Annotated in this window: 53 protein-coding genes and 3 tRNA genes (1 of these 56 cut by a window edge); 14 read left to right on the plus strand and 42 right to left on the minus strand. The window is 57.5% G+C overall.

Features of this window, described 5'->3' with window-relative positions; all coding sequences use genetic code 11:
* Window positions 1-87: 87 nt before the first annotated feature.
* From VRY85_RS06060 to VRY85_RS06080, 5 genes are all read right to left on the minus strand, one after another.
* Entirely contained in the window at window positions 88-471 is a 384-nt protein-coding gene (locus VRY85_RS06060; RefSeq protein ID WP_414597721.1) for a GtrA family protein, read from the minus strand.
* A gap of 189 nt (window positions 472-660) precedes the next feature.
* The gene (locus tag VRY85_RS06065) at window positions 661-2544 is read right to left on the minus strand and encodes an LTA synthase family protein (RefSeq protein WP_414597722.1); all 1884 of its coding nucleotides are present in this window, start codon (window positions 2542-2544) and stop codon (window positions 661-663) included.
* Complete coding sequence (locus tag VRY85_RS06070; RefSeq protein ID WP_414597723.1) at window positions 2526-3686, minus strand: sensor histidine kinase; 1161 nt, start codon at window positions 3684-3686, stop codon at window positions 2526-2528. Before VRY85_RS06070 ends, VRY85_RS06065 begins: the two co-directional genes overlap by 19 nt.
* 116 nt (window positions 3687-3802) lie before the next feature.
* Window positions 3803-4510, minus strand: a complete 708-nt coding sequence (locus tag VRY85_RS06075; RefSeq protein ID WP_180154496.1) for a response regulator transcription factor — start codon at window positions 4508-4510, stop codon at window positions 3803-3805.
* Between the two features lie 136 nt (window positions 4511-4646).
* Window positions 4647-5510: a glycosyltransferase family 2 protein gene (locus VRY85_RS06080; protein ID WP_414597724.1), complete on the minus strand. Its 864-nt coding sequence runs from the start codon at window positions 5508-5510 to the stop codon at window positions 4647-4649.
* A gap of 583 nt (window positions 5511-6093) precedes the next feature.
* On the opposite strand from VRY85_RS06080, the gene VRY85_RS06085 reads away from it, so the two are divergent.
* On the plus strand, window positions 6094-6489 hold the full coding sequence (locus tag VRY85_RS06085; protein ID WP_180154498.1) for a diacylglycerol kinase: 396 nt from the start codon (window positions 6094-6096) through the stop codon (window positions 6487-6489).
* A gap of 183 nt (window positions 6490-6672) precedes the next feature.
* On the opposite strand, the gene VRY85_RS06090 is transcribed toward VRY85_RS06085, so the two are convergent.
* The 3 genes from VRY85_RS06090 to VRY85_RS06100 all read right to left on the minus strand — a co-directional run bounded on the left by VRY85_RS06090 (window position 6673) and on the right by VRY85_RS06100 (window position 9639).
* A complete protein-coding gene (locus VRY85_RS06090; protein WP_414597725.1) occupies window positions 6673-7080 on the minus strand; it encodes a hypothetical protein in 408 nt (135 codons plus the stop codon).
* A 275-nt stretch (window positions 7081-7355) separates the two neighbouring features.
* Window positions 7356-7697 carry a DUF4113 domain-containing protein gene (locus VRY85_RS06095; RefSeq protein WP_414597726.1) on the minus strand — a complete coding sequence of 114 codons (342 nt, stop codon included), beginning with the start codon at window positions 7695-7697 and terminating at the stop codon, window positions 7356-7358.
* Window positions 7633-9639: a ParB N-terminal domain-containing protein gene (locus tag VRY85_RS06100; RefSeq protein WP_414597727.1), complete on the minus strand. Its 2007-nt coding sequence runs from the start codon at window positions 9637-9639 to the stop codon at window positions 7633-7635. Before VRY85_RS06100 ends, VRY85_RS06095 begins: the two co-directional genes overlap by 65 nt.
* Window positions 9640-10377: 738 nt before the next feature.
* Here VRY85_RS06100 and VRY85_RS06105 point away from each other — a divergent pair.
* Window positions 10378-10731, plus strand: a complete 354-nt coding sequence (locus VRY85_RS06105; RefSeq protein WP_414597728.1) for a helix-turn-helix domain-containing protein — start codon at window positions 10378-10380, stop codon at window positions 10729-10731.
* 307 nt (window positions 10732-11038) lie between these two features.
* Entirely contained in the window at window positions 11039-11650 is a 612-nt protein-coding gene (locus VRY85_RS06110) for a helix-turn-helix transcriptional regulator (RefSeq protein WP_246436896.1), read from the plus strand.
* Window positions 11651-11659: 9 nt separating this feature from the next.
* Here VRY85_RS06110 and VRY85_RS06115 read toward each other — a convergent pair whose 3' ends face one another.
* From VRY85_RS06115 to VRY85_RS06135, 5 genes are all read right to left on the minus strand, one after another.
* Window positions 11660-12925, minus strand: a complete 1266-nt coding sequence (locus VRY85_RS06115; protein WP_180154503.1) for a tyrosine-type recombinase/integrase — start codon at window positions 12923-12925, stop codon at window positions 11660-11662.
* 187 nt (window positions 12926-13112) lie between these two features.
* Window positions 13113-13197: transfer RNA gene (locus tag VRY85_RS06120), tRNA-Leu, on the minus strand.
* 56 nt (window positions 13198-13253) lie between these two features.
* Window positions 13254-13772 carry a preprotein translocase subunit SecG gene (secG, locus tag VRY85_RS06125; RefSeq protein WP_414597729.1) on the minus strand — a complete coding sequence of 173 codons (519 nt, stop codon included), beginning with the start codon at window positions 13770-13772 and terminating at the stop codon, window positions 13254-13256.
* 19 nt (window positions 13773-13791) lie between these two features.
* Complete coding sequence (gene tpiA / locus VRY85_RS06130; protein ID WP_414597730.1) at window positions 13792-14538, minus strand: triose-phosphate isomerase; 747 nt, start codon at window positions 14536-14538, stop codon at window positions 13792-13794.
* Window positions 14539-14676: 138 nt separating this feature from the next.
* On the minus strand, window positions 14677-15654 hold the full coding sequence (locus VRY85_RS06135; protein ID WP_414597731.1) for an NAD(P)H-quinone oxidoreductase: 978 nt from the start codon (window positions 15652-15654) through the stop codon (window positions 14677-14679).
* 119 nt (window positions 15655-15773) lie between these two features.
* On the opposite strand from VRY85_RS06135, the gene VRY85_RS06140 reads away from it, so the two are divergent.
* A tRNA-Ser gene (locus VRY85_RS06140) sits at window positions 15774-15861 on the plus strand.
* Window positions 15862-16104: 243 nt separating this feature from the next.
* On the opposite strand, the gene VRY85_RS06145 is transcribed toward VRY85_RS06140, so the two are convergent.
* Entirely contained in the window at window positions 16105-16488 is a 384-nt protein-coding gene (locus VRY85_RS06145) for an RNA-binding S4 domain-containing protein (RefSeq protein WP_414597732.1), read from the minus strand.
* Window positions 16489-16763: 275 nt separating this feature from the next.
* Here VRY85_RS06145 and VRY85_RS06150 point away from each other — a divergent pair, with 275 nt between their 5' ends.
* Window positions 16764-17735: a chemotaxis protein gene (locus tag VRY85_RS06150; protein WP_414597733.1), complete on the plus strand. Its 972-nt coding sequence runs from the start codon at window positions 16764-16766 to the stop codon at window positions 17733-17735.
* A gap of 99 nt (window positions 17736-17834) precedes the next feature.
* Here the strand turns inward: VRY85_RS06150 and VRY85_RS06155 are convergent, their stop codons facing one another.
* On the minus strand, window positions 17835-18092 hold the full coding sequence (locus tag VRY85_RS06155) for a hypothetical protein (RefSeq protein WP_414597734.1): 258 nt from the start codon (window positions 18090-18092) through the stop codon (window positions 17835-17837).
* A gap of 263 nt (window positions 18093-18355) precedes the next feature.
* On the opposite strand from VRY85_RS06155, the gene cysK reads away from it, so the two are divergent.
* The gene (gene cysK / locus VRY85_RS06160; RefSeq protein WP_414597735.1) at window positions 18356-19279 is read left to right on the plus strand and encodes a cysteine synthase A; all 924 of its coding nucleotides are present in this window, start codon (window positions 18356-18358) and stop codon (window positions 19277-19279) included.
* Between the two features lie 66 nt (window positions 19280-19345).
* Here the strand turns inward: cysK and VRY85_RS06165 are convergent, their stop codons facing one another.
* The gene (locus VRY85_RS06165) at window positions 19346-20356 is read right to left on the minus strand and encodes a zinc-binding alcohol dehydrogenase family protein (RefSeq protein ID WP_414597736.1); all 1011 of its coding nucleotides are present in this window, start codon (window positions 20354-20356) and stop codon (window positions 19346-19348) included.
* A gap of 185 nt (window positions 20357-20541) precedes the next feature.
* Here VRY85_RS06165 and VRY85_RS06170 point away from each other — a divergent pair, with 185 nt between their 5' ends.
* Complete coding sequence (locus VRY85_RS06170) at window positions 20542-20925, plus strand: type II toxin-antitoxin system RelE/ParE family toxin (RefSeq protein WP_414597911.1); 384 nt, start codon at window positions 20542-20544, stop codon at window positions 20923-20925.
* A gap of 16 nt (window positions 20926-20941) precedes the next feature.
* The gene (locus tag VRY85_RS06175) at window positions 20942-21211 is read left to right on the plus strand and encodes a helix-turn-helix domain-containing protein (RefSeq protein WP_414597912.1); all 270 of its coding nucleotides are present in this window, start codon (window positions 20942-20944) and stop codon (window positions 21209-21211) included.
* Here the strand turns inward: VRY85_RS06175 and VRY85_RS06180 are convergent.
* Both VRY85_RS06180 and VRY85_RS06185 read right to left on the minus strand, forming a co-directional pair.
* A complete protein-coding gene (locus VRY85_RS06180) occupies window positions 21204-21962 on the minus strand; it encodes an SAM-dependent methyltransferase (RefSeq protein ID WP_414597737.1) in 759 nt (252 codons plus the stop codon). The two genes, VRY85_RS06175 and VRY85_RS06180, sit on opposite strands and share 8 nt — an antisense overlap.
* Before the next feature lie 161 nt (window positions 21963-22123).
* Complete coding sequence (locus VRY85_RS06185) at window positions 22124-22612, minus strand: Lrp/AsnC family transcriptional regulator (protein WP_414597738.1); 489 nt, start codon at window positions 22610-22612, stop codon at window positions 22124-22126.
* A gap of 151 nt (window positions 22613-22763) precedes the next feature.
* On the opposite strand from VRY85_RS06185, the gene mdeB reads away from it, so the two are divergent.
* Entirely contained in the window at window positions 22764-25418 is a 2655-nt protein-coding gene (mdeB, locus tag VRY85_RS06190; RefSeq protein WP_414597739.1) for an alpha-ketoglutarate dehydrogenase, read from the plus strand.
* Between the two features lie 166 nt (window positions 25419-25584).
* Here mdeB and VRY85_RS06195 read toward each other — a convergent pair.
* The 4 genes from VRY85_RS06195 to VRY85_RS06210 all read right to left on the minus strand — a co-directional run bounded on the left by VRY85_RS06195 (window position 25585) and on the right by VRY85_RS06210 (window position 28785).
* A tRNA-Leu gene (locus VRY85_RS06195) sits at window positions 25585-25670 on the minus strand.
* Between the two features lie 228 nt (window positions 25671-25898).
* On the minus strand, window positions 25899-28025 hold the full coding sequence (gene pnp / locus VRY85_RS06200; RefSeq protein WP_414597740.1) for a polyribonucleotide nucleotidyltransferase: 2127 nt from the start codon (window positions 28023-28025) through the stop codon (window positions 25899-25901).
* An 89-nt stretch (window positions 28026-28114) separates the two neighbouring features.
* Window positions 28115-28384: a 30S ribosomal protein S15 gene (rpsO, locus tag VRY85_RS06205; RefSeq protein ID WP_414597741.1), complete on the minus strand. Its 270-nt coding sequence runs from the start codon at window positions 28382-28384 to the stop codon at window positions 28115-28117.
* Between the two features lie 101 nt (window positions 28385-28485).
* Window positions 28486-28785, minus strand: a complete 300-nt coding sequence (locus VRY85_RS06210; RefSeq protein WP_414597742.1) for a hypothetical protein — start codon at window positions 28783-28785, stop codon at window positions 28486-28488.
* Between the two features lie 25 nt (window positions 28786-28810).
* On the opposite strand from VRY85_RS06210, the gene VRY85_RS06215 reads away from it, so the two are divergent.
* A complete protein-coding gene (locus VRY85_RS06215) occupies window positions 28811-29224 on the plus strand; it encodes a hypothetical protein (protein ID WP_414597743.1) in 414 nt (137 codons plus the stop codon).
* Window positions 29225-29236: 12 nt separating this feature from the next.
* Here VRY85_RS06215 and pssA read toward each other — a convergent pair whose 3' ends face one another.
* The 10 genes from pssA to VRY85_RS06265 form a co-directional block, all read right to left on the minus strand.
* Complete coding sequence (gene pssA / locus VRY85_RS06220; RefSeq protein WP_414597744.1) at window positions 29237-30052, minus strand: CDP-diacylglycerol--serine O-phosphatidyltransferase; 816 nt, start codon at window positions 30050-30052, stop codon at window positions 29237-29239.
* A 4-nt stretch (window positions 30053-30056) separates the two neighbouring features.
* Window positions 30057-30728 (minus strand): phosphatidylserine decarboxylase, encoded by a 672-nt coding sequence (locus VRY85_RS06225; RefSeq protein WP_414597745.1) that lies wholly within the window; start codon window positions 30726-30728, stop codon window positions 30057-30059.
* Window positions 30729-30772: 44 nt separating this feature from the next.
* A complete protein-coding gene (locus VRY85_RS06230; protein ID WP_414597746.1) occupies window positions 30773-31609 on the minus strand; it encodes a heme ABC transporter ATP-binding protein in 837 nt (278 codons plus the stop codon).
* Between the two features lie 24 nt (window positions 31610-31633).
* Entirely contained in the window at window positions 31634-32641 is a 1008-nt protein-coding gene (locus VRY85_RS06235; protein WP_414597747.1) for a FecCD family ABC transporter permease, read from the minus strand.
* Between the two features lie 50 nt (window positions 32642-32691).
* The gene (locus VRY85_RS06240; protein ID WP_414597748.1) at window positions 32692-33525 is read right to left on the minus strand and encodes a heme/hemin ABC transporter substrate-binding protein; all 834 of its coding nucleotides are present in this window, start codon (window positions 33523-33525) and stop codon (window positions 32692-32694) included.
* The gene (locus VRY85_RS06245) at window positions 33501-34541 is read right to left on the minus strand and encodes a hemin-degrading factor (RefSeq protein ID WP_414597749.1); all 1041 of its coding nucleotides are present in this window, start codon (window positions 34539-34541) and stop codon (window positions 33501-33503) included. Before VRY85_RS06245 ends, VRY85_RS06240 begins: the two co-directional genes overlap by 25 nt.
* 84 nt (window positions 34542-34625) lie before the next feature.
* Complete coding sequence (locus tag VRY85_RS06250) at window positions 34626-36908, minus strand: TonB-dependent hemoglobin/transferrin/lactoferrin family receptor (protein WP_414597750.1); 2283 nt, start codon at window positions 36906-36908, stop codon at window positions 34626-34628.
* Window positions 36909-37145: 237 nt separating this feature from the next.
* The gene (gene ilvC / locus VRY85_RS06255; RefSeq protein ID WP_414597751.1) at window positions 37146-38162 is read right to left on the minus strand and encodes a ketol-acid reductoisomerase; all 1017 of its coding nucleotides are present in this window, start codon (window positions 38160-38162) and stop codon (window positions 37146-37148) included.
* Window positions 38163-38192: 30 nt separating this feature from the next.
* The gene (ilvN, locus tag VRY85_RS06260) at window positions 38193-38684 is read right to left on the minus strand and encodes an acetolactate synthase small subunit (RefSeq protein WP_414597752.1); all 492 of its coding nucleotides are present in this window, start codon (window positions 38682-38684) and stop codon (window positions 38193-38195) included.
* Between the two features lie 10 nt (window positions 38685-38694).
* Window positions 38695-40416: an acetolactate synthase 3 catalytic subunit gene (locus VRY85_RS06265; RefSeq protein WP_414597753.1), complete on the minus strand. Its 1722-nt coding sequence runs from the start codon at window positions 40414-40416 to the stop codon at window positions 38695-38697.
* 462 nt (window positions 40417-40878) lie between these two features.
* Between VRY85_RS06265 and VRY85_RS06270 the strand changes: the two genes are divergently transcribed.
* The gene (locus VRY85_RS06270; protein WP_414597754.1) at window positions 40879-43260 is read left to right on the plus strand and encodes an FUSC family membrane protein; all 2382 of its coding nucleotides are present in this window, start codon (window positions 40879-40881) and stop codon (window positions 43258-43260) included.
* On the opposite strand, the gene yaaA is transcribed toward VRY85_RS06270, so the two are convergent.
* The 4 genes from yaaA to VRY85_RS06290 form a co-directional block, all read right to left on the minus strand.
* Window positions 43184-43936 (minus strand): peroxide stress protein YaaA, encoded by a 753-nt coding sequence (gene yaaA, locus VRY85_RS06275; protein WP_414597755.1) that lies wholly within the window; start codon window positions 43934-43936, stop codon window positions 43184-43186. The genes VRY85_RS06270 and yaaA overlap by 77 nt on opposite strands.
* 15 nt (window positions 43937-43951) lie before the next feature.
* On the minus strand, window positions 43952-44734 hold the full coding sequence (locus VRY85_RS06280; RefSeq protein ID WP_414597756.1) for a 3-hydroxybutyrate dehydrogenase: 783 nt from the start codon (window positions 44732-44734) through the stop codon (window positions 43952-43954).
* Between the two features lie 75 nt (window positions 44735-44809).
* Window positions 44810-45979 carry a CaiB/BaiF CoA transferase family protein gene (locus VRY85_RS06285; RefSeq protein WP_414597757.1) on the minus strand — a complete coding sequence of 390 codons (1170 nt, stop codon included), beginning with the start codon at window positions 45977-45979 and terminating at the stop codon, window positions 44810-44812.
* Window positions 45970-47688: an acyl-CoA dehydrogenase family protein gene (locus VRY85_RS06290; protein WP_414597758.1), complete on the minus strand. Its 1719-nt coding sequence runs from the start codon at window positions 47686-47688 to the stop codon at window positions 45970-45972. Before VRY85_RS06290 ends, VRY85_RS06285 begins: the two co-directional genes overlap by 10 nt.
* An 87-nt stretch (window positions 47689-47775) precedes the next feature.
* On the opposite strand from VRY85_RS06290, the gene VRY85_RS06295 reads away from it, so the two are divergent.
* Both VRY85_RS06295 and VRY85_RS06300 read left to right on the plus strand, forming a co-directional pair.
* Window positions 47776-48681: a LysR family transcriptional regulator gene (locus tag VRY85_RS06295; protein WP_414597759.1), complete on the plus strand. Its 906-nt coding sequence runs from the start codon at window positions 47776-47778 to the stop codon at window positions 48679-48681.
* Between the two features lie 203 nt (window positions 48682-48884).
* The gene (locus tag VRY85_RS06300; protein ID WP_414597760.1) at window positions 48885-49838 is read left to right on the plus strand and encodes a 2-hydroxyacid dehydrogenase; all 954 of its coding nucleotides are present in this window, start codon (window positions 48885-48887) and stop codon (window positions 49836-49838) included.
* 45 nt (window positions 49839-49883) lie between these two features.
* On the opposite strand, the gene VRY85_RS06305 is transcribed toward VRY85_RS06300, so the two are convergent.
* Window positions 49884-50759 (minus strand): SIR2 family NAD-dependent protein deacylase, encoded by an 876-nt coding sequence (locus tag VRY85_RS06305; protein ID WP_414597761.1) that lies wholly within the window; start codon window positions 50757-50759, stop codon window positions 49884-49886.
* Window positions 50760-50924: 165 nt separating this feature from the next.
* On the opposite strand from VRY85_RS06305, the gene VRY85_RS06310 reads away from it, so the two are divergent.
* Window positions 50925-51884, plus strand: a complete 960-nt coding sequence (locus VRY85_RS06310) for a helix-turn-helix transcriptional regulator (protein WP_414597762.1) — start codon at window positions 50925-50927, stop codon at window positions 51882-51884.
* Between the two features lie 91 nt (window positions 51885-51975).
* On the opposite strand, the gene VRY85_RS06315 is transcribed toward VRY85_RS06310, so the two are convergent.
* The 5 genes from VRY85_RS06315 to VRY85_RS06335 form a co-directional block, all read right to left on the minus strand.
* Window positions 51976-52461, minus strand: coding sequence for a hypothetical protein (locus VRY85_RS06315; protein ID WP_414597763.1), 486 nt, complete (start codon window positions 52459-52461; stop codon window positions 51976-51978).
* Window positions 52462-52752: 291 nt separating this feature from the next.
* Window positions 52753-53283: a hypothetical protein gene (locus VRY85_RS06320; protein ID WP_414597764.1), complete on the minus strand. Its 531-nt coding sequence runs from the start codon at window positions 53281-53283 to the stop codon at window positions 52753-52755.
* 203 nt (window positions 53284-53486) lie between these two features.
* Window positions 53487-54044 (minus strand): hypothetical protein, encoded by a 558-nt coding sequence (locus VRY85_RS06325; RefSeq protein WP_414597765.1) that lies wholly within the window; start codon window positions 54042-54044, stop codon window positions 53487-53489.
* 183 nt (window positions 54045-54227) lie between these two features.
* Window positions 54228-55982, minus strand: coding sequence for a DUF927 domain-containing protein (locus tag VRY85_RS06330; protein ID WP_414597766.1), 1755 nt, complete (start codon window positions 55980-55982; stop codon window positions 54228-54230).
* A gap of 79 nt (window positions 55983-56061) precedes the next feature.
* Window positions 56062-56638: the 3' portion of a toprim domain-containing protein gene (locus VRY85_RS06335; RefSeq protein WP_414597767.1), read on the minus strand. 374 nt of this gene lie beyond the right edge of the window; 577 of the gene's 951 nt are visible here — the last part of the coding sequence; its start codon lies beyond the right edge, outside the window; the stop codon is at window positions 56062-56064.

Raw genomic sequence — 56638 nt, forward strand, 5'->3', positions numbered from 1 at the left:
TGCGGCGGCATCAATTTCCTGACGGCTTGTTCTTTGAATTCTGGGCTGTAACTGGGCACTTCTTCACTCCGACCGCTCCCTCAAATATTAACGAAAAACGAGCGGACATCTATTGTGACGCAGGGGGAACACGATCCTTTTGTAAAAAATGAAATTCATCGCTGCAACGGCGATAGTCGTGGAAACTTGGGCGACCGCAACGCCCATTTCGGTGAATGACGTCAGCACGTAGTAAAAGCCGGCATTGGCGACCCATGCCAGTGCCACCGTGCATACGTAAATAGGGATCGCCTTGTCATGGCGACCCACGCCATCGAAAGTCCAAAAAAACTGAAAGGCGTAGTTGAAGACGGAACCGACGACCGCCCCGATTGCGGTGCCTGCAATCGGAGTCAAGCCGATAGTGACAAGCGACCACATCACTGCCCAGTGGATGACTGTGGACGCGCCGCCGAATACCAAAAAGCGCACTACGAGCCTACCGTGGGTCGACACGAACGCCTGGCCATGCCTCAAAAGATGGGTTCTGGAGTGCAAAAGGTCTGGAATAGATAACAACGCTTAGCCCGGCTTGTAGTAAAGCAACAGGGCTAGAATACGAGTTCCAACGACAATAATTCGTCAACCAAAGATCAAGAATCTATCAAAAGAGACCCGACCTTATTTCTGCAGTTCCGGCAGGGTGTAATAGTTATTTTTATATACCCAGGACGGCCATAAAACATGGCTCAGCGATTCCTTCAATAGATAAGGATCCACGCCCTCTTGCGTATACGCATCCGGGGCCGCATAACGATACTGGGTGGGTGATCGATGCGGCTGGAGAACCAATAAAGAGCCCCCTTTCAGATACCCGTAATTATCCCCGTACTGCATCATTGCCCGCCCGCCGCCCTCCTGCGTGAGATCGTGTCCAATCATGGGATGATCCCCCTGAATTCCAGCTAGGGATAGCAAGGTAGTGGGCAGATCGATTTGGCTAATTACCCGATCGTCATGTCGAGGCTGAATGTCCGCGCCCAGGATGAGAGCCGGAATGTGAAAATGCCGCAACGGGACGAGATTGGCGCCGTGCACCCTCGAGTCGTGGTCAGCTACCACGAGAAACACGGTATCCTGCCAATACGACGAGGATTTGGCCGTTTCAAAAAACTGCCCCAAAGCCCAGTCAGCGTACCGGACCGTATTCTCTGTGGTGGCCGGATCACCATCTACCGCGATACGCCCGGCGGGATACTCCCATGGCGAGTGATTGCTCACCGTAAATGCCAGGGTGAATGTAGGATGTTCCGGCGCGCTTCTCAATAGCGTGTCGAGCTTGTTGAACATATCTTCGTCAGAGGCTCCCCATGTCCCAACAAAGTTAGGAGCCTCGAAGGTATGGATATCGTGAAGTTCGTCAAAACCGTTACCGAGGAAAAAGCCTTTCATGTTATCAAAGTGGGCTTCGCCTCCGTAGATGAATCGAGAGCGGTAGCCATGCTGCTTAAGCAACTGCGCCAAGGTGAAAAAATTACGTTGCGCGCCAGATAGGCGCAGCACAGCGTCTGAAATAGTCGGCGGAAATCCTGCAACAATAGCCTCGAGGCCCCGCACTGATCGCGTTCCAGTTGCATAGGTTCGGGTAAAATTCCAACTCTGTCCTGATAGTCTGTCGATATTCGGCGCCAGATCAGCACCACCAAGGCTGCTGACGTACTGCGCCCCCAGGCTCTCTTCCACTATGATCACGATATTGAGCGGCCTCGCCCTCTTGCATGTCGGTTCGTGATGATGAAGACTGGGTATTTGGGCGCTCACGGAGCTGATGCCGGCACACCGGTTCACGACATCACGGATCTCTTCCTCTTCCAATTTTCCGTAGACGTCCGAAGCGGAGCGTTCGTTCTTTATGCTGTAGACCGCATATAGCACGCTGTACAACGAATTGAGCGGTAAAGTGTTAAGCATGCCGTCGCCACAATAGGCAACGGTTGATGGATTAATGGGCCGATGACTGAGCGTCCCCCTGATAACTAAGAACAGTAACGGTGCGCACGCGAGGGTGGATAGAAGCGCTTGCCACCAAGGAAGCGGGATATCTGTGCGTATGCTTCCAAAGAGCTGAACGCCTAGCGAAACCAGCAGCACAATCAGAACTAATGCGCCCAGGATCGCCAGCTTGTAGCCCTTCCAGAGCATGCCGAATACCTCTTTGGGGTGCTTAAGATACTCAACATACAGCCGGTTGGGCCGCGTATCGTACTCATAAATAAATTGCGGTGTAGATGCCTCTAAGAGCACGAGTAAGAACCAAGAGACCAGAAGCCATGCAGTAGTGATAATGCCGGCTACTTGATAATGACCCAACCATGGCGATAGCAATAAGGGAAGCGCGGCCAACATAGCTACTAGCGTCGCGTCAATACGCAGCCCACCTATCAGTACTGGCCATAGGCCGCCGCCTGCACTCACACGCTGCCAGTGCCACGCAACGAGCGCCAGACGGCTCAGCGTCAGTAACACGAAGCTGGAGAGAATAAATATTAGGGTTTGTTCACGCATTGCTGGGGATTCAGGCGTATCTTTGTGCCGTTTGCGTTTGTTTGCGTAATTTCAAGCAGCCAGTCGAGTCTTTCGGCCATCAGGGTGACGATGTAAAGGCCCAATCCGCTTAAAGCTCTACCGTCGTTCAAAAGTGACTTTTGGCGCATAAGAATCGCCTGCTGGTCGGCCGACAGACCGGTACCGCTGTCTTCTATCTCGACGGACTTTTCCGACACCGTTACCTGAATCTCACCTTTTGTATGCTGCACTGCGTTCTGAATAATATTACGCAAGAGCATAGCCACTATCGCGGGGTCAGCCCGCACACGAAGCTCAGAAACTGTATTTAGGTTTACTCGGTCGGTGCCGCTTAGGCTTACTTTCAGGTCACTGATAACCCGCCGTGCAACGGGGCTCACTTCGATGATTTCGTGCTCTCTGTCCTCTGATTCTCGACGCGCGAGCTTCAGCAAAATATTGACGTTGTCCCTCATCTCATCGCAGGATCTCCGCACCCGCGAAAGTGTGGCGCGATCTTTATCGTTCAGTTGATCACGGGACTCGATGACTTCCAGCGCGCCTGACATCACGGCTATAGGCGTTCTCAGCTCATGACTGGCCAGATTCAACAAAGACTGCTCGCGGCGCACGTACGACTCAAGTTCATCCAAGAATCTATTAAATGTCAATGCGATGGAGTGCAACTCGACATCGCTGTAGTCCGACTCCATGCGAGGCATGTTGGGTCCCACAGGAATTCTGCTGATCCGCTCTGAAAGAAGTTTCAGCGGCCTGACAATTCGCCGACTGCTGAACACTGCGAGCAGCAAGCTGAAGGCTAGAATAACTACTGCGATGATTATTAGCGCAAGTCCAAAAAGCGCCTCACGCTTTTCAAAGTGGGTGATGTTTTTCGCAATATAAAGCACGCCACCACTGACGCTCTCTACGGCGACCAGATAAGTTTCATCGCCTCGTTCTATTTCAGCTGAATAATTCTGGGGCAGTCCCTGGAACACCTCCGGCAATACATTGGGGTGGACATCGTCAGAGGGAGCAAATACGACTGCGAGCTCCGGCGTATCCCATATGAAGGCCTCTTCACCGGTGTGATTCATCAGTATGAAGTCACGTTCCTGTGCAAATTCGACATCAAGCATCGTGTGCTCCAGATCTTCATTGACTAGAAGCACTGTGACTACCATTGAAAGCGTAGCAACTACACTGACGGCCAGTATGGCGCGGTAGACACGCCGTGAGATAGACCTCGGCTTCATCAGGCGACTTTGCTTGGTGGATGCAACCGATATCCACGACCGTGTATGGTTTTTATCATCGGATACTGGAAAGTATCCTGAAGTAGTTTGCGAAGTGAGTACACGTGAGTGCGCAATGTGTTCATATCTACCTCGCGTTCACCCCAGACCACATCCTGAATCTGTGTATATGAAAGCAGATCGGGATAGGCCTTGATGAGTTCCTCAAATATCCTTGCCCCCGTTCCAGATAGCTCCAACTGCTCGCCGTTATCTGTTCGCACCACCAGATTCCCAGGATCAAAACTTATGCCAGGCACACGAAGCTCGGGCGTCCTGGAGAACCCCGCCTTGCGGCGGTAGAGGGCGTCCACTCGCAACTGAAGCTCACGGAGATTGAACGGTTTAACCAAATAGTCGTCTGCCCCTACCGAAAAGCCCTCTTCCTTATCTTGCAGCTGGTCCTTTGAGGTCATGATGATGACCGGCGTGGAGGAATGGATATCATGTCGGATGCGACGACATATTTCAAAGCCAGAAAGGCCCGGAAGCATTACATCCAAAACGATGACGTCATAGTCGTTCGTGGCGATGAGATGCAGAGCGGTCAGGCCATCGGAAGCAAAGTCGAGGATATAACGATCATCACAAAAAAACTCATAGAGGTTCGTCGCCAGCCCGGCGTGATCTTCCACAATAAGCATTCGTATCGTGTGCTTAGTACTCATTTCGACCTGTTCTCCAAATTGCCTGCTCGCCTGCGTCCAAAATAGTTCTTCGCTGTACCCTTCATGAGGGCGCATTCAGCCAGTTCACCTCAGCGCACGGCTGCGGACGCCCGTGCAAGTACAGCCGCGCCGTCCGTCACGGTGCCGACATCCGACCATTACGCGCAAACATTCGGATCGAGAAGTTGGGATGCCTCATAGGCGGAGCTATTTGCTCCATCCCCTCGGCTAACCAGCCAAGAAAGTACAACACACAGCCGCCGAAGAGCAGCGGGGTGGCTGACGTCAGAGGAACCAAGGAGGCGGGATCGTTCCAACCGATCGGAGCTATCAGGATGTAGCAGGCATATGTCAGGCCAGCAAAGAAACCCAGGAACCCCATCAGCATTAAGATACGCGCGCATACGCTCGAAAGCGTCTTCGTACCGTCTCGGGAGTATCCAAGGAGCTGTGCGACGGTCCACTTGGATCTGCCCGCAACTCGGGGCTGCCGCTCGTACGTGATGACAGTCTCCCTAAGGCCGGCCCATTCGATGACGTCCTTCATGTAGCGCTGGCGATTTACCACCAGGCTTAGCACGGTGGCTGCCCTTGGGCTGTACAACAGGAAGTCTAAGTGGCGATCAGGCGTAGGCGACTGTCGGCGCATACGGACCACGTCCACCCCTGAACGCCAAGCACGGACCATTTCGGGAATTAGCTCCGGCGGATCCTGCAGGTCACCGTCCATGGTGACGATCGCTTGCCCAGCCGCGTACTCCAGCCCGGCACGTAAAGCCGCCTCTTTGCCGAAATGGCCAGAAAGGAACACGCCCGTGACGGACTCATCGTTTAGCGAAATCTCAAGTATGGTGTCTGCAGTGCTGTCGCTGCTTCCGTCATCTACGAACAGTAGCTCATACCTCGCATTGAGCTGCTCTGCAACTGCCTTTAGCCGTCGATACATTCGTAGAACGACTTCTTCCTCATTGAACATCGGGAGAACCACAGACACCTCCACGCTCCCCTCCTGCCTTGTTTCGGCGGTGGGCGAACGTCCCTCCCGCTTCATCGCGGATGGCCCAGCAGAGTAACGTTGCAAGCTCATGGCATCTTACGACATGCGTTATGAAGTGCAGCAGCATATCGGAGCCACCAACAAGCATATATCAATGAAATATCAAATAAATATCAAAACAGCTGGGCGAGGCACGATGCTGCAATTCACATGCAGCATAGCTTTGGCAGTCGGAGGCACACGCCCGCCGTAGCGGAAAAGCAGGCAGTGACAACAAGAGCCCCCGTTTCAGTTGCTGATACCAACTCCACCTGAAGCTGTCTGCGATGCCCACTACCGTTATCGCGATCTGCCTTGAAGAGCATCCCGAGGAGCGGTACTTCGGTCGTTATTAGGGCGGTCGCTGAACACGTTCCTGCATCAGCCTCTCGGGCGTCGCCACCTTCAACCACGCAGTGCCTCTCGAACAGTGCCTCCTGCCAGAGATTTTCAGTGCGGATTTCATCGCGTATAAAGAGAAAGTACGTCGTCGGATTTAGCGCTTATGCGACCGTATAATGAGTGCCGACCAGTGGATGACAAATCAATGAGTTCCGATACTTCCCCTTACAAGAGCAGAGGTGGCCCCGCCCGTCTGCTTAACGCTATACGTTACTCAACCAGAGGTTTCGCTGCTGCGTTCCGTCATGAAGCCGCTTTCCGTCAAGAGCTGCTTCTGATAATTGTGATGATACCGATAGCCGGCTGGCTCGGTCGCAGCCTTACCGAAATATTTCTACTCCTCGGCCCGCTTTTTCTGATACTGATCGTTGAATTACTGAACTCGAGTATCGAAGCCCTCGCAGACACAATCACCCTCGACCATCATCCCATGATCGGACGCGCCAAAGACCTCGGCAGTGCTGCAGTATTCTTAGCAATTGCGTTTACCATCGTGATCTGGACCGGCGTCTTTCTGTCTCATTTTTTCCATTTTGAGTAGCGCGGACCTGCAACTTTCGAACCTTCATAGTCCGTAAGGTCTGCGGCCCTATACCCGCGGAAACAAATTCAATTTACGAACAGGTCCTGATAAATCGGCGCGCATTGCGCCGCAGCCATACCCTTGGCGCCGCTAACGCCACCCACAAAGGTAGGAGACGGATACGTAAACTCGTCAAGCATCTTAATGCTGATGCCTCCAAAGAATCTCTTCTGCGTAATAGCACCGAATCCCGGCGTGACCTACCCAGACACTTGGATCGCCCAAGGTTGAGGCCCAGGATCGCAGCCAATCACCTGTTGATGCAGCATCATTGACGGCGTGATAGAGCGCCGCCATCAAGTGCGACTTACCTAGCCCGCGCTCGCCAATCACGACGACTGGCCGCCCTTGCTCAGGACCCACAGCTTCAATGCCTTTCAAAAGGTCATGAGTTGGATAAGTAATACCCAAAAATTGCTGTGCGGCGATTTGTGTCGCGCCCGTATTGGAGTCGTTGGAAAGCTCAATAGCCGTCCCTTTGAGGCGCCGGCCTTGAAACTCATCTCGTAGAGTTAGTCCAAGCATGTCGATTACTTTCCTTTTTTCCATTACCACTACATGCGGCGTAACTGTGATCCCGTGACTGGTCAGCACGGCACGCTAGAGCATCTACTTCCTTTTGTCGCGCCAGATCAAAATCCGCCCTAGTTTTTCCAACCATCGCTAGATATTACAAAAATTTAGAGACAAATATGCGTAGAAGTACTGAAGTTCCAAACGCGTAGTTTAGACAAGGCCGCTCGCCAGCGCGGAGAGCGCCTATAGCCGCGACTTGCGCGGCTCTGAATCCTTTTGGTTTTCTTACGGAAGGCTCACAGGACGGCCTACCGCCACACCTGTACCAAATCTTCCCATCGCGTCGTATAGGAAGGCGACATCCGCTCCTGGCGCATCTGCCAAGCAGCAATCTCGTCATGCACGATGCCGGCGAGTTTGACCGTGTCGCGCTCGTAGCGGGTATATCCTGGAGGAAGACCGGGCGCGGCGATGCGACGCCCGAATTCTGACCATCGACCCCAAAAATGCCAAGGCTTTGGGGATGATGCTGACTGGACAGCGAAGCGCCCCGGCCGGAACCGGGGCGCGGGCCTATCGTCAGGCTTACGCAGCGAGGGAATTAGCGATTTCGTCAGTGCCTGAATCGCAGTCAGATTCCTGCAACGCATCCACCCGGAAGATAGCAGGCATCCACCCCGTACCTGCCACCAGGCGCTCTGCCTCACTTACCAGATCACCCTTCTTTAGTTTTTCCAGCCTTGCCGCCTGATCGGGTGCGAACTCACCCACGGCATCCAGAATCATGGCCTTGGAAATATGCTGAAAATAACCTTCGGCGGTCGGCTGCCACCATGCAGCCATGTCCAGGCCCACCGCCTGCGCCAGTTCTTCCCCTGGCTGATGCTCGCTGGCGCGGTGAATCACCGCATCTACTGTAGCGGCGGCGCACACTGCCAGCAATTGCAGCAGTTCATCCTGCGGCTTTGCCAGCAATACGGCAAACAGATCGGCGCTATCCTGCGGCAAGTCTGCACCTGCTGCCTGTTGCAACTCGCGCAAAGCCACCGCAGCGGGCGATTCCGGCCAGTCCGGGGCCATGCTGTCCAGCCGGTTTTGTACGTTCAAACGCATGTCTAACGGTAAGCTGTAATGGGGATAGCGGCCCACTCGCAGCACAGTCTGCACCATGCCATGCACCACAGCAGCCAGGGCGGCTTGGGGGTTGCGGGCCAGTTCGATCTGTAGCGCAGCGGTACGGTGTGCGCTCAGGCGCTGGGCCAGTTTGTCGGAAATAGTAGCCGCCTTGGGCTGGTCATCGTTCCCACTATCGCCACCATTGCTTTCTTCTTCGGTCAGCCCTTGCTGCAGCCGCTCCAAAGTCCGCAACGCCTTGGCTTCGGCTTCCCGCAGCAGACCGCGATGAATCACCACCTGCCCCTGCCAGTCGATGGTCACAACGGCACCCGCCGCCGCCTTGATAGTGTGGTTGTAGTCCAGTAATCGCTCTTCCAAATCTTGCAACTGCGCAGCCAGACTGTCACCCTCTTCCTGCAGCGCATCTGCGGTTTCTTCGTCATCGCTGTCCAGCGCGGCATCCAGTTCCTCGCCGATGGCCTGCATCCTGGCTTCCAGCTTTTCTATCCGTGCGCTTTCCCGCTTGCCCGGAGTACGGCGCTCACGCGGCGCTCGTTGAAAAGCGTGAAGATCGGCATGGGTCATGGACGGCGTGGCATCCACCCAAGCCCACCCCTCAGATTTGACCTGGGCAGCATGGCTGTCAAGCTTTTCCTTCACCAGCCGGTCCAATAGCGCTGTATCGGTGATATAGGTGCCGTTGTCATCCTGCGCGAACAGATCACGACGAACACCGCCACCGGCCGCTTCATAAGCATCCAGCCCAACAAAGCGCACCAGGGCATGGCCCGCGTCAATGTCCTGTTCAGTGAGTCTGGCCCGCAAAGAATGGGGTTGCCGCTGCCATTCGGGCGCTTCGTAGAAGGCGGCTTCCTGGGCTGCATGGTCATCTGTGATGGCAAGCGCCATCAACTGCTCAAGGCTCACCGCGTCGGCCCGGTAGTCGGCCAGCAGACGCCGCGACACATTCGCCAGCTTCAGGCGCCGCTGCACCACCAGGGGCGTGACACCAAAGTCTGCTGCAATATCTTCGATGGGCTGGCCTTCTGCCACCAGCGCAGCAAAGGCTTCAAACTGATCTGCCGGGTGCATGGCTTCACGCTGCACGTTCTCCGTCAGGCTGACGGTTCGGGCATCGGCACTGGCGACCAACATGCACGGCACCGCCCATTCCTTGGGAATGCGCCTGGCCTTGGCTAACTGCTTCAAAGCTGCAAGGCGCCGGCCCCCGGCCACTACGTCGTAATACTTGCCGCCGCGGGCCTGCACCACGGTCAGGTTCTGCAACAGCCCGACTCTGGCAATACTTGCCGCCAGGGCTTCAATGGATGGGCCGCTGCTGCGAATCTTGCGCACATTGCGCTTGGACACGCGCAACTGCGACAACGGCACCACGATGTTGCTCTGCTCGGGAATGACTACGTCCTCGTTCGCCGTTTCAATGGCCTGGACTTCGCTGTGATTGATCGCATTCATGATAAATACTCCTGACGTTGAAGGGTTTGCTGTTCACCGCATACCGGATTCCAAGATTCGGAGCCCGCTTTTGCTGTTGATATGCGGTCGGCACGAAGAACCCGGTTGGCCTCGTTGCCACCGTCTTTCCTGAGTTCATCGCCCGCGACGGCCAGTAGTCCACGAACGTGAGCCGTCAAGGAAAGAAGCGCCAGGTAGGTGCGGCCCGCAGGCGCAGCCGAGGACACGGCCTGGCGCGCCTTGACGGCACGCGGCCACGGGCTACAGTCGCGGACAAGGTGATGAGGTCAGGAAAGATGGCTACGCCGGCAGCAGCCAGGTCTTTGGTGTCGCCAGCAGGCAAGCGAAGCGCGCAGGCCCGGTCAGGAAGCCGGGCCGGAGGCGTCAGCGATGGGGAAGGCTGGCGTCAGCCAGTCCCGTCAGGGATGAGCGAACAGCGAACCTGGAACAGCGCGGTCTGCGAAGCAGAGACGCACAGATTGACGGGTAGATGCTCTGTCTGCTGTTGCAAGCATCACGCTCGTGATTAAATTTCATCGGGTCTGAATCCTGCTGCGCAAGCGCAAAGCATGGTAAACGTGCGTTCCACTATGATCCAATACCTGCCACAATGTCGCAAAACTGACGTTTTACACCTCAAATTTATTAGTTATTTATTTTTATTTACAGTCATACTTTGACTCAGAAGCCTGTCATAATGTATCTAACTACTGAAAACCCCTCCAACTCACACACAGCATGAGCATTGGCGAACGCCTACGCATTGCACGCACCACACGCGGTCTGACACAGGAAGCACTGGCAAACCTCGTTCAGACACCCCTCACTCAAGGTGCTATCGCCCACATTGAAGGCGGCCGCAGCGAATCCTCACGGCATATCGTTTGGATCGCTGCTGCGTTGCACGTGCGCGCTGAATGGTTGGTCACTGGCAAAGGGGAAATGTTCGAGGAACCTTGGCCCTGGCCGTCTATCTCCCGTAGTGCCGTGGCAGAACTGCCTAGCCACGTTCAGGAAGACATCAGCGATTACATTCAGCTGAAGCTAAACAAACACGCCCGCAAAGCAGATGAGACAGGCCCAGACGCCTGAATCTGCAATTTCTCTGCTAATAGCCTGCAGAAAAACCACAATTTTTTAATGCCTGCGTTCATTCTCTGGACAGCTCAGGCTGCACCTTGTTGCGTCATTCCCTCCCCCATTAAGCCCAATTGACATCAATTCCCATTAACGATATGACTTTTTAGTATTAGATTAGTATTGACCGATTTCAATAGATACGTAATGATTACATCAAGCCTGCTCTTTAACAACAAAACACCGATAAATACCGCGCCCTGCTCCCTGTGAGCGGTGCGAGTGCGCGGCTACCCGTGTCGTCAGCTTCGTGCGGGGCGACATGCACCTGGGTAGGAGTAAAGCAGGTGAAAAATCATTCCCCTTCCGGGCCGGTAGCGACTGGTGCGAACTGGAAGGCGTGAGTGACGATCCGTTTACACGGACGCCGGCACTGCCGAAGGCAGGCCACATTCGATGGATGGCGCGTAATCCGTCGATGACAGCGGCAAAGACCGCAGTTCCCAGCATCCCGACGAACCGCAGCAGCGGAGCCAGCGGCGGGCGCTGCTGGGAACGATCAAAGCACCCGGCCTCCATCGTGGCATCTTGGCGGGCCGGACGCAACGGCGCAGACAGCGTCGGCTTTGGAAAGCATCCTGATGCCCAGGGTGCTTCCCAAGGTCTAACGGAGGAGTATATGAAGGAGCAGGCAATGCCAAACAGCATCTTTGGCTACCCGTCACCCAGCAGGCAAGCCCCGAAACAACCCGACGAGGCACTTCTGTACCGCGTACACACGGCACAGGCAAAGCTGGGCGTGTCGCGATCAACCATCTACCGACTGGTCAACGAAGGGGAGCTGGTGCTCATAAAAATAGGGAAGCGCTCCAGCGGCATCACTGCAGCTAGTGTTCATGCGTTGATTGAGCGGAACAAGGCGCTGGTGAACTAATCGGCAACGCTAAGCCCGTTTCATTTGCAGAACTTTGGCGGAATCAGCCTGCTCGTGCAGGAAATCCGCCCACACTTGCATGACCACCCGGCGCTCGTCCTCAAAACGGGCGCGGTCATATGCAGCCTGAACCTCATCGGCCTTGGCATGAGCCAGTTGGGCTTCTAATACGTCAATATCAATCTTCAGACGCTCACGTGCCACCGTGCGCAACATGGCCCTGAACCCATGGGTCGCATGTTGCCCCTGAAACCCCATATCTCGCAAAGCCTTGCTCAGCGCATCGCGGTGCAAGTGGGGGTTGCCCCGCTTCCCGACCCCCGGAAAGACGTACTCGCCTCCCCCATACTGGCGCATCTCATCCAGCATCGCCACCGCCTGCTTTGGCAGACTGACGATATGCTCAATCCGGGTTTTCATCTTATCGGCCGGAATGCACCATTCCGCATGATCCAGGTCTATCTCAGCCCAACGTGCAGAAGCAACTACCCCCGGCCTGCAGGCCGTATAGGCGGCCAACAGCAGGCCACCGCGCACCACCCGCCCCTCGTAGGACAGAATGGCACGCATCAACGGCCCCACCCCTTGTATTTTCGTCACAGCGGGAATATGACCTCCCCGATGCCGGGGCAATGCCCGCTGCAACCGAAGAACCTGATCATCTCCGCGAATGCCGCGAACGATACAGTAATCGACAACGCCATTCAGGCACTGGCGAGCCTTAATAGCGATGGAAGGCGTCGTCGTTGCCAAATCCACCAAAACCGGGACGACATCCTTGCTGGCCATTGTTCTCATATCCAGGTCGCCAAGCATTGGCTGCAGGCGTTTCTGAACAATGAAAACTGATTTCGTATAGGTGGCAGGCGCCCAACCGGATTTCCGACTCTCCAGCCAGGCATCTGAAACCACAGTGAACGAGTGCTTGCGCGCTTCTTCCGCTTCCAGCCTTTGCTGAATTTCTTCCTGTGTAAGCGCTTCACGTTCTATCTTGAGACGGTCATAAAAACCCTCCACCGGCTGTCCCATACGGACTCGCTGATGAAGTTCAGCAGCCGCCTGATGAGCCGCCGCTATACCCATCTCTGGATAGACGCCCACAATTCTCTTTCCACGGCGTCCATCCTGTTCACGGTATCGGACCTGCCACTGCTTCAATCCGCTAGGCAGCACGAGCAAATGCAGTCCCTGACCCGATGCAAGGGTGTATGCCGTTTTCTTCGGCTTCGCCTTGCTGGCCACCAATTCTGTCAACTGCGAAGCTAGTTTTGGCATGGATTTGTCTCAAAGTGGGCATAGTTTGGGTACCTGAATTATAAAGTACCCAAACAAGTACCCAAAAACGCGGGATTTACTGAAACCCCATGAGACGCCCTGAACGCAAAAAACCCGCACAAACCTAATGTTCATGCGGGTTTCCGGTACTTCTCAAGCTGTTATGAAACAACCTGGTTTTTAACTGTGGTGCCGTCGGCGAGACTCGAACTCGCACAGCTTTCGCCACTACCCCCTCAAGATAGCGTGTCTACCAATTCCACCACGACGGCGGTGAAGACAAAGATATTAACATATATTCTTTGCCAAATTCAAGCAAAACTAAATTTTAATTTGAATTTTGTTCAGGAGCTGTAGCATTGGGCACAGAGGCTTCAGCAGAAGGCGCCTCGACCGCAGGCGCTTCCGGTACGGCGGGCGTAGCCGTTTCGGCGGAAGCTGCGGGCGTTTCGGGCGCCGCAGGCACGGCGGCATCAGCGGGAGCAGGAACGGCTGCGGGCACCGAAGGCACAGCGGGTACGCTGGTTTCAGATGCTGCGGGTGCGGAACCCGGTACCTGAGGGACTTCAAAGCCCTGCATGACGCCGGAATCTACCACACCGCGTTGCGGTTGGTGCGACAACCAGGCCAAAGCCGCTGTTGAGGCGAAGAACGCGATAGCCACCCATTTGGTGGTACGCGAAAGAAAGTTTGCAGCACCCGCAGCACCAAACAAACTGCCGGCAGAGCCGCTGCCAAATGCAGAGCCCATGTCTGCGCCCTTACCTTGCTGCAAAAGCACCAGCACGATGACGCCAAGTGATGAGATGACCTGGACTGCCATCAAGATGGGAGACAACCATTCCATGAAGAATTACTCCGTGGCCTCAGGCGGCCGCTATGCTTAAAAATTCAGTTGCCGCCAGCGAAGCGCCCCCCACTAGGGCGCCGTCGATGTCGGGCATGACAAACAGGCTGGCCGCGTTAGAACCTTTAACACTGCCACCATACAAAATGCGTACCTGCCCTGCCCCAGCAGCTTCCAGCTGTTGGCGGATGTGGGCATGTACTTCTTGTGCTTGTTCAGGCGTGGCGGTAAGGCCGGTGCCGATCGCCCAAACAGGCTCGTATGCGATAACCAGCTTGGCCAGGGCTTCCGCACCCAATGCCAAAACCGGTGCAAGCTGACGACTTACAACTTCCAGCGCCTGGCCGGCTTCGTGTTCCTGCAGGGTTTCGCCCACACAAACCACCGGTGCGATGCCTGCCGCCAGAGCGGCAGCGGCTTTTTCAGCGACGAGAGAGTCGGTTTCACCATGGCCGCTGCGCCTTTCGGAATGCCCAACCAGCACCCACGAACAGGCGAAATCGGCCAGCATTGCTGCCGCAACTTCCCCCGTGTAGGCGCCCTTTTCGTGAGGGCTGACATCTTGCGCCCCCCAACTGACGCCGGTGCCTTCAAGCAGCGACCGCACCTGATACAGATAGGGAAACGGCACGCACACGGCCAGATCGCACTGCTGTACACCAGCAATGCCTGCACGCAGACCCGCGAGCAGTTCCGAATTGAACGCCGCATCACCGTGCATTTTCCAGTTGCCGATGACTAGGCGTTTACGAGAAGAATCGACCATACAGGTAACAAAAATAGCCAGGCAACCATGACCTGGTTAAATTGGATTAACCCGGCATTGTACCTTGGATCAGGGGTGCTTGTATGCCCCTTCTTGCATGCCAAACACGACAAGAAGGGGGATTCGCCAGTGAAGGGATCAGGGAACCAGGATGATTTTTCCGATGTTGTCGCCCGCTTCCATCATGGCGTGAGCTTTCCAGGCTTCTTCCAGAGGGAAAGTCGCATGGATGATGGGGCGGATTTTCCCTGACTCCAACAGCGGCCAGGCGTGTTCGCGCAATTTTTTGGCAATCTCGCCCTTAAAAGCGACGGGACGGGGGCGCAGGGTGGAACCTGTGATGGTGAGGCGGCGGCGCATGACGTCGGAGGCATTGATTTCGCCCTTGACGCCACCCAGCAGCGCGATGATGACAATGCGGCCGTCATCGGCCAGGCATTTGATATTGCGGGCGACATAATCGCCTGCCACCATATCGAGAATCACATCGGCGCCACGGCCATCGGTCGCTTTCTTAACTTCTTCAACGAAATCTTTTTCGCGGTAGTTAATGCCTAAGTCTGCTCCCAGGTCTTCAACGGCGCGTACGCGGTCGTCGCTCCCCGCTGTAAAGATCACCTTATTGCCCATGGCTTTGGCCAGTTGCACTGCAGTCGTACCAATACCGCTTGCGCCACCATGTACCAGCAGTGTTTCGCCTTCTGCCAGCTGGCCGCGATCAAACACATTGCTCCATACCGTGAAATAGGTTTCCGGCAAGCCGGCCGCTTCGATGTCACTCAAGCCGGCAGGAATCGGCAGACACTGCTCCACTGGCGCCACGCAATATTCAGCGTAGCCGCCGCCTGCCACCAAAGCGCAGACTTTATCGCCCACCCTGAAACCGCCGGCTTGGGCATCGCCGCTCACGATTTCGCCGGCAACTTCCAGGCCGGGGAGATCGGACGCCCCGGGAGGCGGTGGATACCCACCCTTGCGCTGGAACACATCGGGACGGTTAACCCCTGCGGCAGTTACTTTAATGAGAACCTCGCCAGGCCCGGCTTCGGGTATGGGACGCTCTACGGGCTTCAAAACCTCAGGCGCACCTGGCTGCGAGATTTCCACTGCTTTCATTTTGACTCCTGTCTCGAAGGTGTTACGGCAAAACGCTTATTATGACCCTATAAAATAACGTAAAGTCGCGATCGGCTCACACAAGCGCGCACATAATGCTAAACTTCACGACTTCGTAAGGAAGCGTGGCCGAGTGGTTGAAGGCACCGGTCTTGAAAACCGGCAAGGGGCAACCCTTCGTGAGTTCGAATCTCACCGCTTCCGCCAAGAACTCAGTCATCACGCGCCCCACAAGGCGCATCGCTGTACCCCCCCGCCGTTGCAGTACCCACTCCATTATTCGCCATCAGATCAAGGCTCCGCCTTATCCCGTATAGCAGTCTGATAGCGCGCCTGTCTCTGGCACATCTTCCGCACCGCCCTGGTCAAAATACTGAAGCTCTCAGACAGTTCGCGGTAAGCCCCCCCCCGGCATGAAGGCGGGCAGGTACTCGTTTAGTGTGGCCGCTGTTATTTGCCCCGAATGGCCGCCAGAATGCGGCGGTCGCGCTTGGTGGGGCGGCCGTCTTCGTAACTGTGTGAAGGTTCGGGCGCCAAGCGACGCATTTCGGCTGCCCGCGCCCGGCGCGCTGCACTCTCGGGCGTTTCCTCGTAAAGTTGTTGTGCCACCGGCGCCGGGCCGCGCACACGGCTGATACCGCGCACCACGACTTCAATGGGCGGGTCTCCCTTTTTGATCACCAGCACATCTCCTGCCCGGACTTCACGGGCGGGCTTGGCTGTCTGGCCGTTAACCTGTACACGACCCTTGCCGATTTCATCGACCGCCAGGGCGCGTGTTTTGTAGAACCTTGCAGCCCACAACCATTTATCTAACCTGAGTTTTTCATCCATGACACAAAGCTAACACACGAAACGTTCTATTATCTGTGCCATATAGAACACATTATTTTGTATGTAAAGCACAATGCAACAATATCGTTACAATTAGAGATCTAATTCTAGCGGGTTCGCAGTGAAGGACATCGGTCGCATGGGCGGGTTCTTCTCTCACAGCATACGGGGTACTTCGAGCTCCGTATTTAACTTGCCTCGCATAACCCTGCCGCTACCGGCGAGGCTTGTGCACAGGCATGGGGTCAAGCCTTTGAAGGGTATCAGAGCACTATATGGAAAATTTTCAGAAAGACATTGAAGAGCGAACCAACCTGACTTCTGCCAACAAGTTTGAGTTGTTATTGTTCCAGTTGGGCACTCCACCCGCCAGCGACCGCTCAGAACTTTTTGGCATCAATGTCTTCAAACTGAGCGAAATCATGCCTATGGTGCCGCTCATTCAAGCTGCCGGTATGGCGCCACCCATGCTGGGCATGATTGACGTACGCGGGAAAATTCTGCCTGTTATTGACTTGCCTGCGGTGGTTGGCTGCACACCCCGCACCGGCTTGAACATCCTGCTGATTACCGAATATGCACGCAGCACTCAAGCGTTTGCGGTGGAATCTGTAGACGATATCGTGCGACTGGACTGGAACCAAGTGCTGACAGCAGAGACGGGGATCGGGGGCGGCTATACCATGAGCATGGCACGCCTGGACTCCGAGAACCTGGATAGCGGTCGTATGGCGTTGATTTTGGACGTTGAACAGATTCTGTTCGACTTTATTCCGGGCGATCGTTCAGGGCGTGTAGACGAAATAAAGAACAAACGTTTCAAATACAAGCCGGGTGCGATTGCCATTGTGGCGGACGATTCCAAAGTTGCGCGTACGCTGCTGGAAAACAGCCTGGATGCAATGGGCATCCCCTACGATATGCATATCACTGGGCAGTCTGCTTGGGACAAAATCCAGACCATTGCTGCTCAGGCACAGGCAGAAAATGTGCCCATTTCCGACAAAATCAGTTTTGTGCTGACCGATTTGGAAATGCCGGAAATGGATGGCTTCACTTTGACACGTAATATCCGCGCAACCGACTACATGAGAAATATGCCGGTGATTATTCACTCCTCGCTATCGGGTAATGCTAACGAAGAGCATGTGCGCAAAGTGGGTGCTGATGCCTATGTGGCGAAGTTTGAAGTCAATGAATTGGCCGAAGCCATTGAGCATTCGCTTAATGCGGCTCGCCCTTATTGAACAAGCGGTACTGCGCAGCCCCCCCCTGCCATAGGGGGCGGTAAGCCCACCGTATAGGGGCAGCCCCGCCGCCCCATATAACCAAGTGAAGGCGCCGCCTTAGCGGACGCGGCGCAGCCGGTCGAGAGAGGCCTGATTCAAGCGCCGGGCCTCGTCTTCCGCGTAAGCCCGTTCCCCGCTTTCGTAACGCCCCTCATAAATGCAGGCGCTGCGGTTCCAACGACATTCCAGGCTGGTAGTCACCACACGCGCGTCACCGCTATGTTCGGCCACGCCCGGGTTGGTTGAAGAGCACCCCGCTACAACGGCCGCCACGCACAATGCCAAGCCTAAGCGGCATACAGTTTGAATCGACATATTTCCCAGCCCTGCAAAAAATCAATAGCCTATTTATAGCAGGCCACGGGGGTAAAGATCGATGACAAGGGCAAAGATTCGTTAAAACACGACCAATGCGCCTGGGGGAATAGCCGTGTTGCAAGCTTTTCCACATGCCTTTAACCGCTGCTGCCTCAGGCCCATGGTGTGCTGACTCTTCCCAAGCTCTCAATCAATGCTGGCCGTATGAGCCCGCCAGCCATAGAATCAAGGGCTCTCTCGAACCTACTTACAGGGGTATCATGAAATTCGACAACATATTGCAAACCATTGGCAACACGCCCACCATCCGCGCCAACCGCCTGTTTGGCGACAATAGCAATGTGTGGATCAAGTCTGAACGCAGCAACCCTGGCGGATCAATCAAAGACCGTATCGCTCTGGCCATGATTGAAGAAGCCGAGAAAACCGGCAAGCTCCAACCGGGCGGTACGATTATCGAACCGACCAGCGGGAATACCGGCGTGGGCCTGGCCATTGTCGCGGCAGTCAAGGGCTACAAACTGATTCTTGTCATGCCTGAAAGCATGTCGCTGGAACGCCGTCGCCTGATGCTGGCCTATGGCGCGAGCTTCGATCTTACTCCTCGTGAAAAAGGGATGAAAGGTGCAATTGAGCGCGCGCAAGAGTTGGCGCAGCAAACCCCCGGCGCCTGGATTCCTCAACAGTTTGATAACCCGGTGAATGTCGCCGCCCACGAGGCCACAACCGCTCAGGAAGTGCTGGCCGACTTCCCTGAAGGGCTAGACGTCCTGATCACCGGCGTTGGTACGGGCGGCCACCTGACGGGTGTCGCCAAGGCGCTGAAAGCACGGTTTCCTGATGTAAAAGTGTTCGCAGTGGAGCCCACCGACTCCCCTGTTATTTCAGGCGGCCAGCCCGGCCCCCACGCCATTCAGGGGATCGGAGCCGGCTTTATTCCCAAGAATCTGGATACCAGCCTGCTGGATGGCGTGATTCAGGTCGAAGCCGAAGCGGCCCGCGAATACGCCCGCCGCGCCGCGCGCGAAGAGGGCCTGCTGGTGGGCATTTCTTCGGGGGCAACACTGGCAGCCATTGCACAGAAGCTGCCTGAACTGCCGACAGGCGCCCGCGTACTGGGCTTCACCTACGATACCGGCGAGCGCTACCTTTCTGTAGAAGGCTTTTTGCCGCAACAGGCTTAGGAAGATTCTGAACAAATCACCGCGCACGCCCGTATCTGTGGCTTCGATTCGACTTATTCAGGCGCGCTAGAAACCTTCGAGCACCACTTTTCCTATGGTGGTGCCGCTTTCTATGGCCTGATGCGCACGGCGCAGGTTGGCCGCGCTGATTTTGCCAAAATGTTCGCCAACGGGTGATTGCAGGCTGCCTTCCGCCACCCGTTGGGCGACTTCTTCAAGTACGGTTCGTTGCTGGCCGATGTCCGGAGTATCGAAAATCGGTCTGGTAAAGGCTGCTTCCGCATGCAATGACAGGCTTTTTGCCTTGAGAAGATTCACATCAATGCCATCGGGCTCGTCAATAAAGCCAATCCGCCCATAGGGCGCCGCAACAGCAGCCATGGCGGCAAACGCCTGGGGCGAGGTTCTCATGGAGAATATCCACTGTATGGGGCTCAGGCCCTGGTCAGTCAGGGTTTGGTCGAAGCCGCCATAATGCGACACGACATGGTGGGCCCCCATGCGGCGCACCCATGCTTCGCTTTCAGGCCGCGAAGCTGTGGCGATAACGGTAAGGTTTGTCAGGCGCCGGGCAAGCTGGATAGCCATGGTAGCTACACCGCCTGCGCCGCCAAATACCAGCAGGCGCTGCTGACCGCCCCCTGCTTGCTGGATGCCGAAGCGGTCGAACAACATGCCCCACGCCGTCAGCGAGGTAAGCGGCAAGCTGGCCGCAACGCTGAAACTCAGCCCTTCGGGCATGCGGCCCGCAATACGGGCATCCACCAGGTGGAATTCAGCATTGGCGCCGGAACGCAGCATATTGCCCGCGTACAGGACGCGGTCGCCTTTGGAAAAGCCGGATACTTCGCTGCCAACGGCCTCGACCACGCCTGCTGCATCCCAGCCCAGCACCCGTGGTTTGTCTGGCGAAGCCCGTTGCGCCCCACGCATTTTGATATCGCGCGGGTTCACGGCCACCGCCTCGACCCTGACCAGAAGATCGCCCGGCCCGGGCGTTGGAACAGGCAGATCGAGATCCACCAGCCCTTCCGCGCCCAACCCGGCCCGCTGCTCTACATACCCTACCGCCTTCATGTGTACTCCTGATTATTGAGGTGTTGGTTGAAACTGCCCATCCGGGCAGGATACTTATGCCACATGGAACCGTAGCGATGTTTAAACATCGCGTCCATACTTCCGAAGAAATTCCAGGTGCCTGAGCAATGTAACTGGCATCGAAAAACATGCCCGAAACGGGTATACTTAGTCGGAGAGTCTGGATGAACATACTGAAGAGAAAAGACTTTTCACGCTGGCAGCTGGAGGAAAAACTGCCTGATGAACTTCTATGCAGAGCCGTTCAGGAAATGAAGAACGGGCTGGTTGATGCCGACCTGGGCGGTCATCTTTATAAGAAACGGGTCGCCCGCCCGGGCTCAGGCAAACGAGGCGGTTACCGTACCGTTCTATCAGCCCGAATCGGCCACCGTTATGTGTTCCTGCACGGCTTTCCAAAAAACGATAAATCAGACATTGTGCCTACTGAAAAAAAAGCACTTCAATATGCAGGAAAAGTCTTTCTGGATCTTCCCACCGACGACCTGATAAAAGCCATACGGGCTGGCGTTCTTCTGGAGATACACTGTGACGAGCAAAATCATTGAGTCTTTGCGCGATGACATGACCGCGCTACACAAGGCCGGAGCCATCAACAAGGTAACGATGCGTGAATTCAACACAATCTGCCCTCTTCCGGTACGCGAATTCAGCGCCGATGACATCAAACGCTTGCGTGAGGCGCTGCATTTCAGCCAACCGGTATTTGCGCATCATCTTCACACCACGGCATCCACCATCCGCAAGTGGGAACAGGGCGACACCCGTCCTTCGGGTCCTGCCCTCAAGTTGTTGAACATTCTTGCCGACAAAGGCCTGCAGGCGATTATCTGACTGGCAGATCGCGCAATGCGTCACCTACGTAAATCATGTGCTCAAACGGCAAGGGGGTGTCGCCCACGTGAGCCAGAATGGTGTCCAGGGTGGCGCGGACCATGCGTTGCTGGTCGTACGACCCCGCATGCAAGACGATGGCGATGGGAGTATCAGCCGGGTAAGAGTGCTTCAGCTGCTGCACGACATCCGCCAGATTGGTTTTCATGGTGAAAAAGGCCAGTGTCGCGCGTGTGGCGGCCAGCCTGGGCAGGGCATCCGGGCCGTCGTAGTCATCGTTGGCCTGCTTGGCGATGGTAAGGGTGACCGACTGGCTTTCCAAACCATCGGTAATGTCCGTGGCCAGGACCGCATTGGCGGCATTGAAGCTGGAAATCCCGGGAATCACGACCGGGGCAAGGTCGCGGAACTCATTCATGAAGCCCGATTGCGGGCCATAAACGGTGGGGTCGCCGTAATCGAGCACCGCCACGGTTTTGCCTGCGGCAATGGCTGCACGGATAGTCCTGCGGGTAAAGGTTTCAAGAGCGGCGGCTTCTTCTTCAGACATATTGCGCCGCTGCATGGGCGTGAACATGCCATGCCCGACATCATGTATTTCCTTGCCCGCGAGCAGCTCGGCAAACAGGGCCTGCCGGGTGGGCGAGGCAAAGACGATATCCGCCCGCTGTATGGTTTTTTGGGCCTTGACCGTGATGTTGTCAGGGTCTCCGACGCCCACGCTGACCAGATAGAACGAACCTTTCTTCATGCGACCTCCAGAATTTCGCTTTTACACAGCTGGCAACGATAACGGCTGCAGCCCCCTGCCCCGGATTTTTCGGCGGCATTGCACACGGCACGCACCGACCCCAACCCCGCAATGTGGCTCGAAGCTGTCGTGCGCCTGCGGGATGCTTTCAGGAGCGCGCTTCATGGCCTGAATTTTCGAAGATGTCCTGTTGGCAGAACGGTGGTGTATTTGACCCTATCCAGAGCAAAGCTGGATCGGATACTGGCCACGCAAGGGATCTTTGTCAAACATTCCAGCAGTAATTCCTGATATTTCTTAAGGTCTTCGATCGCCACGCGCAACAGGAAGTCGGCCTCTCCGCTCATCAGGTAGCACTCCATCACCTCCGGGCGCTGCTCAATCGCACTGGTGAAGATTTCCAGCGATTCCTGATCCTGATTCTTCAGAGAGACGTGCACAAACACGTTGATATCCAGCCCCAGCTTCAGAGGATCAACCAGAACCACCGAGCCACGGATCACCCCGTTTTGCTTGAGGTCGGCTACCCGCCTGTAACAAGGTGAGGGAGAAAGCCCGATGCGATCGGCCAGTTCGGCATTGCTGATTTCGGCATTTTCCTGGAGCACATCAAGGATGCGTAGGCTGAACTCGTCAAGCGCAATATCCATAATAAGATAAATTAGCCTTATAAATAGCAATAAAAGATTAATTTACACTCTTTAGGCGAATAAACAAAGAAAATTAGGAAAGCTTTTCCCACACCAAACACATAGAATTTCTTTCAGGAGACATCTACCGTTCTATCCAAGGATTTTCACCATGAGCGCCGACATAGACCCCATAGAAACCAATGAATGGCTCGACGCGTTTGCGGCAGTCACTCAAGTCAGCGGCAGTGAGCGTGCGCAATACCTGCTGTCGCAGCTGGGCGAAGCGGCCCGCAACCATGGGGTATTCACGCAGAGCCAGCCTTTCTCCGCCTATCGCAACACCATTTCCCTGTCTAAACAGGGTAGCTACCCCGGCGACCTGGCGATGGAAGAGCGCATTACCTCCATCATGCGCTGGAATGCGCTGGCCATGGTGGTACGCGCCAACAAGGCGTTTGGCGAGCTGGGCGGGCACATTGCATCCTACGCATCAGCGGCCGAAATCTTCGAAACCGGCTTCAACCATTTTTTCCGCGCCCGCACCGACGATTTCGGCGGCGACCTCGTCTATTACCAGCCTCATTCCGCGCCAGGCATCTACGCCCGCGCCTTTCTGGAAGGCAGGCTTTCCGAAGCCCAGCTTGCCAATTACCGGCAGGAAGTCGGCGGCAACGGCCTGTGTTCCTACCCCCACCCCTGGCTGATGCCCGACTTCTGGCAAGTGCCCACTGGCTCGATGGGAATCGGGCCTCTGAATGCCGTCTACCAGGCCCGCTTCATGCGTTATCTGCAGGCGCGCGGCATGGCCAAGACCGAAGGCCGCCATGTGTGGGGCGTATTTGGCGATGGCGAGATGGATGAACCGGAATCGGTCGCCGGCCTGTCGCTCGCCGCGCGCGAGGGGTTGGACAACCTCACCTTCATCGTCAACTGCAATCTGCAGAGGCTGGACGGGCCGGTGCGGGGCAACGGCCAGATCATTCAAGAACTGGAATCGCTGTTTGTTGGCGCGGGCTGGAATGTCATCAAGGTGCTGTGGGGCAGCGAATGGGACAGCCTGTTCGCAAGCGATACCAACCATGTGCTGCTGCGCCGCTTTGCAGAAACCGTGGATGGCGAATACCAGAATCTGGGTTCCAAGGACGGCGATTACAACCGCCAGAAGTTCTTTGACGCCGACCCGGCGGCGCAGGCGCTGACCGCTCATCTGAGCGATGCCGAAATCCACGCGCTGAAGCGCGGCGGCCATGACTTTCGCAAGCTGTACGCCGCCTTCGCCGCAGCCAAGGCGCACAAGGGCCGCCCGACCGTCATTCTCGCCAAGACCAAGAAAGGCTATGGCATGGGCAATGCCGGTGAAAGCCGGATGACGGCCCACCAGTCGAAGAAGCTGAATCTGGATGCGCTGGTGGCGTTTCGCGATCGCTTCAACCTGCCGCTATCCATGCAGGATCTCGAAGAACTGAAGTTCTACAAACCCGCCGAAGATAGCCCGGAGATGCGCTATCTACGCGAGCGCCGGGCGGCACTGGGCGGCGTCTTGCCTGCCCGGACCCGCAAGGCGCCGACAGGTAGCACCCCCACCGTGCCGACCCTGCCGGTTTACGCCAAGTTCGCGCTGGAAGCCGGTGGCAAGGAAATGTCCACCACCATGGCCTGTGTGCGCATGATGGGCGCACTGCTCAAGGACAAGGCTTTGGGGCCCACGATTGTTCCGATTGTCGCGGATGAAGCGCGCACCTTCGGCATGGACAATCTGTTCCGCCAGATTGGCATCTATGCGCCGCAAGGCCAGCTGTATCAGCCTGAAGATGCCGACTCCTTGTTGTTCTACAAGGAAGCCAAGGACGGCCAGTTGCTGGAAGAAGGCATTACCGAAGCGGGCGCAATATCTTCCTGGGCGGCGGCGGCGACCTCGTACAGCATTCATGGCACGCCCATGTTGCCGATGTATATCTATTACTCGATGTTCGGCTTCCAGCGGGTGGGCGACCTGATCTGGGCGGCGGCAGATCAACGCTCGCGCGGTTTTTTATTCGGCGCAACCGCGGGGCGCACCACGCTTTCCGGAGAAGGCTTGCAGCACCAGGATGGCAGCAGCCATGTGATGGCCGCCACGGTTCCCAACTGCCGCGCCTACGACCCGGCCTATGCTTACGAGCTTGCGGTGCTGATGGATTACGGCATGCGGCGCATGATGGCGGAAGAACGCGACGAGTTTTTCTACCTGACCGTGATGAACGAGAACTACGCCCAGCCCGACATGCCGGAAGGCTGCAGAGAAGGCATCATCAAGGGCTTGTACCGCCTCGGGCAGCGCGGCCAGGGGCCGGAACGCCTGCGGCTGATCGGCTCTGGCGCCATTCTGAACGAAGTGATCGCGGCGGCGGATATGCTGCATGACGAGTTCGGGATCAGCAGCGAGATATTTTCGGCGACCAGCTTCCCTGAACTGGCCCGCGAGGCACAGGCCGTGGAACGCAATAACCGCCTGAGCTGCGCCGCCACACCAGCACTGTCTCACGTAGAAACATTGTTGCCCGGAACCGCGCCTGTCATCGTCGCCACGGATTATGTGCGCGCCCTGCCCCAGATGATTGCCCCGTGGGTCAGAGGCCGTTTGGTGGCCCTGGGCACGGATGGCTTCGGGCGCTCCGACCAGCGCGGCGTGCTGCGCGCCTTCTTCGAAGTTGACCGCAATTCCATTGCCTTTGCCGCCGTGGAAGCCGCCGTGCGGGAAGGCTGGGCGGAATCGTCGCTCATGCGGCAAGCCGCCGAGAGCTTGGGTATCAACGCAAAGCGCCCAGCGCCATGGACGCTGTAGGCAGGACGGGGGCCGACTTGTCTGGCCCAGCCCTCTTTCCAATGGATCGCTACTGGACCATGCATGGCCAAGAAGATACGGCAGCGCATGGGCCTCAAGCTTGGCCGCATTCGACCAACGAGTCGCACACCTGCGAGGTACCGCCAGCATTTCTGTTTGATTTCATTGGTGCCCGGGACCGGAATCGAACCGGTACGCTCAAAGAGCGAGGGATTTTAAGTCCCTTGTGTCTACCTATTCCACCACCCGGGCGATGGGTGTGCCGCAATAAAGAACTTTGGCTCGTTGCCAAAACATGCGTTTTCCCGGAAATGAAAGCCATCCGGGAAAACGCATGATTATAGAGCACTTGCTGAAAACCAGCTTAAATGGGGACAGACCCCATTTTGCGGGAAAACGCAAGATTATAAAGCACTTGCAGCCCGAAAGCTTACATCTAGCTTAAATGGGGACAGACCCCATTTTTAGCTGACAAACAGCTTAAACCGGGTCAGACCCCTGAGCTTCGATGCCGCCAATGGCTTTGATCGACAGGCGCAGGCGGCCTTTGTCGTCGGCTTCGATGACCTTGAAGCGCACGATCTGACCGACCTTCAGCACATCGTTGATGTTGGCGATGCGGTAGTTGGCGATTTCAGAGATGTGCAACAGGCCGTCGCGGCCCGGCAGCACTTGGACGATGGCGCCGAAATCCAGCAGGCGCAGGACGGGGCCTTCGTACTCAGTGCCGACTTCGACGTCAGCGGTGAGTTCCTTGATGCGGCGCTCGGCTTCGCGGGCTTTGTCGAGATCGGCGCTGGCGATGGTGATGTTGCCATCGTCGCTGATGTCGATCTGCGTGCCGGTTTCTTCGGTCAGGGAACGAATGGTGGCGCCACCCTTGCCGATCACATCGCGGATTTTCTCGGGGTTGATCTTCAGGGTCAGCATGCGTGGAGCGAATTCCGAAAGCTCATTGCGAGAGCCTTCGATGGCCGCGCGCATGGCTTCGAGAATATGCAAGCGGCCTTCGCGGGCCTGAGCCAGCGCTACCTGCATGATTTCTTTGGTAATGCCCTGGATCTTGATATCCATCTGCAAGGCGGTGATGCCGTTGACCGTGCCTGCCACCTTGAAGTCCATATCGCCCAGGTGATCTTCATCGCCCAGGATGTCGGTCAGCACAGCGAACTTGCCGCCGTCTTTGATCAGACCCATGGCCACACCGGCGACGTGATCACCGACCGGCACACCCGCGTCCATCATGGCCAGGCTGCCGCCGCATACCGAAGCCATCGATGAAGAACCGTTGGATTCGGTAATTTCCGACACCACGCGAATGGTGTATTGGAAGTCGTCAGGTGCGGGAAGCAAGGGGCTCAGAGCACGCTTTGCCAGGCGACCGTGACCAATCTCGCGGCGCTTGGGCGCACCGAAACGGCCGGTTTCACCAGTGGAGAACGGCGGGAAGTTGTAATGCAGCATGAAGCGATCACGATATTCGCCCATGATGGAGTCGATGATCTGCTCGTCTTGCTTGGTGCCCAGCGTGGCGGCAACCAGCGCCTGGGTTTCGCCGCGTGTGAACAAGGCGCTGCCGTGCGCACGAGGCAGCACGCCCAGACGGATTTCGATGGGGCGAACTGTACGGGTGTCGCGGCCATCAATACGGGGCTCGCCGTTCAGAATCTGGCCACGAACAATTTCGCCTTCCAGGCCAAACAGAATGTTATCGACTTCGACTGCGTCGGGGGCGTCTTCGCCCTTGGCAGCGGCGTGCTCAGCCAGTTTCGTCTTAACGTCGGCATAAACCGTGCGCAGAGCATCTGTGCGCTGCTGCTTGCTACGGATTTGGTAGGCAGCAGCCAGAGGCTCACGAGCTGCAGCGGTAACCGCTGTAATGAGCGCGTCGTTACGGGCAGGCGGTTGCCAGTCCCATTCGGGTTTGCCGGCTTCAGCAACGAGGTCGTGAATGGCGTTGATGGCGGCCTGCATCTGTTCGTGGCCAAACATCACACCACCCAGCATGACTTCTTCAGAAAGCTGGCGAGCTTCGGATTCAACCATCAGCACCGCGTCTTCCGTGCCTGCCACCACCAGTTCCATGTCGGACTTCGGCATTTGCGAAGCGGTAGGGTTCAGCACGTATTGGCCGTCGATATAACCCACGCGTGCGGCGCCAATGGGGCCGTTGAAAGGGATGCCGGAAATTGCCAGAGCAGCCGATGCGCCAATCATGGCGGGGATGTCGGGATCGATTTCCGGATTAACGGACACCACATGCAGGATGACCTGTACTTCGTTGTAGAAACCTTCGGGGAACAGTGGACGCAGCGGACGGTCGATCAGGCGTGCCGTGAGGATTTCTTTTTCGGAAGGACGGCCTTCACGCTTGAAAAAACCACCAGGGATACGACCTGCAGCATAGGTTTTTTCAGTGTAATCGACGGTCAGAGGGAAAAAATCTTGGCCCGGCTTGGCGTTCTTGGCGCCCACCACGGTCGCAAGTACGCAAGTATCGTCTACGGAGACCAGCACGGCACCCGACGCCTGGCGAGCAATCTCACCGGTTTCCAGCGTCACAGTGTGCTGACCGTACTGAAACGATTTGCTCACTTTATTGAACATTGTTTTTCCTTACAAAATAAAAAAACCGCGGACACCACGATAAGAATCGCGGCGCCCACGGTTGTCTCTCGGGGAACTGGCCCCGGGTATCACTTACGCAGACCGAGTTTTTCGATCAGGCTGCGGTAGGAGTCTGGGTTACGACCCTTGAGGTAGTCCAGCAGCTTGCGGCGGCGGCTGACCATGCGCAGCAGGCCGCGGCGGGAGTGGTGATCTTTCTTGTGTGCTTTGAAGTGCTCAGTGAGCTCGTTGATACGTGCGGTGAGCAATGCTACTTGCACTTCGGGGGAACCTGTATCGCCTTGCGCGCGTTGGAATTGCGAAACGATTTCGGATTTGTTGATATCGGTAACTGCCATTTTTATAAACCTCAGAAGAGACTTGCGCCAAGGTCGAGGCGCCCGGGCGTGCGTGAAAAGGGGCAATTATACACTGCCACGCGCAATATCGCGCAGGGATCTTACATTGTTTGCACATAAGCTACGCAGTGCAAAGTGGCGGCAAGCCGGGCAAGTTTTAAATGTCGCCCTGCCAAGGTTGTGGTGCAACGTTGGCCGATGCGCTCGGGGCGCTTCACCCGCCACTGGCGCGGGGCACTAAGTTCGATGAAAATGGAAGTGTATTCAGCTTTACTTTCTCGCCACAAGGAGCCAACCATGCCCGCATCGCCCCTCTTGTATTCTCCCTTAAAAAGGTTGCGCCCCGCACGTTTCGCTTTAATCGTTACAACCGCCTTGGTACTGAGTGCCTGCTCCAGCATGCACGACATTCCTCCAGGCGCTTCAATGGCTGAGGTCCAGGCTCGTTACGGCGCCCCCACTGTGGAATGCCCACTTCCAGATGGGTCACGCGCTGCGGTATGGAGCACCCAACCCATGGGGCAATACGCCTGGGCCACTAAAATTGCGCCGGACGGCACGGTCGGCCCCGTAGAACAAATACTAACGGACAGCGAATTCCGTAAAGTGGAAATCGGCGTCTGGGACACAGAGCGCCTGCGTTGCACATTCGGTTTTCCGGCAGAAATCAAGCAGGTCGGCCTGCCCAGCGTGCGCCAGACTGTGTGGAGCTATCGCTACAAAGAAGCAGGAACCTGGAATTCACTCATGCACGTGTACATCTCTGACGACGGCATTGTGCAGCGCCTGCACCCCGGCCCCGACCCCCTGTTCGACAGGGAGCTCTGGCCGTTCTTGTAAAAGTTTTGTGCTTTACTGCTTATCGGAAGGCGTCTGGCCCGAGCTTGTGTGGTCAGTCGCCCCGCTCTCACTGCGCGAGCGGGTGAGTTGCCGGGCGCGCCGCCAGCGCCAGGCCATGATGAACCAGCCCGACAGGCCGTAGATGACAAACATGCCAAACAACACCAGAGGTGGGTCGGCCGACACGGAAACGAACACGGCCACCAGCACCAGCATGACCCAGAAAGGCACGCTGCGCCTCAGCGCAAAAGATTTACCACTGTAAAACGGTGCGTTGCTGACCATGGCCACACCGGCATAGACAGTCAGAACAAAGCCCACCCAGGGCACCACATTGGCTGAAAACGTGAATTTGTTATCCACTGCAAGCCAGACAAAACCCGCCACCAGCGCTGCCGCTGCCGGGCTGGGCAGGCCTTGGAAAAAGCGTTTATCTACAACCGCAATATTGATATTAAAACGCGCCAGCCGCAGCGCTGCTCCCACCACATAGACGAAAGCAGCCAGCCAGCCCCAGCGGCCCAGGCCCTGCAAGGCCCACACGTACATAACAAGCGCCGGCGCCATGCCAAAGGAAATCATGTCGGCCAGGGAGTCGTATTGCTCGCCAAAGGCCGACTGTGTATTAGTGAGCCGCGCCACACGCCCATCCATGCCGTCGAATACCAGAGCCAGGAAGATGGCGATAGCGGCCATTTCGAAGCGCCCGTTCATGGCCTGAACTACCGCAAAAAAACCGGCAAACAGGTTGGCAGTGGTGAAAGCGTTGGGCAACAGGTAGATGCCGCGACGCCGTTTAATTTCTTCGGGCGGTAGGTTGTTCTGCATAGGCTTAGCTTTGTTGTTCAAGAACAGCTGCAGGAAGATCGGCCAGCGTGGTGCTGGTGGCCTGCACTTTGTCGCCGATAGCCACACGCGGCCGCGAACCCGGCGGCAGATAGACATCGACCCGTGAACCAAAGCGGATAAAGCCGTAACGCTGGCCAGCGTAGAGCGCATCGCCCGGCTTGGCATAACAAAGGATGCGCTTGGCAACCAGCCCTGCTACCTGCACTGCCGTCACCACATGGCCTTCAGGCGTACGCACGACCATGGCATTACGTTCGTTTTCAAGCGAGGCTTTATCCAATGCCGCATTGAAAAACTTGCCGGCGAAGTAGTTCACTGACACCACGGTGCCTTTGACCGGTGCGCGGTTGGAGTGAACGTTGAATACGTTCATAAACACGCTGATCTTAATGGCCTCGCGGTTGGCGTAGGGGTCGTGTACTTCCTCTACAGCCACAATGCGGCCATCTGCCGGCGACAGAACGGCAAGCTCGCCTTCAGGCGCCACGCGTGCAGGGTCGCGGAAAAACTGCAGCACAAACAGTGACAGCAGCCAGAAAATAATAGACACACCTGGCCACCAGATGGAAACCAGGACGGAAATAATGACGATACCGGCCAAGAAAGGCCAGCCTTCGCGCGCAATAAGCGGATGGGGGTAAGGTGGTTTATTCATCGTGGGCCAAAGAATAACCGAAATGCTAACGCCATAGCATGCGTTCAGAGGAATACGACCAGCGGCACATGTGCATGCATGGGGTGTGCCTGCACATGGGCGGCCGTGCCGTAGACCTGCTGTAACAGCCCGGGCAGGAGCACCTCTTGCGGGGAGCCGCAGGCCAAAACGCCGCCATCGGCCATCAAGGCCAGGCGATCACAGTATAAAGCGGCCAGATTGACATCGTGCAACACGACCAGCACCCCTGCTCCGGCCTGGGTGGCGGCTTGCCGCGCCGCACGCAGCAGGCCATGCTGGTGCGCCGGATCAAGACTGGACGACGGCTCATCCAGCAACAGATAGCAGCCTGAACCGCCCGCTCGGGAAGCCGCCAGCACCTGAGCCAGGGTGCGCGCAAACTGTACACGCTGCTGTTCGCCGCCAGATAATTCCAGATAGCGACGTTCCCACAAATGCCCAATATCCGCCTGAGCAATGGCTTCATCCAGCAGCGCCTGACACGCTTGCCTATCCAGCTCTGGAAAGGGATACAAGCCCATGGAAACGACTTCCTCCACGGCCAGATCGAAAATCAGTTCCGGGTTTTGCGGCAACACGGCCCGCAGGCGAGACAGTTCCGGCACGGTCAGCTCGACAATTGATCGACCATTGACCAAGACAGGGCATTCCCGATGGAGTGAGGAGTCTATGGCCAGCTCCCCCGCCAGCGTGGACAACAAAGTGGATTTCCCTGCCCCGTTTGCCCCGAGAATGCCGACCATTTCTCCACGGCCCACGGCAAGCGAGACATTGTTCAGAACACGCTTGCGCCCCCGCATGACAGAAAGATGATGGCAGTACAGACCGGAAGCGGCAGGGCGATTTGACACAACATTCATAGCGCGAACCCGTGAAGGAAAACATCAGACCCGTGAGCGGCGCGCCGTCAGCAACAACCACAGGAAGAATGGCCCACCGATCAGGCTGGTGACTAGGCCAATGGGGAGTTCAGCCGGAATCACGGCAATGCGGGCCAGCCAATCAGCCAGTACCAATAGCAAGGCGCCCCCTACCGCAGACACCAGCAGCATGTAACGATGATGCGCCCCCAACACCATGCGTACCAAATGCGGCACCACTAAGCCGACGAATCCGATTCCCCCGGTCACCGCCACCAAAGGCCCGATCACCAGGGCGATAACTATCATCAACTTGCGACGCAAGGGTTTGATGGCATACCCCAGGTGCGCCGCTTCCCGCTCGCCCAGCAACAAGGCGTTCAGCCCTTTCCATTGCATGCAAAGCCAAGCCAACCAGAACACGCTCCACGGCGCCAGCCATGCCGTGATTTGCCAGGTCGCCCCCGCCAGACTTCCCATGCTCCAGAACGTCAGGTCTCGCAACTGGCGATCATCCGCAGCATAGGTGAACAAGCCAATGGCGCTGCCAGCTATCGCATTTACTGCGATACCGGCAAGCAACAAACCCGCCATCCCCGGATAACGCCTGCCCAACAGGTAGGCCAGCAATGTGGCGAGCAGGCTGCCGACAAATGCAGCACCGGCAATGACCAGAAAGCCACCGGTGGTCAGGACGATGGCGGAAACAGCGCCCAGTGCGCCGCCCGAGGAAATCCCTACCAGGCCCGGCTCAGCCAGCGGGTTGCGGAACAAGGCCTGCATGGCCACGCCCGTCACCGCCAAAGACGCCCCCACCACGGCGCTGAAAAGTACGCGGGGAAGCCGAATTTCAAGAAAGACCTGCCTGAGAATTTGCGGTGTATCTTCGGTCGAGCCCGACAAAATGGCAGGCAGGAGACGCCAAGGAATCTCCACCGCACCGCTCATAGCAGCCATGAGCAGCGCCGCCACCAATGCCGCGCTCAGCCCCACCAAAACCAGGAGCGATTTGCGCGTGCGTCGGCTCAGCATTCGCCAGCCGCCGAACCATAAGGACTGCTGTACCCCCTGCATGGCCATGACTAGAAAGGATGGCGCAGCAATGCAACCGCCTCAGCGACGCGCGGCCCCATGCCCAACAGCAGCAGATCATCTATGGCAACGATACGGCCGGCCTTTGCGGCGGGGGTTGCAGCGATGCCCGGATGCGCGGAGAATTCCGCCAAGCCGCCTGCACTTTCGGCTGAAGCTTCGGTCGTGAAAATGACATCGGGGGCCAGCGCCGCCAGGGCTTCGGAAGACAGCGGCTTATACCCCTTCATGGCGTCCGCTACGTTCTGCAAGCCTGCCAGCTGGAGCAAAGCGTCTGCGGAGGTATCGGCACCGGCCGACAGCAAGGGGCCGCCCCGATGCAGGATCACCATGGCCCGCCGATACTCCGGCTCCACGCCTGCCACGGCATCCAGGGACGCCCGAATGCGGGTTTGCAGGCTTTCACCTTCTGCCTGCACACCTAACGCCTCCGCCACGGCCTGCACCCGTTTAAAAAGCGATTCGATTCCGGGCTGATCCGGCACGGTCACGGTTTTTACACCCATGGCCTGCAAGCGTTCCAGCACTTCTGGCGGCCCCGCATTCTCGGAGGCAATCAGCAGATCGGGTTGCTGAGACAGAATGCCTTCGAGAGAGAGGTTGCGATAATAGCCAACGCTAGGCAGCTCAGTCGCCTCCTTAGGATAGAGACTTGAAGCGTCATCCGCCACCAGGCGCTCCCCCTCACCCAGGGCATAGATAATCTCCGTGACGCTGCCCCCCAGGCTGACAACACGCTCACCTGCAACAGCCAGCGGCGACAGCAACAGGATGGCGAGGACCACACTCACGCGGAACATCATGCCGCCAGTGGAATCGGACAATAGCTTTCTAGTAAAGCGCGCCATTGCGGAAGCTCCGGTATACCTGGTTTACGAACACCAAAAAACTGCACAATCATTTCACCTTGTTCGGAAAAACATTCCAATGAGGTGACCCAGCCATCGACGGTGGGCTTATTGACCACCCACGCGCTATGAATCGCCTGGGTGTTCAAATGAAGATTGAAGTGCGGCTCGAGTACGTTGAACCATGGCCCGGTGCGCAGCACTTTCTTGACTGGCCCGGAATGAATCTGGATCATGCCGTGGTTACCCACGAAACACATGAAAGGAATATCGGCTTCTGCCACATCATTTAGCATGCGCTCGGCAGTTTCGACAGGTACCTGTTGTGCAAGGTCGGCCCCCACATCGCGCAAGGCGGTCAGGCGTTCAACCTTGTGACGCTTCAACAAGCCGAAGAATTCGTGGGTATCCTGCATGGCCAGCCATTCGTCCCGCAAGGCGTCGGGGGCCTGGGCCAGTGTTTCCTCCGAGCTGGGCTGCAGGGCTTCGAGCTCCGGCCATACAGGCTGCGGCTCGGTGAAGCGGCTGAGCAGATCCTCCCACGCCGCTTCGTCGGATTCGGGCGTTAAATACACCTTGTGCACCGGCATGCCTGCACGATCAAAAAACTGCAGCGACTTGCGGCCGCCACTTTCAACCGCCCACGTATGCGCCCAATCGGTAAAGAACATACGCAGGTCGATATCCGGCCCCAATACGATGCCCATGCTTTTGCCGGCTCGAATATCCTCGTAGCGGCCATGGCGCTCGTGCACACAATGCTCGTTACGCGTCAGGGCCATGACACGCCCGAGAGACCCGAGCTCGCGGAATATATCCTGAGGCGGCGTACGCAATGGCGTGGCCTTGATATCGCCCACCTGGGCAGCTACTAATTCCAGTTCAGAAACCCCCAGGCTGTCCGCCAGATTGCGGATACGTGCTTTGGGCTGTTGCTCAACAGCCGCCTGATATTGTTTGCGCAACGCTACGGCGCGGTCGTGATTTTCCATTGTTATAAGAATCCATATGATAATGCGAATCGTTGTTGTTAATAGTACCGTGAACTCGCTAGTGAGTCGAGCACATGCACGTCATCAATACTGATAGCTGAGGGAAATGCGAAAGCTTCGGCCCGGTTCTGTGTAATAGTCGACGGGAGCGGAGTCTCTGCCGCCTGTACTGACATTCAACGCATTCCAATAAGTTTTATCAAAAACGTTGTAGACACCGGCCTGCAACTTCATGCCTTTGACGGCCTGTGGCGCCCACCAGGCAGAAAGGTCGAGCAAACCGTAGCCCGGCGCCTGAAAATCCGTTTCAGGGTGGGTGACCTTGTTGCGATGACGCGCCAGCGTGGTGACGGCTTCGGCCCCCCATTGCTGCTGGCGGTAACCCACCCCAACAATGGCACGCAGCGGTGCGACGGAGTTGATGTATTCGTTTGTATCCTGATCGCGCCCATGGGCCCAAGCGACGCTGCCCCAGGTGTACCAGTGATTGTTAAATGCCCACTGCCCGGAAAGTTCCGCGCCATAGATACGCACACGGGAACGGTTGGCATAGCCCCTGACCCCCATGGGGTAAGCACTCCATTCGGGCCTCCATTCCGGCGAATTCTCGGTCAGCGCCACGTCGCTGTCGATAAAATCGCGGTAACGGTTTTCAAATACGGCCAATTGCAGGCCGCGCCGCGCATTACCGTATTCCAGCCCCAGCTCCCAGCCGCGGCTGACTTCGGGCCGCAAGTTGGGGTTACCCGTCACAAGGTAGCCGGCCGGCCCCCCAAAGCTCATATACAGTTGGGTGCTGCTGGGCGCTTTAAAGCCATAGCCATACTTGGCGTACAGGCTCAGGTTATCCGCGGGTTTCGCTTTCAACATAAACGACGGAGAGAAGCGCCCGCCACTGCTTCGACTCAGGCTGACGTAATCCGCATTCGGGTTGTTTGCATTAAAGCCCCCTGTGTCAGGGCTGTAACGGTAGTGGTCGTAGCGCAAAGCGGGGACAGCCGCATAACGCCCATCCGCCCAGGAAATTTCATCTTGCAGCCAAAGTGCGTACGTATTGCCTTTGGTCGCCGCAATGTCCTGCTGGTTCGTATGCAAAAGATCGCAGCTGCGCGGGCCGAACGTGCTTGAAGCCCAGCCAGGCACCGGCGCCAAGTTGGCGGGGCAATTATCGTAACCCGACGCATTTTGCTCGCTGCGACTGCTATACCATTCCGCCCCCATAGACCAGCGGTGTGTCAGGTTGGCCGTTGCCAGGGTGCCGCCCCATTCCCCCACCACCCCATGGCTTCGTTCCTGGATATGGTTGTCGCGCCCGTAAGGGCCGTAGGGGAAGGCATAACCATAGGGGGCAAGAAACGGGATATTCCCCCTGCCATCCCGCCTGCGCGTCGCACCCTGGTTTTCATCGAGCTGGCTTTTTTGCCAGTAAGCTTTGAAATCCGCATACTCAAGAGCAGCCTGCTCTTTGCTGGAGCGATACGCCCACCCGGCCCAAACTCGTTCGCGTTTCTGCTCCACCCGGGTCTCATTCATACCCTCGAAAAAAGAGGTGCCCGTTCCTTGGGTCCTCATATTGTCTATGTCGCGCCTCGACTGAAAGGATTCGCCCGACAAAGTAAGCTGATGCTCGGCATTGAGTTCGTGCTGCAGCTTGAGCAGAAGGTTGTGCTGGCGTGTATTTTCGGGGTTGGTTTTATCGCGTGCGCTACCATACCCACCGATTGTCCCCATATTCTCCAGTTCGTGGCCGCGACGCAGCCCGGCCTGAAACAGCCACTTGGTACTTTGATTCGGCAAGCGGCCTGCCAAAGCCATACGCCCATCCCAGCCTTCATCGCTGGAGTCATAACCCGTCTTCAACAAAGCGCCGAAGTCTTGCCCCGGTGGCAGTAGGTCATCAGGCTGCAACGTGCGCAGGTTGAGGTAGCCGGTCAGTGAACCTGAAGACACCGCGCCAACGCCGCCCACCAGATCCACAGAGGAAAGGCTGCCAAAATCAACTGAGCTTAGGCCGCCCTGCACGCCTCTCGCACCGTCGGTCAGCCAAGGCAAGCGTATGCCGTCGATGCGTGTGCTGACGCGGTCGCCATCCATGCCGCGCACATTCACGCTATCCGAGCCACGGTTGAAATTCACGGCCGCGCTACCGCGTCGCCCGAAGTCCTCCCAGCTTTCGATGCTGCGATCATCAAGTTCCGTGCGTGTGACGCGCGTGCTGCCTTCAGGCAGCGGTGCAAGCGCGTCACCCTGCACTTCGATCACCCCAAGCTGCGAGACCGCAGCTTGGTCGCTGACTTGTTGCGCTAGCGTAGTGGCTGACACCACAGTTAGCAGCGCACCGCCCAAGACCCCGGACGTTCTTTTCATGACTCCCTTCCTCTACTCAAAATAGATTAAGCACGAATGATAACCATTCTTATTACGGTTATCAACAACTCTTGATATAGATTAAGGTTTGAGAAAGAAAAGGAGCTTTTTATGTGCGTGCCCTGCATGAGCGCACATTAAAAAAGCCACCCCTTGCGGAGTGGCTCGAAGGGCCAGGCTAGGCGTGACCGACGGGGCATGAGCAGGCTACACCGCCCTGCCCCTTCGTTTGTATTGTTAGTTCTTGCTTTGGTCGACCAGCTTGTTGGCTGCGATCCAGGGCATCATGGCGCGCAGCTTGGAACCGACCTTCTCGATTTCCGATTCCGCGTTCAGGCGGCGACGCGAAATAAGCGTGGGCGCGCCGGCTGCGTGTTCCAGAATGAAGCTCTTGGCGTATTCGCCGGTCTGGATATCCTTGAGGCACTGGCGCATGGCTTCGCGGGTCTCGTCGGTGACGATACGCGGGCCGGTCACGTACTCGCCATATTCCGCGTTGTTGGAAATGGAGTAGTTCATGTTGGCAATGCCGCCTTCGTAGATCAGGTCTACGATGAGCTTGAGCTCGTGCAAGCACTCGAAATAAGCCATTTCAGGCGCGTAGCCTGCTTCGGTCAGGGTTTCGAAGCCGGCCTTGATGAGCTCGACAGCACCGCCGCACAGAACGGCTTGCTCGCCGAACAAGTCGGTTTCGGTTTCTTCACGGAAGGTGGTTTCGATAATGCCTGCACGGCCGCTGCCGATGGCGCAAGCATAAGACAGGCCGATGTCGCGGGCTGCACCGGATTTATCTTGGTGAACAGCCACCAGTGCCGGCACGCCGCCGCCCTGGTTGTAGGTGCCGCGAACCGTGTGGCCGGGCGCCTTGGGGGCAACCATGATGACGTCGATGTCTTCACGCGGCTGAACTTGGCCGTAGTGAACGTTAAAGCCGTGAGCGAAGGCCAAGACGGCACCTGCCTTGATGTTGTCGGCAACGTGATCGCGGTAGACCTGAGCGATGTTTTCATCGGGCAGCAGAATCATGACCAGATCGGCAGCCTTGACGGCTTCGGCAACTTCCTGGACTTTCAGGCCGGCGTTTTCGGCCTTGGACCACGATGCGCCACCCTTGCGCAGGCCAACAATGACGTTGACGCCGGAATCGTGCAGGTTGAGGGCGTGAGCGTGACCTTGCGAACCGTAACCGATGATGGCAACCGTTTTGCCCTTGATCAGAGAGAGATCGCAATCCTTATCGTAAAAAACCTTCATGTTGTGCTCCAGATATTCAATTTAATAGGGTCAGAGTTTCAGTACACGTTCGCCACGCCCGATGCCGGATACGCCTGTGCGTACGGTTTCGAGAATGGCACTGCGATCGAGCGCATTAATGAAGGCCTCGATCTTGTTTTGGTCGCCCGTAAGCTCAATGGTGTAAACCTTGTCGGTCACGTCGACAATATGGCCGCGGAAAATATCGGCCATGCGTTTCATTTCTTCACGCTCTTTGCCAACGGCCCGCACCTTGATGAGCATGAGTTCGCGTTCAATATGCGGCCCTTCGGACAGATCAACCACCTTGACGACATCCACCAGCCGATTCAAGTGTTTGGTAATTTGTTCGATGATGTCGTCGGACCCTGTCGTGACAATAGTCATGCGCGACAAGGTGCTGTCTTCCGTCGGGGCCACGGTCAAGGTTTCAATGTTGTAGCCCCGCGCAGAGAACAGCCCCACCACACGCGACAATGCGCCAGGCTCGTTTTCCAGAAGGATGGAAATCACATGTTTCATCTGTTTCTCCTTACAGGTCTTCCGAACCCAAAAGCATTTCGGTAAGGCCTCTACCTGCCTTCACCATGGGCCAGACGTTTTCGGTCTGGTCGGTGATGAAGTCCAGGAAAACCAGACGATCCTTGTGCTTGTTGAACGCTTCTCGCAATGCCGGCTCGACATCGGCGGGCTTTTCAATGCGGATGCCCACGTGGCCGTAACTTTCCACTAATTTGACGAAATCAGGCAACGCATCGACGTAGGATTCCGAATAACGTGAACCGTATTCGATCTGCTGCCACTGCCGCACCATGCCCAAATAACGGTTATTCAGGCAAAGAATTTTGGGAGTGAGCCGATACTGTTTGCAGGTGGACAGTTCCTGAATATTCATCTGGATGGAACCTTCGCCCGTAATGCAGGCGATGTCAGCATCCGGGTTGGCCATCTGCGCGCCCATAGCATAGGGCAGGCCCACACCCATGGTGCCCAAACCGCCGGAATTCAGCCAGCGGCGCGGTGCGTCGAACTTGTAATACTGTGCGGCCCACATCTGATGCTGGCCGACGTCGGAAGTCACGATGGCGTTGCCGCCGGTGACTTCCCACAGCTTTTCGACGACAAACTGCGGCTTGATGATGGAATCGGAGTTTTCGTAGGCCAGGCAACGGCGGCCGCGCCATTCCTCGACCTGCTCCCACCACTTGGCCAGCGCCCCGGCGTTGCGCGGCGATTCGGCTGCGGCTTGCTCGTACAGGGGCAGCATGTCGTCGAGCACGTTCTTGATATTGCCCACGATGGGCACATCCACGCGCACGCGCTTGGAAATGCTAGACGGATCAATATCAATATGGATGATTTTGCGCGGGTTCTGCGAGAAGTGACGCGGGTTGCCCACCACACGGTCGTCAAAGCGCGCACCCACTGCCAGCAGAACATCGCTGTTCTGCATCGCCAGGTTCGCTTCGTACGTGCCGTGCATGCCGGGCATGCCGACAAAGCGGGGGTCGGTCGCGGGGAACGCACCCAGGGCCATCAGCGTGGTGGTGACGGGAGCCCCAGTCATATCCACCAACTTCATCAGCTCTTCGTGAGCACCCGAGGCAATGACGCCGCCGCCAACGTAAATCATGGGGCGCTCGGCGGCCAGCAGCATCTGCACGGCTTTTTTGATTTGCCCCTGATGACCCTTGACCACCGGCGCGTAGGAACGCATCTTGATCTCGCCACGCTTAGGCATGTACTTGCACGTGGCGACGGTGATGTCTTTGGGGATATCCACCAAAACCGGGCCGGGCCTGCCGGTGCGGGCAATGTAGAAGGCGCGGCGCATGGTTTCGGCCAGATCCTTGATGTCGCGCACCAAGAAGTTGTGCTTGACGCAGGGGCGGGTAATGCCCACGGTATCGCATTCTTGGAAAGCGTCTTCGCCAATGGCGGCCGTAGGGACTTGGCCGCTCAGGATCACCATGGGAATGGAGTCCATGTAAGCGGTGGCGATACCAGTGACTGCATTGGTGACACCAGGGCCACTGGTGACCAGGGCCACGCCCACTTTGTCTGAAGAGCGCGAATAGGCGTCTGCAGCGTGAATGGCCGCCTGTTCATGGCGCACCAGCACGTGCTTGAAATTGTCTTGCTTATAGATTGCGTCGTAGATGTACAGCACTGCGCCACCGGGGTAGCCGAATACGTGATCGACCCCTTCTTCGGCAAGGCAGCGCACGACGATGTCGGCGCCTGTGAGTTCCATATCGTTTATTCCTTTCGAAACCAATACTCAATGCCCCGGTCGGCAACTGCCCGAACAGCGGACGGTGATGACAACATGCTCTGGCGCTTCGGAATTCACGGAACTCTTCCACCCAGACACCTTGCCACCCCGGCCCGTGCTCACCGAAACACGGTACACGCGTTCAACATGAACGCTGAGGTAGAAACGGAAAGCCCGGCAACACACGCTTGTGGCGTGGCCAGCAGCAGATTCTAAAAAGGGCGCAAAAAACCGGGCGGATAGCCCGGCAATAGAGCCTGAATCGAATTCAGTACGGATGTGACTAAAAATCGACCAGTTACTTTAACCTGTTGTTTCGCTGCAAGCAACCGCCCCCCCGGCGGCGGCGTATAAACCACACAACAATGACATCGCAGACCTCTATACTTCCTTCTTCTGCTCCACCACTCACCGAACACACACTGCCGGCCGGAAATCGGCTTGATTCGCTGTGCACTTATGACCCGCCCGCTACCCGCCCTTGAACGCTTTCTGTACAGCCACCACCTGTTTGGGGGGGCCAGACAGGCCCTGGGCGTATTGTTGCCGCCTCTAGTGCTAGGGGGGCTATTTGGCTATTACACGCCGGGCTTGACCGCAGCAGTCGGCGCAGCCTGTGTGGCAATCCTTGACCAACCGGGCGGGCCCAGGCGCTACGGCATTCAGGGCATGGCGGCGGCTGTGTTATTGGGGTCGATCACGGTGGCCACCATGGGGCTGGCCGCCAGCCATTACCTGCTGCTGTGGCTGGTCGTGCCCCTGCTGTGCTTTCTGTTTTCCATGTTCACGGTGTTTGGCAAGCAAGGCGGGCTGCTGGGCTTCGCCTGCATGCTCATCATGACGCTGACCATGCGCTCAGAGCCACAGATTTCCGAGCTCTGGCTGCACACCGCGTACTCCCTGGGCGGCGGCTTGTTTTATTTTCTGTACAGCGCACTCGTGCACCGCTTGTCGTGGCACAGAGAAGAGCAGCAAGCGCTATCCGCCGCACTCTTTGCTACGGCAGACTACATGCGAACTCGCGCAGCCCTGTATGACACAGAGCTCGACTTGGACACTCATTACCGCAAGATGGTGCGCGCCCAGCTCGCGATGACGGACGCCCAGCAGGAAGCCCGCGATACGGTATTGCGCGAACTGCCCACCGGCACCAGCCGCAGCGACCGTACGCGGGCCGCGTCGCTCAACCTGTTCATCGACATGGTTGCCCTGCTTGATACGCTGGTGGCCAGCCATACGGACTACGTTACGCTGCGCGAAAATTTCGGCGAAGCCGACGCTTTGCTGTTTCCGCGCGATGCGCTGCGTAAGCTGGCTGCCAATGTCGACCGCATCGCGCTGAATGTGGCCCGCAACCGCCGCCAGCGCACGCCGCACAGCCTGAAGCCCGAGTTACGGGCACTGGAATTCGAACTGCGCGAGCTGCGCGAACAGGGTTTTGCCAAAGAAGCGCCGGAGGTCTACGCGCTGTTACTGCAAGTCTTGCGCCGGCTGCGGCGAGCCAATGAACTCACATTGCGCATGGCAGCCAACACGCGGCGCGGCGGTACGGCGGAACTGGTGGATGAGCGCCTGAATAAGGCGCTGGATCGCTTTCTGTCGCGCCGTAAATGGCGCCTAGGCATGCTGACCAGCAACCTGCGCATGGATTCTTCCCATTTCCGCTATGCTGTGCGCGTCATGGTGGCCGCTGCGGCGGGCATGACGCTCAGCGCCGTATTGGGTCAGGCGATTCCCCGTTATGTGATGCCCGGATGGGTGGTTCACGATTACTGGGTGCTGCTGACGATTTTGGTCATTATGAAACCCGGCTTTGCGCTCACGCGGCAGCGCAATGGCTGGCGCTTGGCCGGTACGTTAATTGGCTGCGCCGTCGCCCTGCTGATTTTCAATCGCTTCACCAGCCCCTATGCGCTGCTTGGCCTGCTACTGCTAACAGGAGTGCTCTGGTATGCCCTGCTGCAAGTGCACTTTATGCTGGCCGCTGCCGCCAACACCATTTTTGTGTTGCTGGCCTTTCACTTCCTTGGCCCGCAAGACACATTCGTGATTGGCGAACGCGTGGTCGACACCTTGCTCGCCAGCGGTATCGCCCTGCTGTGCAGCCGCTATGTGTTGCCCTGGTGGGAAAGCAATTACATGGGTTCGCTGGCCGCCGCTTTGCAAAGAGCGAATCTGCGCTTTTTACGTAGCGGCCTGCGCTATGCTGAGTTGAGCCGCCGTGCACATGCGGCTTCCCAAAGTGAGGCAGCGGACGCTCAACGGCTCGCAGAGTATCGCAACGAGCAGCGCGAAGCCGATGTGCAATGGCGCGTGGATAGAAAAAACATGCACATTGCCTTCAGCAACTACGCAGGCGCCTTCTACCGCATGATGGCCGAACCCGCACGACGGCAACACCATGTAGATACCTTGAATGCGCTGATGAGCCAGCACCATACTCTGGCCTCTCACATCAGTGCATGTGTACCGCTGCTGGCGGAAATGGATGAAGTCCCGGCCGACACCCAAAGGGTGCTGGACGGCATTGAGACCACTCTGGCGGGGGCCGGCGACACGACGCCGCAGGCTCCGCTTTCGGCCAGCACCGCCGAATTTGCCTTACTGGCCTACCCTTTGCGGCAGATGCAGATTGCCGCTGCTCAGATCGCCGAGAACACGCGCCTGCTGGAAGCGCCGCCCGAGGCCGGCGATTCAGCCGACGGAGCGGATGACCCGGAGTATTTCATGGCCGGGCAGGCGCCTTTCAACGGCGAAATACCAGACGATCCGCCGTCGATGCATCCGCCGCGTAGACGTAGCCCTCTGCGGCGAAAGTCTTGAGCCCTTCCGGGTCTTGAATGCGTTGGTCGATAACATGGCGGGCCATCAGCCCGCGCGCCTTCTTGGCATAAAAGCTCACAACCTTCCAGGAATCGCCCTTCTGCTCCTGGAACACACATTGAATGACCCGTGCTTTCAGGGCCTTTTTATCCACCGCCTTGAAATACTCTTCAGAAGCCAGATTGACGACAATGTCGTCGCCCAAGCTGTTCAGGTATTCAGCGATCCGGCTGCCCCAGAAGGCATACAGATTGGCGCCTTTCGGGGTTTTGAGACGTGTACCCATTTCCAGGCGGTAGGGCCGCATGAGGTCGAGCGGGCGCAGTACACCGTACAGGCCACTGAGCATCAAAACCTTTTCCTGCGCCCATTCAAGCGCATCGTCTGATAGTTCGGAAGCTTGCAGCCCCTCGTAGACATCGCCGTTGAAGGCCAGTACGGCCTGGCGCGCGTTCTGGGTATCAAAAACGGGCTCCCATTCCGCATAGCGCGCCACATTGAGTTCCGCCAGCGCGTCGCTCAAACTCATCAGGGAAGCGATGTCCGCAACGGATTTTTCGCGCAGCACTTCAATCAATTCAGCCGCTTGTTCCACGAACAAGGGCTGGGTGTGCAAAGTGGTACGCACAGGGGTGTCGTAATCCAGCTTTTTAGCTGGAGAAAGCAGCAATAACATGGTGACTCCTGCCGGTTAACGGGCGGTCCAGCCGCCGTCCATGGTCAGATGAGCGCCCGTCATTTGCGAGGCGGCATCTGAACTGAGGAAGACCGCAGCCTGACCGAGTTGTTCAGGGGTGACGAATTCCAGCGATGGCTGTTTTTCCGACAAGAGTTCGCGGGTCGCTTCCTCGATGCTGATACCTTTTTTCTGGGCCAGCGCTTCGATTTGGCGCTCGACCAATGCTGTGCGCACCCAGCCGGGGCAGATGGCATTGCAGGTAATGCCCTGGCCTGCTGTTTCCAGGGCGATGACTTTGGTCAGCCCCATGACGCCGTGCTTGGCGGCCACATAAGCCGACTTTTCTACAGAAGCGACATGACCATGAGCCGAGGCCACATTAATGATGCGCCCCCAACCCTGTTTCTTCATGTGGGGCAGTGCTGCCGCGCTGCCATGGAAGACGGCGGAAAGGTTTAGGGCGATGACGGCGTCCCAGCGGTCGGTCGGGAAGTCTTCGACAAGCGCGGTGTACTGAATGCCGGCGTTATTAACGAGAATGTCGATGCCGCCCAGCGCTTTGACCGCGTCTTCGATGAACTGGCGAGTGGCTTCGCCTTTGGACAGATCGGCGCCGACATAGTGAGCGCGTACGCCGAACTCGGACTCAATCGCCGCACGAGTGCGCTCGATTTCAGCGGCATCGCCAAAACCATTGATGACGACATCTGCGCCGTTGCTTGCCAGTTGGCGGGCAATCGCCAAACCAATGCCACTTGTCGAGCCGGTGACCACTGCTTTCTTGCTTTTAAGCATCTCGAATCCTCTCGTGTCTGAGCCAAAATGACTGGAAATCTTGGATGCCATGAGTGTAGCGCCACCGGCGCGTGGCTAAAACTCCAGGCTCAACTGAGTGAATACTTCTTCGTTGTGCTGGCCCAGGGCTGGCGGCAGACGCCTGAGCGTGGCAGGCGTGCGCGATAACTTAATGGGGGATGCAATGCCCTGGTAGCCCTCGGCTTCCAGCACCATGCCCCGGTGCCGGGTATGTGGGTGGTTCATGATTTCGCCCACATTCAACACTGGCGCAGCGGGCACGCCTGCGGACAGCAAGGTGGCGGCAAGCGCATCCGCCTGATGGCCGCTGAGCAAAGCGATAAGCTCTTCACGCAACGCCTGACGGTTATTCAAACGATCACTGTTTTCCAGAAAACGGGGGTCTTGCGCCAGCTCAGGATGCCCCAATTGAACGCATAGGGTCTTGAACTGCCTGCTATTGCCCACGGCCAGAAAAATGTCCCCTTTCCCGGTTGGGAAGGTTTCGTATGGCGAGATATTGGGGTGGGCATTACCGGTGCGCTGCGGTATGGCGCCACTCATGAAGTAATTTGCCCCATGCGGGTGCAAGAGAGAAATCGCGCAGTCGAACAGCGAAATATCCAGAAACTGCCCCAGCCCGCTGCTGCGCCGCTCGTTCAGCGCCATCATGATGGCTAGGGCCGCGTTAAGGCCGGTAACCATGTCCACAACGGGCAAACCCACCCGCGTCGCTTCGCCATCGGGCTGCCCGTTAACGCTCATCAAACCACATAGGGCTTGCGCGCAAGCATCGTAACCGGGCAAACCACCCAGCGGGCCATCCGCGCCAAAACCGCTGATGCGGCAATGAATCAGGCCGGGGAATTCGCTGCTGAGCTGCGCATAGCCCAACCCCCATTTTTCCAGGGTGCCCGGCTTGAAGTTCTCTACCAGCACATCGGCATCGCGCAGCATGGCGCGCAAGCGGGCCTGCTCTTCGGGCTGGGAAAGGTCCATGGACATTCCCAGCTTATTCCGGTTGACGCCCACGAAATAGGAGGCCGTATCGCCACGAAAGGGGGGGCCCCAGCCGCGCGTCTCATCCCCAAACGGCGGCTCTACTTTGTAGATATTCGCACCATGATCACCCAGAATCTGGGTGCAATAGGGGCCGCCTAACACGCGTGAAAGATCGACGACTTTCAAGCCGTGCAGGGAACCGTGCGTTGGCACAGTTGATTCCGTGACCGAATTCAACTCCATGCCGCCTCCAGCAAAGCAGGTAGATTAACTTCATATTTGTTAGGGGCGCAGGGGTCTTGCGGAGCCAGCCGGTGCAACAGCACCAGATCAGCGATCTGGTTACGGCTGCGCAAGCCTTCGTGCTGCGCGGCTTCCCAGCGCAAAGCGGCCAATGTGACAGCGTTGTACAGCGCCGTTGCCGCCTGACGGGTGGCGGGCGCGTCGCGCACGCTGGCAGCCTCTTCGGCGAACCTAAAGGCTTTGTCGATACATTCAGCCTGCAACGCGGCCAGTTCGGGCGGGCATTCTGCGCCGATTTCCAGCAGGGACTCGACATGGGCGCGCAATGGTTGCAAGCAGCCGTTGCGAGCGATGGCGCGCATGACGTCCAGCGCGACAATATTGCTGGTGCCTTCCCAGATGGAGCCCAGGTGGGCGTCGCGCACCAGGCGAGCTTCCACCCATTCTTCGATATAACCGCAGCCGCCTCGCACTTCCATGGCGTCGCCTGTGGCCTGGCGGGCGTCTCGGCACGCACGGAACTTGATGAGAGGCGTCAGAATACGCAGCAGCTTGGCTGCATTTTTGTCACCGGCATCGGCGCTTTGCAGCGCTTGAGCGGTCTGCATCATGATGGAACGGCCCTGCTCCGCCCGCATCAGGATTTTGGCCAGCTGACGCTGCATCAGCGGCATGTCGATCAGTTTCTTGCCAAAAGCGCGGCGGTTACGGGCCACGTGCAACGCTTCTGTCAGGCCGCGGCGCATGAGGCCTGCCGCCCGCATGCCGTTGGACAAGCGGGAGTTGTTAATCATGTCGGCCATCTGCTGGAAGCCGCGGCCACGCTCGCCCACCAACCAGGCATACGCGCCTTCAAGGCGGATCTCCCCACTCGCCATGGAGCGGGTGCCCAATTTGTCCTTGAGGCGCAAGATACGGTAGTGGTTGTGGCTGCCATCAGGCAAGTCGCGGGGCAACAAGAATAGCGATACGCCCGCCAGCCCTTCAGCCGATTCGCTGCGGGCCAACACCATGGCAAAGCCGGCATCCGGGTTGGAACAGAACCATTTGTCGCCATATAAACGCCAGCGACCATCGGCTTCCTCGCGAGCCAGGGTTTCGGTAGCGCTCACATCAGAACCCGCTGCCTGTTCCGTCATGAACATGGCGCCCTGCCGCAGTTCATCGAAATCCATGGAAGCAACTTGCGGCAGCACCTGTTCCACCAGTTGCGGGTCACCATACTTGCGCAAAGTGCGGGCCAGCGAATCCGTCATGCTGACCGGACAGCACAAGCCAAACTCCGCCTGCACAAACAGGTGCGACAGCGAATACTTAACCGCTGGAGGCAGGGTTTCCTTCCAGCCCAGCGCGCCACCGACGTGAGACATCGCCGCCAGGCCAAAGCGGCTATATGCGGCTTTTTCCAGCTCCACATAAGCCGGGTGCTTGTTGATAACGGCCTGGTCACTGCCGGTTCTTGCGCGCACCGACAAGGAGGGCGGGTTCATATCCGCCACAAAAGCGTGTTCATCCAGTTCACCGCCGACCATCCGGCCCAGCTCCTGGAAGTGGGGCAGCACATGCTCGAACAAGGGTTTGCTGATATAGGCTTCCAGCATAGGCGCCGCGTAGGCGTCTACATCGAAGAAGTTCAGCCCACGGGTTTCAGGGATATTGGAGTCCTGAGACGAAAGGCTGTGAACTTGTGGGATAAGCGGTGCATTCATGACGGGTCTCGCAAAAATGTAGGGGTTGTCGTTATGCTATGCAAAACCAGCCATCCAAACAAATACTGTTTTTATCTTCATGAATACATGGAAAATATAGATGAACCGCTTCCTATTGACACGCGCCTGCTGCGTTACTTCATTGCAGTGGCAGATGAACTGAGCTTCAGCCGGGCAGCTCAGCGGCTGCACCTGTCACAGCCGCCGTTGAGTTACGCCATTAAGCAACTAGAAGAAAACCTGGGCGTGCAGTTGTTAAGGCGGAGTAGCCGCAAGGTAGAACTGACTGCCGCGGGCGCCGCTTTGCATCGCGAAGCGCGTTTTCTTCTACAGCGCAATAACGAGCTGCGAGAGTTGGTCGCCCATATTGATGCCGGCCTGAAAGGCAGACTAAAAATGGGCTTTGTGGGCTCGATGATGTATCGCGGACTGCCAACCATGGTTGCTCGCTGCCGCAGTCGTTACCCAGACCTGGACATCGCCATCACTGAAATGAACTCAGCCGAGCTCATTGACATGGTGCTGCATGGAGGCCTGGATCTTGGCTTCGTTCACGCCAACCCTCTGCCTGCCGAATTGAGCAGCGCCCGGGTGGTGGCTGAGCCCTTTGTGTTGTGCACGCCCGCTGATCACCCAATCGCCCAGGCACAACGGCCGGAACTGGCCTCGCTCACCAAGGAAAAGTTTGTTTTCTTTGCGCGCAATGCGTCGCCCAGCTACTACCAGCTTCTGCTCGCCATCTGCCAGGAAGCCGGCCTGATACCCAAGATTGCCTATGAAGTGCGGCATTGGCTCAGCGTGGTGTCAATGGTTTCACAAGGCATGGGCGTAGCGATTGTGCCTGCCTGCATGGCCACTTGCGGGCTGCCCAACACAGTTTTTCTGCCCTTCCCCCATACGCCACGTTCTGAAACCTTATGCATCTGGCGGCGCAGCGATACGTCGCAGGTTCTGCAAAATATCCGCACACTGATTCTTGAGTACTACGGCTAAGGAGGCCTGTGCATGCCCCTTGTTCTATCGCGCGGCATCCATCAAACCCACTTCATCGGCCCACGGCAATGCTCTGCACGGTGTGGGCACACGTTTCCGTTCATTGCGGCCGGCGTTCTTCACATCCTCGGTGAAACGTCATAAATTGAAGCGCACGAAGCGATCCGCTCATCCCTTACTCACTATCTGAATAGGAACCCGACATGACAAACCCCTCCGCAGAAAAGCCCCAGCTGCTGGTTTTGCGCCCCCTGATGCCAGCCCAAATGGAACAGCTAGAAGCAGACTTCATCTTGCACCGCTACGATGAAGCCGAAGACCCGCAAGCCTTGCTGGCAAGCGTGGCGCCCGCCATTCGGGGTGTGGTCACTGCGGGCGGGCTAGGGTTCAAACGCGACATGCTAAGCCAATTGCCCGCGCTGGAAATTGTTTCGTCTTCCGCCGTGGGGACGGACAGCATTGACCTTGTCGCTTGCGCCGAAAGGGGCGTGCACGTTACCAACACGCCGGACGTTCTCAATGACGATGTCGCCGACCTGGGCATCGGCCTCATCCTGAGCGCTTTTCGCCGCTTGGGCCCGGGCCACGATTACGTGCGTAGCGGTGAATGGTCGCGCAGCGGCATGATGCCGCTTGCCACTTCGCTCACGGGCAAACGGCTGGGTGTGGTCGGACTGGGCCGCATCGGCCTGGAATTGGCACAACGCGCCCAGGCTCTGAAAATGCAGATCGTTTACACCGGCCGTAATCGTAAAAACGTGGCTTACGAGTTTTACGACAGTGTGATTGAGCTGGCCCGCAACAGCGACGTGCTGGTGCTGACCTGCCCAGGTGGTGCCGACACCCGCCACCTGATCAACGCCGCCGTGCTGGATGCCATGAGGCCGGATGCCTGGCTCATCAACCTGTCACGCGGTTCCGTGGTGGATGAAGATGCCCTGATCGACGCTTTGCAACGCAAGGCGATTGGTGGCGCCGGGCTGGATGTCTTTGAAAACGAACCTCACATCGACACACGCTTTTACGAACTCGACAACGTGTTGCTTTACCCGCATCACGCCAGCGGAACGGTAGAAACCCGCAGCGCCATGTCGCAACTGGTGGTCGATAACCTAAAAGCCCATTTCCAGGGCAAGCCCTTGATCAGCCCGGTGTAAGAAGGCTTCCCGTAACGCACTCTGACTTTGAAGGTGAGAAGTGCGTTACGGCATCCGGCAGCGCCGGTCCAACTCTGCCAGTACATCAAGCGCCCGGCCCGCCAAGCCAACCCCCTGGGCGGAGTCGATTGCGCTTTCACGTAAATTGATACGAATAATCGGGCTGTTCAGCGAGGAAGCAAACCAGCGCACCGATGGCACAGCCGTACCAGCGCCCAACTCCACCACCACAGGTCGGGATACCTTTTCCAGCCAGGCTTCCAAGCGCTGCTCCTGCAACCCTGTACGCTCATGGTTCCACTCGCCGTCGCCGAACATCAACACATTGGGGCGGGCCAGTTGCCCGCAGTCGGGGCAGTTTGGGAGCGGGGAAAGCAGGCGGCATGCAGAGGTATCTACTTCAGGCACCCAACCGTCCGCGTCCCACAAACGATTGGTGCAGGAATGCATGCATTGCAGCCAGTGCAACGAGCCATGGCATTCCATCACCCGTTGCGGGGCGAAGCCTGCCTTTTGGAACTGGCCGTCCACATTGCTGGTGAACACAAACGCCCCATGGGGCTTAGCGCCTGCCCAGCGCAGAAGAATATCAAAGCCACTGTGTGGGGTAATCTCGCGGTACAGGTTCAGGCGGTGACCATAAAACCCCCAAGCCAGCTCGGGATCGCGGCGAAACGCGTGCGGCGACGCAATGCGGACAAAATCCAACCCTGCCCTGCGCAATGCGGGATACGCCCGCCACAGCCCTTCATCCCCTCTGAAGTCTGGTAAACCAGAATCCACGCCTATGCCCGCCCCGGCAGCGATAACCAGACCATCGGCTTCTTCAAGCCACGCCAGCGCCCGGGCCCAGTCGGCTTCCGGAACAGACTGTAGTTCAGAGAAAGCGCGACCAGGTGTCGCGCCTGCGCTGTAACTCATTTATAGCTCCTAAAAACTTGATTACGCGCCTTTGCGCACGCCCCCGATCGCGACGACCTGGGCGCTTTATTGATCGATTGCATCATAAGCAAAGCAAATTCACTACACTCATGCGGGACATCGAGCGGGCGATTCGCCGCTCACCGCACTACTGGACGCGCATCAATGACCACCCGCACCCGCAACCTGGATACCGTACTTCTCAGCCTAGAAATTCTGCGTCGTATCCCACGCAATCGCAAAATCACGGCTCAGGAACTACACGAACAGCTTCAGCACGCCGGTTTTACCCGCGACCTGCGCAGTATTCAACGCCACCTCGATACGCTGTCGGAACATTTTGATATTGAACGTGATGACCGCACCCGGCCTTATGGTTACCGCTGGCTGGCCCGGGCGGGAGGGTTATCACTTCCCTTCCTTACCCCGCAGGAATCGCTGCTTCTCCACCTGGCTGAAGAGCACTTGAAGCACCTGCTGCCCGCCCCCTTGCTGAAATCACTGGACGATTTTTTCTTCCAGGCCCGCGTGAATTTGAACGACCCGGAACGCGCCAAGCTGGAGAAAGAATGGACGCACAAAGTACGCGTAGTGAGCACCACCCTGCCCCTGCTTCCGCCGCATATTGCACCCGGCGTATTCAATACTGTCAGCCAGGCGTTATATGAAAACCGCTGGCTGCATATTGATTATCGCAACGCCCGCCGCCAGCGCAGACGCCACGACATCATGCCGCTCGGGCTGGCGCAGCAAGGCCCCACTCTGTATCTGGTCTGCCGCTTTCGCGACTTCAACAACGAGCGCACGCTGGCTATACACCGGATTCTCAGCGCCGAAATATCTGACCTGAGCTTTGAACGTCCAGCAGACTTCAACTTGGCCGCTTACGAAGACGAAGGCCGCTTCCAGTACGGTGAAGGCCGACGCATCCGGCTAAGTTTTTACATCGACAAGGATGCCGGCGCGCATTTACTGGAATCCAGGCTGGCCGCCGACCAGACCGTAGAGGAAACGCCCGAGAGTTATCTGATTCGTGCCACGGTGCTGGACAGCCTGCTGTTGGACCGATGGTTAAAGGGTTTTGGCGATGCGGTATGGGGCATAGAAAAGGAAAGTGTGGAATAAGCCGATGAACCGCATGGCGTCAGCGCATTAGCGTTACAGAGCATTGCTTCAACGCTTTATCGATTGAGGGCACGGCTGCAGCGCAACCACATTACAGCCCCAACCACAGCACTTCCACTTTCAGCTCGCCTTCAAGCGCCTCGTCGTACGTCACCAACAGGGAAGATTCCAATCGGTTCGGCGCTTGCCGGTGGATGAGGTTCATCACCCGACCCACGGTATCGACGATGTTGAGATCCATCGCCAGGGTGATAATGACTAACGCCCCTCTGGCGCGGCTCACATCATGCAGCAACCTCGCCTGCTGCACGGCGGTATACGCATCCCGTGCCACAAAACTGGCCCACGCGGTATTCCCATACACCTGCAACACCCGCTTCAAAGATTCGATATCCGGCCTGACGGAATACGGAGCCTCAAACAATTTGCAGATCGCTGCAGCCGCCACCATAGGCACCGGGGCGCTTGTCGCTTCCAGCGTTTCACTGCCATCTTCATGAACAGAATAAAGACGCAACAAAACAGCCTTGCGCCGAGCCGTCAATTTGAAGGCCCGGATTACAACTTTTGAACGCATGGAATGAGATTCTCCCTATGTGAAACCCTGCTGGGAACAAGGAGAATTCTAGGGATGGTTGCGACAAGATGTGTCGTATGGGAGTGGCGGCAGGGTGGGAGTCACATCAAAGCCGCAAACCCTCATAAACACTAGACTTCATAGATTGCGAAAAACACGATACCCCCAAAAATACCCCCATGAGTGCATCGCTGGGGGTATACGCAGCCAACTTCCCGCCGTTGCGCTTGCTCCGGTTTCAGGCCGCATCGGCTGTTTGCTTGCATGGGGTGTTTCTGCAACATGGCCGCCCTACTTTGAGACTTTCAGCCCCAGCAGGTGCCCCCACCTCAGAATCATGTATTCTTCCCGCTTCGATTCCAGGTCAATTATTTCAGCCCGGATACGATCAAACGTGGCTTGGTGCATCCCTTTGGGTTTGCGCCAATAGTTCGCCCCGCCTAACTTGGCTTCTAGTTTCCGCTGCTTGCGCCATGTTGCATCCATCGCATCATCAGACTGGCTTGGATATTGCAGCCTGTAGCACTTGCGACATGCGACACGTTCACCCAAATACAGGACAGCGCACCGCCCGCCACAGCACGGACAGGCGAACCATTGCCGAGTGCCGCCATAGTTGCAGGGGGTGTCTGTCAGCCGCGCCACGTCCTTTACATCATGCTTGCCGTTTAGCGTGTATTCAAACAGAACACCGTCATCTTGTACCCGCATCCAGATAGACGCCTGCTTTTCACCCTTGTCGTTCTTCCACTCCCAGCCGAATGATGCGCCGTCATACAGCAGCTTCTCCCGCGCCAGCCGCCGCACGTCCACCGTTCGCATGGTGTAGGTTTGCCGGTGCCATCCAGGCCGCCCAGCCCCCAATCTATGCCCGCCCTTTGCCATTGCTTGCCCTCACAGAATCCGAAATCATCAGGTAAATCATACGGGCCATGCGTGCTAAAAACCGCCAAAACCCGCATGGTTGTTAGCTTGTAGTCGATTTTGAATAAATCGCGTTTCTGCACCACGTAAAGGTGCCGGTGTCATGCTGTTGGACGCCGCCGGGTTGCTGCTTCCATGGGGTTGTTTTGAAACGCCGGGCAGCGGTGCAGAATGAACACATCGGACGGATCACCGCCGATAGGACAGCGCCCCCGTGTGCAGCGTAGCCGGTGCAGGTGGGCACACTCCCCGCAGCTTCGCCGGTCATCCAACGTGGCATCGCGCCGGGCCAGTAGCTTTACCAGGGAGGCCACATCTTCCGGCGGTATGCCGATTCTGTCGATATGCTGGCGGGCCATCGCGTCATCTGTAGCCGCCGGTGCAAGGTCAGTTTCCGTGCGTACCGGGTCGCGTACCGTGGAAACCTCGCTGGCAACCTCCCGCATGGCAACCGCCGGAACCGTGGTAACCGCTTTGGTAACCGCCGGTTCAGTCGCTGGCGGATCAGACGGCACCACACCGCCGCCAGCTTGAAACGACGCCATCAGCGCCAGCACTTGAGCATCATTCATAGCCGCCGCCTTGCCGTAATCTTGCCGTTCTCTTTCCCCCGCGCTGTTTTTCACAGGGAACAGAGGGAACAGGGGGAACAACCGCATGAATAAAGGCTTTCAAGCGTTCCCCCATGCAAAACCTCACAGGGAACAGAGGGAACAAAGCCGTGATTCTGTTCCCCCGTTCCCTCAGCCAAATATGAACAGGGAACGCCGAAAACCCGCATGAATAAAGGCTGTTCCCTCTGTTCCCCCTGTTCCCTCGCATAAACAAGGCAGCAGTAAGCATTACTGCACCTCCGCCAGCTTTTCGGGGTTTACATGGAAAAGATTGATAGGCCGCCCGCCGGGTTCGCGCACCTTCTTTGAACGCTTGCCGGTGTCACGTTCCGCTATCGCCCCGGCCCGATCCAGCGCCGATAATGCCCGCTTGGTGTCGTACCCTTTGACGGCCTCACCAAACCCGCCCGCTGTAAACAGGTACAACCTGCCGTCGCTGGTATCCTTCCAGTAGCCCGCCCGATCCCGCACGGCTGGCGCTTCATGAACAGTGATGCAGGAAAAACGGCTATCCCCATGCCGGTCTATAAAGTCAGCCACACGCCGCAGGATCGCCGCATCTTCGGCATTGCGTCCGCCGGTATCGCGCTGTTCCCGCCATAGCTCAAAACCACGCAGGGCCGCCGTCATCGCCTGCACCGCAGGCCAGGGCAAGATACCCTCATTGGCCGCCAGCTCCCCGGCTACCGCACACAATGCAAACACACGCGCCGCCCGTGACTCCTGCCCGTCAGCCGCTTTGAAATTCATCATCGCAGCTTCCAGCAGGACGGGAAGATCAGGCTTCGACTCGATAACCCCCCGCACGAACGCCCGGCCCGCATGGCCGTAGTGCTGGCTTGCACCGTCGCGGATCGCATCAGACAGGGCCGCGCCCGATGAATAGCCGTGCAAGTCATCCCACGCGCCATAGGTGCCGACGATGGGCACATCCAGCAGCCGTAGAGCTTGCCCGGCCTTGGCCTCATAGCCGCCCGCCGCCATGCGTGAACCTATGGTTACTTCCCCGGTAGACAGCACGAACACACGCCACCGCGCTACTTGCCGAGCCTCCCCTCTTACATTGGCGCGAGTCTTTCCATGGCCGTTAATCAGGGCATAGGCTGATTCATACAGGTCGCGGGGGTTCACCTCCCCCACCTCATCCAGCGCCAGCAAGGTGCCGGTGTGCATCTTAGCCGCGCCTTCCAGGCCATTTGATGTACTACGCCAAGTGCGACGAAACGCAGGGCCACCCCATACAGAAGTTGCACCGATCAGGGCCGTAGTCTTGCCCGCGCTGCTATCTCCAAACAGGTGCAGCCCGCCGCCGTCGATATTCAACCGTTCCAGCAGGACGCCCGCCAGTGCCGAGGAAATGGACAGGGCAAGCATGGGGTTTCCTACTGCCCGCGCTGCTACCTGCTCTTTCCAACCTTCCAGCGTTCCCGCCATGCTGTACGGTGCCGTGCGTTCGGTCGCTTGATACCAAATATCATCAGCCCCGATTACCTCATCAGGCAGCACGAACGCGCCGCCATGCCATCCGGTAGTACCTGCCGCCCGTAGTCGCTGCTTGGGGTGCTGTGAGTTGATGTAATCCAGTATGCGGGCCTTGTACTTCCGATCCAGCGCCAGCCCTTCCGCCAGCAGAACGCCGAGCACTTCCGCACCGTCGCCCGCCAGCATCTGCATAGGCATTGCCCACCGCTTCCAGTTGCCCGCCACGTTCCGGTAATGCAGCAGACGCCCGTGGTCGCTATCTTCCGCGCTGGCGGTCATGGCTTCGATATGCAGCGGCCCGCATACCCATGTATCAGTAGGGGTAGGCGGGCTGTCGCCCGATCCATCTTTCATGCCGTGGAAATACACGCCAGCAGGCAGACGCCGTGGGCCGCGTTTAATGCAGTCGTCATAACACCGCCAGCAAGGCCGTTCCTCTGCTTTAGGAAACGGGTCTACTGGCTTGGTTGCGTCCAGGTCGATTACTTGCGCTTCACTCATGAACGCCCCCTCGTGATCCAGGCGTTAACGTGCCGAGTCGCCCAGGCCAGGGCATGAGACACAGCAAAGATAAAGGTCATCATGCCGCCGCCCTCCTTGCCTGCAATTCATCGTTCCAGTCGCCTAACGCTGGCGGGATCAGAACACGCGCCACCACGCCGCGCTGTGCGGCCTTATCGGCAAGCTGTGCCGCCGCCTTCTGCCCGGTGCCGTTCTCATCATGGTCGCCAAACACATACAGACTACTCAGCCCGCCGGGCAGCACGAACGCCGCCAGCCCATGCGCCGAGACGCAAGGCCACACAGGGACGCCGCCCAGCATCGCCGCTGCAATGGCAGTTTCAATGCCTTCAGCCACACCCAGCCCTAACCCGCCATCAGAACGGGGTACAGGTTCACCTATCTTGATTGACGCGCCCGCCAGCGGCCCGGCGGTATGTGTCAGCTTCTTGATGGTCGGCACGCTGGCTTTGTAGCCGTCACTCGTCAGATAGGTTCGATGGATCGCCACCAGGCCGCCCGCTGGGTTTGTGACAGCCGCCAGCATGGCCGGAAACCGCCCTACCATCGCGCCGTCATGCCAATAGTCCAGCGCAGGCACAAAACGCAGGGCTTCGGTATTGGGCACCACCAGGCCACGCCGTTGCAGGTACAGG

It is taken from the genome of Achromobacter sp. F4_2707 (genome assembly GCF_047501535.1).
Lineage (GTDB): Bacteria > Pseudomonadota > Gammaproteobacteria > Burkholderiales > Burkholderiaceae_B > Yanghanlia.

Coding starts and splice junctions, on each gene's coding strand:
- VRY85_RS06100 (WP_414597727.1), bottom strand. CDS start 9,639: ATGAATGCGATCAATCACAGCGAAGTCCAGGCCATTGAAACGGCGAAC.
- mdeB (WP_414597739.1), top strand. CDS start 22,764: ATGAGCGCCGACATAGACCCCATAGAAACCAATGAATGGCTCGACGCG.
- VRY85_RS06325 (WP_414597765.1), bottom strand. CDS start 54,044: ATGCGGTTGTTCCCCCTGTTCCCTCTGTTCCCTGTGAAAAACAGCGCG.
- VRY85_RS06230 (WP_414597746.1), bottom strand. CDS start 31,609: ATGAATGTTGTGTCAAATCGCCCTGCCGCTTCCGGTCTGTACTGCCAT.
- ilvC (WP_414597751.1), bottom strand. CDS start 38,162: ATGAAGGTTTTTTACGATAAGGATTGCGATCTCTCTCTGATCAAGGGC.
- pnp (WP_414597740.1), bottom strand. CDS start 28,025: ATGTTCAATAAAGTGAGCAAATCGTTTCAGTACGGTCAGCACACTGTG.
- VRY85_RS06175 (WP_414597912.1), top strand. CDS start 20,942: ATGACCGCGCTACACAAGGCCGGAGCCATCAACAAGGTAACGATGCGT.
- VRY85_RS06245 (WP_414597749.1), bottom strand. CDS start 34,541: ATGGAAAATCACGACCGCGCCGTAGCGTTGCGCAAACAATATCAGGCG.
- VRY85_RS06110 (WP_246436896.1), top strand. CDS start 11,039: ATGCACCTGGGTAGGAGTAAAGCAGGTGAAAAATCATTCCCCTTCCGG.
- VRY85_RS06330 (WP_414597766.1), bottom strand. CDS start 55,982: ATGAGTGAAGCGCAAGTAATCGACCTGGACGCAACCAAGCCAGTAGAC.
- VRY85_RS06185 (WP_414597738.1), bottom strand. CDS start 22,612: ATGGATATTGCGCTTGACGAGTTCAGCCTACGCATCCTTGATGTGCTC.
- VRY85_RS06280 (WP_414597756.1), bottom strand. CDS start 44,734: ATGCTTAAAAGCAAGAAAGCAGTGGTCACCGGCTCGACAAGTGGCATT.
- VRY85_RS06085 (WP_180154498.1), top strand. CDS start 6,094: ATGAGTTCCGATACTTCCCCTTACAAGAGCAGAGGTGGCCCCGCCCGT.
- VRY85_RS06145 (WP_414597732.1), bottom strand. CDS start 16,488: ATGGATGAAAAACTCAGGTTAGATAAATGGTTGTGGGCTGCAAGGTTC.
- VRY85_RS06070 (WP_414597723.1), bottom strand. CDS start 3,686: ATGCTTGATGTCGAATTTGCACAGGAACGTGACTTCATACTGATGAAT.
- VRY85_RS06320 (WP_414597764.1), bottom strand. CDS start 53,283: ATGCGAACGGTGGACGTGCGGCGGCTGGCGCGGGAGAAGCTGCTGTAT.
- VRY85_RS06105 (WP_414597728.1), top strand. CDS start 10,378: ATGAGCATTGGCGAACGCCTACGCATTGCACGCACCACACGCGGTCTG.
- VRY85_RS06095 (WP_414597726.1), bottom strand. CDS start 7,697: ATGCGTTGCAGGAATCTGACTGCGATTCAGGCACTGACGAAATCGCTA.
- VRY85_RS06235 (WP_414597747.1), bottom strand. CDS start 32,641: ATGCTGAGCCGACGCACGCGCAAATCGCTCCTGGTTTTGGTGGGGCTG.
- ilvN (WP_414597752.1), bottom strand. CDS start 38,684: ATGAAACATGTGATTTCCATCCTTCTGGAAAACGAGCCTGGCGCATTG.
- VRY85_RS06285 (WP_414597757.1), bottom strand. CDS start 45,979: ATGGAGTTGAATTCGGTCACGGAATCAACTGTGCCAACGCACGGTTCC.
- pssA (WP_414597744.1), bottom strand. CDS start 30,052: ATGCAGAACAACCTACCGCCCGAAGAAATTAAACGGCGTCGCGGCATC.
- cysK (WP_414597735.1), top strand. CDS start 18,356: ATGAAATTCGACAACATATTGCAAACCATTGGCAACACGCCCACCATC.
- VRY85_RS06295 (WP_414597759.1), top strand. CDS start 47,776: ATGGAAAATATAGATGAACCGCTTCCTATTGACACGCGCCTGCTGCGT.
- VRY85_RS06265 (WP_414597753.1), bottom strand. CDS start 40,416: ATGGAACTCACAGGCGCCGACATCGTCGTGCGCTGCCTTGCCGAAGAA.
- VRY85_RS06290 (WP_414597758.1), bottom strand. CDS start 47,688: ATGAATGCACCGCTTATCCCACAAGTTCACAGCCTTTCGTCTCAGGAC.
- secG (WP_414597729.1), bottom strand. CDS start 13,772: ATGGAATGGTTGTCTCCCATCTTGATGGCAGTCCAGGTCATCTCATCA.
- VRY85_RS06170 (WP_414597911.1), top strand. CDS start 20,542: ATGAACATACTGAAGAGAAAAGACTTTTCACGCTGGCAGCTGGAGGAA.
- VRY85_RS06215 (WP_414597743.1), top strand. CDS start 28,811: ATGGCTGAGGTCCAGGCTCGTTACGGCGCCCCCACTGTGGAATGCCCA.
- VRY85_RS06065 (WP_414597722.1), bottom strand. CDS start 2,544: ATGCGTGAACAAACCCTAATATTTATTCTCTCCAGCTTCGTGTTACTG.
- VRY85_RS06115 (WP_180154503.1), bottom strand. CDS start 12,925: ATGCCAAAACTAGCTTCGCAGTTGACAGAATTGGTGGCCAGCAAGGCG.
- VRY85_RS06250 (WP_414597750.1), bottom strand. CDS start 36,908: ATGAAAAGAACGTCCGGGGTCTTGGGCGGTGCGCTGCTAACTGTGGTG.
- VRY85_RS06225 (WP_414597745.1), bottom strand. CDS start 30,728: ATGAATAAACCACCTTACCCCCATCCGCTTATTGCGCGCGAAGGCTGG.
- VRY85_RS06135 (WP_414597731.1), bottom strand. CDS start 15,654: ATGAAAGCAGTGGAAATCTCGCAGCCAGGTGCGCCTGAGGTTTTGAAG.
- VRY85_RS06155 (WP_414597734.1), bottom strand. CDS start 18,092: ATGTCGATTCAAACTGTATGCCGCTTAGGCTTGGCATTGTGCGTGGCG.
- VRY85_RS06315 (WP_414597763.1), bottom strand. CDS start 52,461: ATGCGTTCAAAAGTTGTAATCCGGGCCTTCAAATTGACGGCTCGGCGC.
- VRY85_RS06165 (WP_414597736.1), bottom strand. CDS start 20,356: ATGAAGGCGGTAGGGTATGTAGAGCAGCGGGCCGGGTTGGGCGCGGAA.
- VRY85_RS06150 (WP_414597733.1), top strand. CDS start 16,764: ATGGAAAATTTTCAGAAAGACATTGAAGAGCGAACCAACCTGACTTCT.
- VRY85_RS06090 (WP_414597725.1), bottom strand. CDS start 7,080: ATGGAAAAAAGGAAAGTAATCGACATGCTTGGACTAACTCTACGAGAT.
- tpiA (WP_414597730.1), bottom strand. CDS start 14,538: ATGGTCGATTCTTCTCGTAAACGCCTAGTCATCGGCAACTGGAAAATG.
- rpsO (WP_414597741.1), bottom strand. CDS start 28,384: ATGGCAGTTACCGATATCAACAAATCCGAAATCGTTTCGCAATTCCAA.
- VRY85_RS06180 (WP_414597737.1), bottom strand. CDS start 21,962: ATGAAGAAAGGTTCGTTCTATCTGGTCAGCGTGGGCGTCGGAGACCCT.
- yaaA (WP_414597755.1), bottom strand. CDS start 43,936: ATGTTATTGCTGCTTTCTCCAGCTAAAAAGCTGGATTACGACACCCCT.
- VRY85_RS06210 (WP_414597742.1), bottom strand. CDS start 28,785: ATGCTGGAGCAGGCACTCAGTACCAAGGCGGTTGTAACGATTAAAGCG.
- VRY85_RS06300 (WP_414597760.1), top strand. CDS start 48,885: ATGACAAACCCCTCCGCAGAAAAGCCCCAGCTGCTGGTTTTGCGCCCC.
- VRY85_RS06305 (WP_414597761.1), bottom strand. CDS start 50,759: ATGAGTTACAGCGCAGGCGCGACACCTGGTCGCGCTTTCTCTGAACTA.
- VRY85_RS06310 (WP_414597762.1), top strand. CDS start 50,925: ATGACCACCCGCACCCGCAACCTGGATACCGTACTTCTCAGCCTAGAA.
- VRY85_RS06075 (WP_180154496.1), bottom strand. CDS start 4,510: ATGAGTACTAAGCACACGATACGAATGCTTATTGTGGAAGATCACGCC.